Here is a 51492-nt window from a genome sequence, read left to right on the forward strand (position 1 = left end):
AGCGATTATCGCGACGGCGCGCAAGTTCCTGGGGGTGATCTACCGGACGCTGAAGAACAAATGGGTGTTCGCAGACTTCCCCCATTTCGTCCTCGCCGAGGGCTAACAACCACCTCGGAGTAGACAACTCATCATAGGAGAAGAGCTATGAAATTCAAAACTTCCATCTGGCAATTATTCTTCGCGCTGATCGTGACCTTGTCACTGTTGAGTGCGGCCACTGCCCAGACCAGTCGCGGCACGGTTTCGGGCACGGTTTCCGATAGTGCGGGCGCGGTCATTCCGAGCGCCAAGGTTGAGTTAGTCAACAATGGCACGGGCATCGTGCGTTCGACCACTACGAATGAAGCCGGTATCTTTCGCTTCGACGCGGTTGATCTGGGCGGCTACACGCTCAAATTCACCGCACAGGGCTTCAAGCAACTCAATCGCACTAATATCAACGTGCAGGCTAATCAAACGGCGACGATTGATGCCGCGCTGGCCGTTGGCGTCACCGAGAACGTCGTCGAAGTAAATGCCACGGCGGATGAGTTGTTAATCAAGGACGCGCCGATTCGCGGCGGCAGCATCAGCGCACAGGCAGTCTCGCAACTGCCGGTCAGCGGCTTGGAACCGATTTCAATCGCGCGCACGCTGCCCGGTGTGGTGCAGGCGGTTGGCACTTCGACCTTCGGCAATGGCGGTCAGAACACGCAATTTTCGGTCAACGGTCAACGCCCGCGCGGCAACAACTACCTTCTTGACGGCACTGAGAACAACGACATCTCGGTCGGCGGCAACGCGCAATCGTTCAATATGACCGATGCCGTGCAGGAAGTTTCGGTGCAAACCAGCAACTTCGGATCTGAATTCGGGCGCGCTGGCGGCGGTGTCTTCAACGTTATTACTAAGGGCGGCACCAACCAATATCACGGCACGGCCTACGACATTTATCGCTCACAGCGATTCAGTTCAGTCTCCAACACCGCCAAGATCAATGGCACGCCGAAATCGGTCTTCAACGAAAACTTCTACGGCTTCACCGCTGGTGGGCCGATCGTCAAGAACAAGACCTTCATCTTCGGCGGATGGCAAAAAGACCCATTCCGCTCGACCAATAACTTCTCGTTCGTCGTACCGACGGCGGATACTGTCACTCGGTTGAATACGCTGTTTCCGAACAACCCGCGACTCAAGCTCTATCTTGATGCGCTCGGCGACTTGCGTGGGACGGCCAACCCGATCAATCTCGCGCTCGGTCTGGACCCGGCTACGAACGTTGATCGCGGCTCAGTCAGTTTTGCCTCTGCGAATACTGGCTTGGCGACGCCGAGCGACGACATTCAATGGGTGACACGCGTTGACCATAACCTTTCTGAGGCACACCGGCTTTCATTCCGGTACATTTACGATTCGAGCCGGACTTCGCCGAACGGCGTCAACTTCCCCGGCTACATCTTTGATTTCAAGGGACGTTCGCAGAACTTCCTGTTCAATGATACCTACACGTTAAGCTCGACCTGGACGAATGAATTCCGCTTTGGCTACAGCCGCATCGGTTTCGACTTCCCGATCTCCGGCAGGTCAACGGCACTGGCCAGCACACTGCCGACGATCACGATCCCGAACATTGCGGCGCCGGGCATTCAAACCAACATCCCGCAGTTCCGTTACGCCAACAACTGGCTGATCCAAGAAACGCAATCGAAGATTGTCGGACGGCACACTTTCCGTTACGGCCTGGAGTTTTTGCGTCAATTGGCCAAGCAGCATCCACCCTTCGTTGAACGCGGCGCGCTCAGCTACGCCAACGCGACCGGCTATTCTGGCTTCGCTAATTTCCTGGACGATTTCAGCGGCCCGTCCGGCACGTCGAACAAGAATTTCGGCCCATCGGTCTATTACCCGAACCTGTTCCGTCAGTCCTATTTCTTCCAGGATACGTGGAAGGTAGACCCGACACTGACACTGACGCTTGGCTTGCGCTACGAAAACTTTGGCCAGCCGGCGAATGGTGCTTTCAAATATCCGGCTTTCAATGGCTTTGACCCCGCGCAATTCACGGTGCCGAACAAAGTGAACACCGATAACAACAATTTCGGCCCGTCCATCGGTTTGGCCTGGACGCCAAATTACAAGGTGGGCGTGTTGCGCAAACTATTCGGAGAGGGCAAAACGGTTTGGCGTAGCGGTTTCCAAGTCAGCTATGACACCTTCTTCAATAACTTGCTCTCGAACATCGCGGCGGACTCGCCGAACACGGTCAACACCATCTTTACCGGCGCAGGCACTGGGCGTGGTTCGACTGGCTTCTTCAACTCATTGCCAACAGTTGCACGCGCACCAATCGCTACTGATTCACAGACTTCGGTTTTCGACAAGAACGTGCGCAATCCCTACACCGAACGTTGGTCGCTGGGCTTCCAACGCGAACTGCCGAGCAAGTTGCTGCTCGACGTTTCGTATGTCGGCGCGGGAGCACACAAGCTCTTCGTCACAGAAGACCTCAACATCCGCAAGCTTGACGGGACGCGCCTTTTCCCCTTGCTCGGCATCCGCCGCCAGCGTGCCAGCGAAGGCAATTCGATCTATCACGGGTTGCAGATACTGGTTGACCGGCGCTTCGCCAATAGCTTCAACGTGACGGGGGCCTACACCTACTCACGCGCCATTGATAACACTAGCGAAGTCTTCGCCACGGCTAATTCAGTTTCCGCATTGTCTTCGTTGCCGGTCAGTCAAGGCGGACTCAAGCTGGATCGCGGGCTGAGCGATTACCATCGCGGGCAACGCTTCGTGCTTAGCTACCAGTGGAGCATTCCGGGGCCGAAGAACAAATACCTGGCCGTTCCGCTCGCGGGATGGAGAATCACTGGCATCTCGACGTTCCAATCGGGCACGCCGTTTACAATCGTCAACGGCGCTGACCGCAACAACGACGGCAACGCGAACGACCGCCCCGACATTGGCAATCCGAACGCGCCGATCAATACCCGTGCGGTGATCGCGCCAACTACCGGCGCGAACTCCTGCGCCAGCGGCTACCGCAATCCTGACGCGCTGACGCTGACCTGCGTGACGCCCAACGATGTACATTGGATTCAAGGCACAGGCCTGCCCAATGCCTCGACGGTTGGACGCAACACGCTCATCACCAAGGGTCAGGTCAACACGGATATGAATATCCTCAAGTCCTTCCGGTTGACTGAGAGTTTCAAGCTGGAATATCGGCTGGAGACCTTTAACATCTTCAACCACCCGCAATTCGTCCAGGTGCCGGGCGCGAGTGTCGTGGGTACGGCTGGCCCGTCAACCAACGGCTTGCCGTCCCGCTTCCTGAACCTCGATTACACCAACAGCGGCACGCGCACGATGCGCATGCAGTTGAAGTTCATCTTCTGAATTGTTGTTGCTGAGACTGGCTAAAAAATTGAGCCGGGCAGATTGCAATCTCTGCCCGGCTCAATTTTTTTGCCCAAAGATATTTCAACTCAAAAATCGAATGCCTCTTTCAGCTTATCCACCTTCTTCTCCCACTCCACCTTCAACTCCGCCTTCACCGCGCCCCACGTCGTCGGGTGTTCCGGCTGGCCTTCAAAATGAAAGGGGCAGGGTGCCGGGGCGACCTGTTTCTGCACTTCGCGCAGATCAATCGGGTCGAAGGGGAAGGTCACACAGGGCGTGGGCGCGTGTTTGGGCGAAGTGTAAATCGTGCACGCCGTCGTGGTTTCGTCTTCGTGATAAAACGGGCAGGTGAAGACGATTTTGCAACAGAGGCCGCAGCGGTTGCAGGCACCGCGTTTGTAGGGCTGCCAGCGATAGAGAATCTTGTCCGGCAAGACGCGCGACAACACCCAGCGGCGTGCCGCGCCGTAAGAATGATCGGTGTAAAGGAAGCCGGTGATTTTGCGATAGGCAATATAGGTTTTGCGCTTATAAATTTCCCAGTCCGAAAGCCGCGGCAGTGGCAGTCGTTCGGCCTTGTCCTCAACAGTCGCAGACGTTGGCCGCCGCGGCTCAATTTGCACCAGCCGCACGGGCGGTTGATTCGGTTGTGACATCCGATCTCCCCTCCAGGTGAAAGATATGTAGTGTTGATTTGCACGCCCCAATCGGCGGGAAAAGTGGCGTGATCTTATCATCGGCCCGCAGCCGTCGCCAAACGTTGCCGGCTTTCCGGCCCGGTAAAACGCGGCAATTTTTTAGCGCGCCAGCGCAACCAGTTGCGCTGGCATCGAGCGCGTATGCGTTTCGTCATGCACGCCCAGCGCGGCGTCCAGTTCATCGGCCAAATTGCCGGTGGCGGCGCCGATGGATTTGAAATCGAACAACTCCCGGTCAAACAAGTGGGTCGGCACGGTGTTGCCCAGCGCCGTCAGCATGGATTTGCGCAGCATCGGAATCTCTTGCTGCAACTCGTCAATCAGCCGCTTGAGGCGTTTGCGCTTCAGGTTTTCCTGCGCACCGCACAGATCACACGGGATGATCGGAAAATTCTGGGTCGCCGCAAACGCCGCCACATCCTTTTCCCAAATGTAGGCCATAGGGCGGATCACCGTGTTGCGCCCGTCATCCGAACGCAAAATCGGCGGCATCGCCTTCATGGTGCCGATGAAAAACAAATTGAGCAGGAAGGTTTGCAATACATCGTCGGCGTGATGGCCCAGCGCGATCTTGGTGCAGCCTTCTTCGACCGCCACGCTATACAAAATTCCGCGCCGCAAGCGTGAACAGACCGAACAATAGGTCTTGCCTTCAGGCACCAGCCGCTTGACGATGGAATAGGTGTCGCGCTCGACGATGCGATAGGGGACGCCAATGCTCGCCAGATATTCGGGCAGCACGTGCGCGGGAAAGTTCGGCTGTTTCTGATCCAGATTGACGGCCAGCAATTCAAAGCGCACGGGCGCGCGGCGCTGCAGCGTGCGCAGCAAGTGCAGCAGCGTATAACTGTCCTTACCGCCGCTCAGACAAACCATGATTTTGTCGCCTGCGGTGATCATCCCGAAGTCTTTGATCGCTTCGCCCATACGGCGCAGCAGAATGCGTTCCAAACGTGCCGCTTCTTCCATTACAGATCGTGCCTTATTCCAAATCTCAAATTTGATATTGAAGCGCGCCAGCTTAGGTCATCGCTGCGCAGCCGGTCAAACTTTGATTCGTGGCTTTGACCATTGGCTGATCTTCACCGCCCTTTCAGGGCGAAGAGTAGGCGGCACCAACCGCAACAGCTTGGGTAAGGACAAGATCCCGGCCCATTACGACAATTCCTTCCCACCCTCGCCAGCGTGATGCTAGGATGGCTTCTCTACATGAAGCAACTATGCCGTGAGCATTGAGACAAACACACAACACATCCGCCCACGCCCGCGCGCTGTGCGGCTTTTTTTATTGCCGAAATCGCCAGCCTTGAGCCTGCACGCTGACTGTCCGACTGGAGATCGAAGCCCAAGGAAACGCTATGGCTGAATCAACAACTGCGGTGAACCGTGCAGCGAATCCGTTGGCCCGCTGGCTGCTGGCTGGCGAGGTCAAGGAAATCGAAGGCCCGCACGAAGGCGAAGGCCGCCATCACACCCACTCGTGGTGGCAAGTGATGTGTCTGACGGGGGTGGATTATTTCTCTACGCTTGGCTATCAGCCGGGCATCGCTTTTTTGGCGGCGGGCGTTTTATCGCCGCTGGCGACGCTGATTCTGGTGTTGCTGACGCTATTCGGCGCCTTGCCGATTTACCGCCGCGTCGCGCGCGAAAGTCCGCACGGCGAAGGCTCGATCTCGATGCTCGAAGCTTTGCTACCGCGTTGGCGCGGCAAGCTTTTCGTGCTGGTGTTGCTGGGTTTCGTGGCGACCGATTTCATCATCACCATCACGCTCTCGGCGGCGGATGCGACCGAACACATTGTGCACAACCCCTTCACCCCGCATTGGCTTGATCATCCGGTGCTGGTGACGCTTGTCTTGGTTGGCGCCCTGGGCGCGATTTTTCTAAAGGGTTTCAAAGAGGCCATCGGGCTGGCGGTCGTGCTGGTGGTGAGTTATCTGCTGCTCAACGTCATCGTGATCGCCCGCGGTTTGTATGAAGTATTCGTACATCCGCAAATGATACCGGATTGGACGCACAGCCTTTTGCAGCACCCTGAAGTGCACGGCAATCCCTGGTTGATGGTGGGTGTGGCGTTGATCCTGTTTCCGAAACTGGCCTTGGGCTTGTCGGGTTTCGAGACCGGTGTGGCGGTGATGCCGCTGGTCACGGGTGCGGCGGGCGATGAGCAGAAACGTCCGGCGGGCCGGATTCACAATACGCAAAAGTTATTGCTGGTCGCGGCCCTGATTATGAGCGTGCTGTTGATCGCCAGCAGTTTGGCGACGACGTTGCTGATTCCGGCCAAAGAATTCCAGCACGGCGGCGAGGCGTTTGGGCGCGCGCTGTCCTATCTGGCGCATCATTACCTGGGCGATTATTTCGGTACGATCTACGATCTGAGCACGATTTCGATTCTATGGTTTGCCGGCGCGTCGGCGATGGCGGGGTTGTTGAACATCGTGCCGCGTTATTTGCCGCGCTACGGCATGGCGCCTGATTGGGCCAAGGCGGCGCGTCCGCTGGCGCTGGTTTATACGGCGATTGCCTTTGTGGTGACGATCATTTTCAAGGCGAACGTCGAGGCGCAGGGCGGCGCGTATGCCACAGGCGTGTTGGTGTTGATGAGTTCGGCGGCGCTGGCTGTAACCTTGATCGCGCGCGGCGAAGGTGCGATGCGGGCGGCGTTCGCAACGATCACGCTGGTCTTTCTTTACACGACAGTCGTCAACATCTACGAGCGGCCCGAGGGCCTGAAGATCGCTTCGTTTTTTATCGGCGCGATTGTGATTGCCTCGTTCATCTCTCGCGCCATGCGTTCGACCGAGTTGCGCGTGGACAAGGTGATTTTGGATGAGACGGCACGGCGCTATATCGAAGAACTGGTCAGCGCGGGCCGCGAGATTCGCATTGTCGCCAACCGGCGCGAAATCGGTGATGTCAGTGAGTATCGCTTCAAAGAGCAAGAGAAGCGCGGCGACAATCACATCCCCAAAGAAGACCCGATCATCTTTCTGGAAATCAAAATTGGCGACGCGTCGGAATTCAGCGGGGTGATGCGTGTGCGCGGCGTGCAAGTCGGCGATTACCACGTGTTGCGCACCAAGAGTCCGGCAGTGCCCAACGCCATCGCGGCGTTGCTGCTGCACATCCGCAACGGATACAAAACCATGCCGCACGCCTATTTCGGCTGGACGGAAGGCAGCCCGCTCACTTACGCGTTGAAATTCATTTTGTTTGGCGAAGGCGACACCGCGCCCGTGACACGCGAGATTTTGCGGCAGGCCGAACATGATCCTGAGCAACGGCCGGCGATTCACGTGGGCGGGTGAGTTGCGGCGGTGGCGCGCGCGTCAGCCAGCAGGGTTGTCAACGTTGAGACATTGATTTAGCCCATAACCCACTGCTTCCTGACGCGCGTACTACCGTTTTATTGGCTTCAGCCGCAGTCGCAACAGTGCTAGGATGTGTCAGTCATAACACTGACGATGATCAAAGACCGCCCTTCGCAACGGTCTGACAAATTGCAATCCCCGCTTTATTCCAACAATGAACAACATGGCTGAATCCGTTACTTCGCTTAAAGGCGCAGAGAGTCCGCTTAAACGCTGGCTCTTGGCCGGCCAAGTCAAAGAAGTCGCCGGCCCGCACGAGCGCGAGGGGGTGCATCAAACTCATTCCTGGTGGCAGGTGATGTGTCTGACCGGCGTGGATTATTTTTCGACGCTTGGCTATCAACCCGGTATCGCCTTTTTGGCGGCGGGCGCGCTTTCGCCCATCGCGACATTGGTGTTGGTGCTGCTGACCTTGTTCGGCGCACTGCCGATCTATCGCCGCGTCGCGCACGAAAGTCCGCATGGCGAAGGTTCGATCTCGATGCTCGAAGCCTTGCTGCCGCGCTGGAAAGGCAAACTCTTCGTACTGGTGCTGCTGGGTTTTGTGGCGACCGATTTCATCATCACGATCACGCTATCGGCCGCCGACGCCACGGCGCACATCGTTGAGAACCCCTTTACGCCCGACTTTCTGCAACACAAAGTGCTGGTCACCCTGCTGCTCGTCGCCATGTTGGGCGCGATTTTTTTGAAGGGCTTCAACGAAGCGATTGGCCTGGCCGTCGTGCTGGTCGCGAGTTATTTGGTGCTGAATCTGGTGGTCGTCGCGGTGGGCCTCTATCAGGTGTTGACCCATCCGCAGCATTTTGCCGAATGGCAACAGGCGTTGCTGGCGCATCCCCGCGTGCAGGGGAATTCAATGCTCATCGTCGGCGTCTCGCTGATGCTGTTCCCCAAATTGGCGCTGGGTTTGTCCGGCTTTGAGACCGGCGTGGCCGTGATGCCGCTGGTCAAAGGCGCGGCGGATGACACGTTTAAGCGACCGCGTGGGCGCATTCGGAACACGCGCAATTTGCTGCTCAGCGCGGCCCTCATCATGAGTTTGATGTTGATCGTCAGCAGTCTGGTGACGACGCTGTTGATCGAACCAGCCAAGTTTGAACCGGGCGGCGCAGCCAATGGCCGCGCCTTGTCCTATCTGGCGCATCATTACCTGGGCGATTATTTCGGCACCGCCTACGATCTAAGCACGATCATGATTTTGTGGTTCGCGGGGGCGTCGGCGATGGCGGGGTTGTTAAACATCGTGCCGCGTTATTTGCCGCGCTACGGCATGGCGCCAGATTGGGCGCGCGCGACGCGTCCGCTGGTGCTTGTCTATACGATCATCGCCTTTGTGGTGACGATTGTCTTCGAGGCAGATGTGGATGCCCAGGGCGGCGCGTATGCGACGGGCGTGTTGGTCTTGATGAGTTCGGCGGCGTTTGCGGTGACGCTGACTGCCTGGCGCGAAGGTTGGGTGCGGTGGGCCTTCACGGCGATTACGCTGGTGTTTATTTACACGACGGTGGTCAACATTTACGAACGTCCCGAAGGCATCAAGATCGCGTCGGTCTTTATCTTTGCCATCATTCTGGCGTCGTTTATCTCGCGCGCGCTGCGTTCGATGGAACTGCGCATTGATCAAGTGGTGCTCGACGAAACGGCGCGCCGGTTGATCGGGACGGCGGTTTGCAAAGGGCGCACGATCCGCGTCGTGGCCAACCGGCGCGAGATGGGCGATGTCAACGAGTACCGATTTAAGGATCAAGAGAAGCGCGAGGCCAACCACATCCCGGAAAATGACCCGATCATCTTTCTGGAAATCAAAATCGGCGACGCCTCGGAATTCGGCGGCACTATGCGTGTGCGCGGCGTGCAGGTCGGCGATTACCGCGTGTTACGCACCAAGAGTCCGGCGGTGCCCAATGCGATTGCGGCTTTCCTGCTGCACCTGCGCGACGCCTATGGCAGCGCGCCGCACGCTTATTTCGGCTGGACGGAAGGCAATCCGTTTGTCTACGCGCTGAAATTCATTATGCTGGGCGAAGGCGACACCGCGCCGGTCACGCACGAGATTTTGCGGAAGGCCGAACCTGACGCGAAACTGCGCCCGGCAATTCACGTGGGTGGTTAAAGTGGAAATGTGGATGTTCGTGTGGAGGTAGTAATGAGCAGACAGTTGCTGAGCATCGAGAGTTTTATCGAAAAGCTGCGTGGCTTTGAGCAAGGCATGATCACGCGCGACGGCGTGTTGGATTTCTGTGCCGGCGTGCAAGTCAGTGACGCCTCGCTCGCGCCTTACGTGCATTTCGACGACAAGTTTTATACGCGCAATCTGATTTACCGCGACGATCTGTTTGAGGTGATGACAATCTGCTGGCAGCCGGGACAGAAAACCGCCGTGCACACTCATAATGGGCAACTGTGCTGGATGATCGCGCAACGCGGCAATCTGGCCGTGGTGGATTACAAATGGCTCGGCTGCGACCATCCTGAAAACCAAAACGTTGTCGGCATTGATTGCCTCGCCGGTTCCGAACACACCAAGCTGGAATTCGTGCGCGAGATTGACGCCTGCACGGGCGGACAGGTGCTGACGGCGGACAAGCTGCAAACGATTCACCGGCTATACAACCGCGACGAACCGTCGGTGAGCATTCACGTTTACTCGCGTCCGATTGATTCGTGTGTGGCGTTCGATATGGAAAAACAGGCGTGTTACCGGCGGCAGTTGGCGTATTTCAGCAAGTATGGCGAGGTGATGGCGAAGGAAGCGCAGGCCGTGGCCGCCAGCCCGCAGCTTGTACAAATTGGTCGCTGAAAGAACTTTCTGCTCACAAAGAAACAGCCCGGTCATTCGTGATGAATGACCGGGCTGAGTGTTTTTGGTTTCAGTGATGGTTAGAACTGCAAGCGTCCGCCTATCTGCAAGGCGCGCGGGCCGCCCGAACCGAAGACCTGACCGGCGCGGCTGGTCGGTTGACCAAAGGCTCCAGGTTGTTGAGAAAGGGGCTTGTTGGGGTCGTAATTGTACAAGTTGCCACTGTAACCGCCCAGGTTGGCGACGTTGAAGATATTGAACATCTCGCCAAAGATCGAAATCTTGAACCGATCTTCTTTGAACTTGAACAGCTTGGTCACACGCACATCTTGCGAGCGGCCCCAGGTGTCGCCGAATTCATAACTCGGCGGCAAGAACACCGTCGGGATCGCGCGATTGCGAGCATCGCGTTTGCCGGCGTAGGTCGCGTTGAAAGCGGCCACAGCCTTCTCCAGATCGCTCTTGCCACAACCGCGATTGAGGCAGTTATATTTCAGACCGGGCAGCGGTTCGTCATTGCCGTCACCGTCCAGGTCAACGTTGGGAAGCGAGGGCTGGAAGGGCCCGCGGCTGCCCATCGTCGAAATAAGACTGACGCCGAAGCCCTTCGGCAAATCCAGCAAACCCGAAAAGCTAAAGCTGTGACGCCCGCCTTGCGGCCCGAACGACTGGTTCCAGTTGTCGAGGTTGACGATGCCGTTGTGACCTTTTTGATCGGTTAGCGCGTAAGAGCCCGTGAATTGGAAACGCTTCGACATGCGCTTGTCCACCTTCAACAACATGGCGTTGTAGACCTGTCGCGCGCCGGGAATCCAGAAGGTGATCGCACCCACCGAACAATTGGCATTAGGGTCGTTCTGCTGTGCCGTAGTCGTGCATTGCGGGATGACCGGCGTTCGCACCCCGTTGATGTAGCGGTTGAAGCGGTTCAAATCCACCCCGTCAAAGCGCGCGTTGATGAACACGCGCCGCACCAGGTCAACCTGCAACACTGTGTCGTGACCGAGATCGCGTTGCACGCCGACGTTCATGTGATAGCTGTGTTGCACCGGATAATCATGCGGGTAAAGGTTGCTGGCGGCTTTTGACAGTTGAATACCGCGCACCGACAGGTCATTCAAGTTCGTGGGAGCCAACCGCGCCCGGACGCTGGCAATTTGCGCGTTGTAAATCTGCTGGAACTGTCCGATGGTGAGCGTGGAGAGAATGCCGTCACCCGGCAACGGCGCGCCAGTCGGCAACGGCACAAAGGAGGCGCCGTTGAACACCAAAATCGGGAAAGTGCCGGGATTGGTAAAGGCGGTTTGCGGGACTAAAGAACGACCATTGCCGAGAGGGCCGATGTACCCGCGTTCTTCCAAACGCCGCCACAACTCTTCGGTGTCCCAATAAAGGCCAGCTCCGGCGCGTATGACAGTCTTATTATTCTTGCCGACGTTCCAGGCACCGCCCAGCGAGGGCGAGAAATTGTTTTTGTTGACCGTCGTGGGGCTCAAGTTGCTGCCAATGAGCGGCGCAAGATATTTCGGGCGGTCAAGGTCTTTGTTGACCAGCGTGCTTTCATAGTTCCAGGCCAGACCGTAATTGAGCGTGAACTTGTTGTTGATCTTCCAGGTGTCTTGTCCGTGGAAGCGCAACCGGCGATTGATCTTCGCCTTGTCAATATTGTACGGCGGCGGCTGCCCTGGATCGCCCACGCCGATACGCCCGCCCACAAAAGGCAGGTTCAGGAAATCGTTGGTGGTCCTGATGGTCGTCGGCAAGGTGGGGTAAAGCTGCCCCAGCAATGGGCCAAATGGCAATGTCTTCATGAATTCCGGTGACAGCCCGGTGAGACAGCCGGGATCGCAATAACCCCAGAAACCCGTGCCCGGCGCGTGTTCGATCTCGGTGCCGAAACGGAAGCGATGGCTGCCCTTGATCCACGTTAAATTGTCGGTGAAGTTGAAGCGGCGCAGGTTACGTCCTTGTGTGGCATTCGACGTGTTGCCGATCGTGACATTCGTGCCGCTGATGCTGATTTGCGGACCCAGCAAGCCGACGCAATCGGGGCAAACGCTTGAATCCGGGAACAGGTTGCGGTTGCGCCAATAGGTGTAATTGAAGCGGAAGTCATTCACCAACGTCGCCTTGATGGACGATGTCACGCCGAGCAAGCCTTGAATGGCCTTGTTGGTATTTTGCAACCAGTTGGAAGGCAGCGCCGCACCGCCATTCGGCCCAAAGCTGCGATTCCAGTCGGTCGAGAGGCGCGCGTAGGTGCTGTGCTTGTCGTTGATCTTCCAATCCACGCGCGTGCTGAACAGCTTGACGCGATAGGGCGTGCTGAAACTACCCGTAAACCCTGCCGCCGAAGGCAGGTTCGCCTGGTATGTCACCAAGCCTGCCTGGTTGGTGTATTCGTAATTCGAGAAGAAGAACAATTTGTTCTTAACGATGGGACCGCTCATCGTCACGCCTGGATTGCGGCGCGCAAAGAACGGATCGGGCGCGAGCGGATTGCGCCCCAGCGTCGGCGTGGCCGCCATATTGTGATCGCGGAAAAAGAAATACGCGCCGCCGTGGAATTGATTGCCGCCTGTGCGCGACACCACGTTGACCGAACCCGTCGAGGTGATGCCCGTCGAGAGGTCAAAATTCAAAGACGAAAGCTGGAACTCCTGCACAATCTCCTGCGAGAAATTCATGCCCGTGCCGCCTTCGATGGAGTTGCGCACGTTGCCGCCATCAATCGTGATGGCCGTGCGCGCCGCCGAACCGCCCAGGATCGAAACCGAAAACTGCGCGTTGTATTGCGCTGTGGTGGCGGCGCTGACCGACACGCCCGGTTCCAGGAAGGCAAGGTTCAAAAAGTTGCGCCCATTGAGCGGCAACTCTTGAATCTTTTGCCGGGTGATGACCCCTTCTACCGCATGCGATTCGTAATTGATTTGCGCCGTTTGGTCAGCCGCCACGGTGACAATTTCACTCGCCTGGCCGACTTCCATTTGCATTTCAGCCTTGACGATAGCGCCCGTCACGACGGTGTATTCACGCAGACTGGTGCGAAACCCTTTGGCCTGTGCGGTGACTTCATACTCACCGGCGGGCAACAAGGGCGCAGAGAAGTTGCCGTCCGTATCGGAGGTGAGCTTGCGCTCGGCCCCAGTGGCCTTGTTTTTAATGGTGACAGCCGCGTTCGGAATGACGGCACCGGATTGATCTACGACCGTGCCGGAAATGGTTCCGGTCGGCACCTGTGCTTCGCTTATGGTCGGAAGCCAGGCGGTGAGACAAAAGCAAAACAGACCACTGATCAGCAAGAGTCTGACTAGCTCTTGCCGGGCCTGCGAGTAACTGGCGGAATCTCGCATGGAATGCCTCCTTAGGAGTGTTGAGTTGATGATGTGACAGTCAAAGTTGCCAGCCGGATAAGCTGTAACGATAACTACTCTGTTTGTGATGATACCGGTGTGTGAACCAGCCCAGCCGCTGTTTCACACGCTGCACCGCACAGAAAAGCGGCGACGCGGTGCGGATACGTTTGCCTTGAACGTGTCGTCATAAATCTGCGCATGTCGCCAACGCGATTGCCTACAGATCAATTGATTCCCAACGAAGCCCGTGTGCAATTAAGAGTTGCTGATTAAGTAGTATGCCCCGGTGCAGTAACATTACGCCGGGGCATTTGGAAAGTGGCGCGATTATAGCCGCCCCGCCCAAGGGTGCAAGGGGGAATCTATAAAAATAATGGGGTCCATCAAACATGTTCAACTACCTGAAAATGGCTGGACAGAAACGGTTGCGGGCCGCTAAGATTCGCGTTTCCCAGAGGTACTCGAACTGCTCCCGAGGGCACTAAATGATGCGTCTAGAGGGGCGCAAATGAGCGAATCCGCTGACAGCACACTTGAACACCGGTTGCAGCGCAACACTTACCTGGTCATTCTAGTGCTGTTGCCCATTGCCGGAGTTTGGTCGGGCTGGCGTATGACTCTGGGTGTGGCGCTGGGTGGGGCGCTTTGCCTGCTCAACAAAAACTGGTTGCAAAGCAGCCTGCGCGCCATTTTGAAAATTGCGGCGGAAAAGCAGGATGGCCGCGTGCCACCTTTCACGGCGGGTAAATTCATTTTCCGCTATTACCTGATCGCCTGTGTCATCGGCGCGGCGGTGTGGACGGGCTGGTTTCATCCGCTCGGCATTGGTATCGGCTTCGCCGCCCTGGTCGGCAGCGTGATGCTCGAAGCGGGTTATCAACTTTATCTCGTGCATTCATCCCATCAACCTCCTACTTCTGAAGAATAACTGGCATTTATGGCTTTACTGAATTTCTTGCAAGAACACGGGGCCGCCCAACCGGCGGCGGAACACGGGGCTGCTGCTGCCCAACATGGCGAAGCCGCTGTTGAGGCTGCGGGCCACGCCGTGGGAGCCGCTTCACACGAACATGTGCCGATCATTGTCGAAAAGTTGAATGACGTGTTCGGCCCAGCCATCTTCAATTTGCAAGCGCAAATCATGCCGCCCATTTACAAGGCGTTTCATTTCGGGCCGCTAAAAGTTTTCGGCGATCACTGGCCGGGCGAGGGCAAGAGCTACGAACAATATCGCGCGGCGGGTGAGTTGCCGTTGCCGACGCACGTGGTGATGTTTCTCTTTGTGGTCGTGATCGCGGTCGTCGTGTTGACGATCCTGCGCGGCAAGCTCTCGACCGAGAACCCGACCACCAAACAGCAAACCTTTGAAGTCGGCGTCGAAGCAATTCGCGGCTTTCTAAACGATCTGGTCGGGCCGGGCAGCATGAAACATTTCCCGGTCGTGGCGACGTTTGCGGTTTTGATTCTGATCTCGAATCTGACCGGCATGCTGCCAGATATGGTTGCGCCGACGGCGAATTTCAATATGACGCTGGCGCTCGCGCTGACTTCGTTCCTCTATTACAACTACGTCGGCATCCGCGAGAACGGCTTGGGTGGACATTTGAAACATCTCGCCGGGCCGGTGCCCTGGCTGGCCTTTCTGATGTTCCCCATCGAACTCGTCAGTAATTTGGCGCGCATCTTGACCCTGAGCATGCGCTTGTTCGGCAACATCTATGGCGAAGAGCAGGTGAGCGGCTCGATTTCGGCGATGATGCAATGGGGTGTGCCGGCGTTGCTGATGCCGCTGGGCTTGCTGACCTCGGTTTTGCAGGCGTTTATCTTCATCCTGCTCTCGATGTTTTATCTCGGCGAAGTCTCGCATCACAGCGATGAACAGCACGGCGAGGCGCACGGCGAAGCACACGCCGCCGCGCACTAAATAGTTTTTATCCGCAGCGGCGTAATAAAGCTGCTGCTCGTTCTTTCAAACGTAACCACGGCAGGCCACGCGGCTTGCCGTTCCTTTGGATGAGCCGGTCAACATTGAGCAGAAGCGGTTTCAACCTAAACACGAAGCGCAAACGTTGCGTGGCGCTTGCACTCCCCCAGGAGTTGCAATGCAGACCCGGCGTCGCATTCATCTCGAAGCCGCAGACGAGCAAGTTGAGCGCGCATATCCGTAAAGCCAAGCGGCAGGCAGACACTGGCGAACGTTTTATTTTTTATTTTTTCGCTGATGGACAGGCCCTGCCACTGCTAATCTTTCAATTCTTGGTAGTGATAACAATGTAAGGCAGCGATGTTGCAGCCGCGTAGCGGCGAGCGCGAATTTAGCCCGGCGTTTCAACGCCGGGAAGCGTGGCACGAATGACCCCCGTCGCGTAGCGACGGTTGAGACGGAGGCGTTTGCCGAACAGATTTCAAGCGTCGCTATGCGACGCGGAACTACGTGGTACCGCTACCGTGGGTTGAAACCCACGGCTAAATTCAGCTGTCGCTACGCGACAAAACAAAGAAGCCTTACATTTTTATCACCACCCAACTCTACGAAGGAGAAACCATGAAACGTAACTTGATTCGGCTGAGCATCGGCGCGCTGACGGTGTTGGGTTCGGCGCTGACGGCGCTGGCGCAAACGCCGGGTGCGGCGGAAAGCAATAACAAGGGACTGGGCTACATCGGCGCGGTCGTCGGCTTCGGCATCGCGGCGGGCCTCTGCGGTCTTGGCCAGGGCCGTGTCGCGGCGGCGGCTTGCGAAGGCCTGGCGCGCAATCCGGGCGCGTACAAAGGCGTGCCGCTGCCGTTGATTCTGGGCTTGGTGTTTATCGAAACCCTCGTGATCTTCACGCTGGTGGTCGTACTGTTGATCGTACCGGGTAAGTAGACTGGGCGGGCGACAGCGAATTCGTATGAGGCGCAGCGGATTTCCGTTGCGCCTCACGCTTTTTGTAAAGAGAGTCTTTCCCACGAAGCCACACGAAGGGAGCACGAAGAAGTAGACAGGATTCACAGGATTTTTTGCAGGATGACCACCATGGCTTTTGACCAACGAGCCGTCCTGTAAATCCTACCCTTGATCTTGTGAATCCTGTCGAGTGTCTTCGTGATTCTTCGTGTGGCTTCGTGGGAGAGCCTAACCAAATGTCGTTATGCCTCGGCGACTCAGCTTTCCGCGGTTGCGCTTGCAACAACAACCGCTGCTTTTCATTGCCACATCATTTATCGGCGGCCTGTTGGTGGCGGCGCGCTGGCAGCTTGCTCCGCGCACCTGGTTGATCGCGTTGGCTTGCGTCTGGATAGTCAGCGCAATTGGCTGGCTCAGCCGTTGGCAAAATCAAACGCTACAGTGGCTGCTGACGCTCTGGTTGCTGAGCGGCTGTTTTGTCGCGGGCGCAACGCTCTATGCCTTGCAGCAAGCCGGCACCGGCCCGCAGCGTGTGCGCAGCATTTTCGAGCGCGGCGAATTGCGCCACGACGAAGCGTGCGAAGTCTGGGGCACGCTCGACGCCATGCCCGAACTCGCGCCGGATCGCATCTACCTGACCATCGCGGTCGAGCGCGTCGCCGCGCTCGGCAAAGAGCAAGCGGCCAGCGGCACGGTGCAAATGGTCGTGCCGTTTCAGGATTTTCAAGCGCGGCTCGATTACGACGCCTTGCAATTGGATTACGGCAGCCGTGTGCGCGTGCTCGGTTTCCTCAGCAATCGCGGCGGCTATCGCAATCCGGGCGCACCAGAGTTTGACGAGTTGCTCGAATTTCGCGGCTTCGATGCCAGCGGTTGGGTGAAGCATGCGCTGCTGATCGAAGGTCTCGGCACAGGTCAGCGCAACCGCGTCTTGTGGCGTTTGTACCGGCTGCGGGCGCGCGCTTTAGCCGCCATCCTCGGTATCAGCAAACAACCCGCAACCGGCATTCTCGCGGCGGCCTTGTTGGGCAATCGTTACTTTCTGGATCGCACGACCGCGCAAACCTTCCGCGAAGGCGGCACCTTTCACCTGCTGGTGATCTCAGGCTTGCACGTCGCCCTGATCGCCGCCGTCTTGCTGTGGCTGACGCGCTGGTTGCGGCGCGAACGCTGGTTGCAATTCGGCGTGGTGACGCTGTGTTTGTGGGGCTACGGGCTGATGGTGGGCGCGCAGCCTTCGATTATGCGCGCGGTAGTGATGATTACGGTGGCGCTGGTTGGGCAGTTGTTGTACCGCTCGGCGCTCGGCGCAAACACGCTGGCGGGCGCGGCGCTCGTGTTGCTGGCGTGGCAGCCGCGTGATTTGTTCAACCCCGCGTTTCAACTTTCGTTTTTGACGGTGGCCGCGATTGTCTTGCTGGCCGCGCCTGTTTATGAACGCTTGCGGCAAGTGGGCGTCTGGCAACCGAATGCGACGACGCCCTATCCGCCACGCACCTTGCGTTGGGTGAAATGGCTGGCCGAACTGTTGTTTTGGAATGAGCGAGAGTTTCGGCAAGAGATGACCGAGGCGCGCATACGCTACAGCTTGGAGAAAGCACAAGCCGCGCGCTGGTTGAATCGCAGTCGCTTGCAATGGCCGCTGCAATGGATTGCCGCGACTGTCTTCACGACGACTTGTGTGCAAGTGGCGCTGTTGCCGCTGATGGTCGTGCACTTCCACCGCTTCTCAATCGTCTCGCCGGTGACGAACGTAGTCGAAGGTGTGCTGGTCTTTGCCTTGATGCTGGCGGGCGCGGGGCAATTGTTCGTTTATGCGTTGAGCGTGCGCGCGGCGGTGTGGCTGGCGCCGCTGGTGAACTGGCTGGGCGCGCTGACTGTGAAAGCGGGGCAATGGCCGTTGCTGTGGTCGCGGGCGAGCGTGCGCATGCCGGATTGGGGGCCGGGCGCGGCGTGGGTTTATGGGATATTCTTTGCGTTGATCCTGTTGCTGATTTTGCTGGTGCACGCCTGGCATCCGTTGCGCAAGGGCGATGAGGCGGGGGCCGAATGGCGGCGCTCATTTGGACGCATGGCTGGCGTCTTGGCCGTGAGCGCGATTGTCGTGCTGAGTTGGTTGTTGATTGCGCATCCGTTCCCGCACCGCTTCGCACGCGGGCGCTTGAGCGTGACCTTTCTCGATGTCGGGCAGGGCGATGCGATCTTCATCAGCTTTCCGCACGGGCAAACCATGTTGCTCGATAGCGGCGGACGTCTGGGTTATGCGCTTCGGCAAGAGCAGGGCGAGGGTGAACCGAGCGAGGATATTTTCATCGAAGACCGCATCAGCGTGGGCGAAGCGGCGGTCTTGCCCTTCCTCTGGCAGCTTGGCTTGAAGCGGCTGGATTACATTGCGGCCACGCATGGTGACAGCGATCACACCGAAGCATTCGCCGAGGTCATCCACGCGCTGTCTATCGGCCAAGCTCTCGCGGGCAGCGTGCCGCGCGCCAATGAAAGGCCCGACTTATTCACGCGAGCCGTGCGCGCACGCGGCCTGCCGTTGCGTTTGCTGAAACGTGGCGAAATGTTGAATCTGGATGGTGCGCGGCTGGAAGTGCTCTCGCCCTTTGCTGACGCGGGCGAAGTCAAACCGTCAGACAACAACGCCTCGCTCGTGCTGCGCCTGACGCTGGGCCAACGCGCCTTCCTGCTGACCGGCGATATTGAAAAAGAAACCGAAGCGCGGCTGGTGGCGAGCGGTGAATTGCAAAAGGCCGATGTGCTGAAGGTCGCGCATCACGGTTCGCGGACTTCGACGACGGCGGCGTTTTTGGCGCGCGTGCAACCGCAACACGCAATCATCTCGGCGGGCAACCCCAGCCCCTTCGGCCATCCGCATCCCGAAGTGGTCGCGCGCTTACGAGCGGCAAATGTGCAACTCTGGCAAACCAGTCGTTGCGGTGCGATCACGATTTCAACGGACGGCGCGGATTTGCAAGTCGGCACGTTCGTCAAGTGCGCGCCTTGACCAAAAGCTTTGCCGCAGATGAACGCAGACAAACGCGGATCAACTATGCCGCCACTTGTGCCAGCACCTCTTCAACCTCTCTGGGAAAAGCGACAGGCAGAAAAAAATCCTGGGGGTAGAGCGCCGTTTCGCCGGCCTCATCAGTCACCCGCACCAAGCCTGCTTGCGAATAGGTGGCGGTGTAAACCTTACGCGGTATCAACAAGGCAGGGTCGTCTGTCTGTACGCAAAGTGCGTAACGGGTTTGCGCTTGCGCAGTGGTGGGTGGGACTTCCACCACAAATTCACGAGCGGCTCGCTTTTCACCCCGCAAAATTTGCTTGGCCTCGCGCACGCTTTGCAACAACGCTGAAAAATTTGTCTCGTTCATTGGTTGGAAAGTCCCTTCACTTCTTTGTGCAATGCCCTGATTTGCTCTTCAGACAAATCTGCTTGTTCGTTCTTGGCGTATATGTCGAGCATGATAATCACATCTTCCGCCACCACCCAAAAATAGATTACTCGCGCGCCGCCACTTTTGCCACGCCCAGGCAACGCCACGCGCACTTTGCGAATGCCGCCGCCGCCTTTGATGAGATCGCCTACTGCGGGAAATTCCGCCAGTTGGAGTTGAAGCTTGGCATACGCCTCATCGCTGAGCAGTTCAACGACGCGTTCGGAAAACCGCTTTGTTTCTCGAAAGGCCAGTAACTTCATAACCCCAACTTCTTCCACTTTGCATCAACCATCTGCTTCACCTCAGCGCTCGTCTGATTCTCCTTCGGCCAGCGCCGCGTGAAGCCTTCCGCTTTCCATTTGCGCGTGCCGTCAATGCCCATCTTCGAGCCGAAGCCCATCTGGCGCGCGGCGTGATCGAGCACGTCAATCGGCCCCAGCATGAATTGAATGTCGCGTTCGGGGTCAATGTTGTTGAGCACCTTCCAGGCGACTTCGCTGTAATTCTGCACGTCCACGTCTTCGTCAACAACGACGATGCATTTGGTGAACATAGCCTGGCCCATGCCCCAGATGGCGTTCATGATTTTGCGCGCGTGGCCGGGGTACTGCTTGCGAATCGAGACGAGCATCAGATTGTGGAAGACGCCTTCAAACGGCAGGCACATATCCACGATCTCCGGGAACTGGCGTTTCAACACCGGGAAGGTGATGCGCGTGATGGCCCAGCCCATCCAGCAATCTTCCATCGGTGGTTTGCCGACGATGGTCGCCTGATAGATCGGATTGCGCCGGTGCGTGACGGTCGTGACGTGAAAGACGGGATAGGGTTCTTCCAAAGTATAAAAGCCGGTGTGATCGCCGAAAGGCCCTTCAATACGGCGTTCGGCGGGATCAACGTAACCTTCCAACACAATCTCGGCGGTTGCGGGCACTTCCAAATCCACCGAGACGCACTTGACCAACTCGATGGGCTTTTCGCGTATGAAGCTGGCAAAGATCATCTCATCCAGATCGTCGGGCAACGGCAGCGTCGCGGCAAACGTCGTCATTGGGTCGCCGCCAATCGCGACGGCGACTTCCATGCGTTCGACGCCTTTCTTCTCCAGTTCGCGGTGATGCGCTGCGCCGTGTTTGTGCATCTGCCAATGCATGCCGGTCGTGCATTCGTCGTAAACCTGCATGCGGTACATCCCGACGTTGCGTGCGCCCGTGCGCGGGTTGCGCGTGAAGACCATCGGGAAGGTGATGAAGCGCCCGCCATCGGCTTCCCAGCATTTCAGGATCGGAAAGTCGAACAGGTTGAATTCGCCCGCGCGTTTGATGACTTCCTGACACGGGCCGGCTTTTACCTCTTTCGGAAAGTACTTTCCCAACTCGGCCAGCTTCGGCAGCATCTTGACCTTCGCCAGCAAGCCGGTCGGCGATTTGAAATCGAGCCATTCGGTCAGCCGCGCGGCCACGTCGTCTACGCTCTCGGTGGCGAGCGCGATAGCCATGCGGCGCTGGCTGCCAAAGGCGTTGATGAGCACGGGAATATTGCCGCCGTCTACGTTTTCAAACAGCAAGGCCTTGTTGCCGTCTTTGGCTTTCGAGACGCGGTCGGTGATCTCAGTGATTTCCTGATCGCTGCTGACGGGGGTTTTGATGCGTTTAAGTTCGTTGTGTTTTTCGAGCGCGCGGATGAATTCGCGCAAGTCTGCATAAGCCATAATAGTCGGGTCTTGGGATTAGGGGCTAGGGGCTAGTGTCCCTGGCCGGAGTCCGAATTTATTGCAATTTCGCGCGCAGGGGTTTTTGCAGGCCGCGCAGCATTTTGCCGAGTTCATCGGCTTTTGCAGTGATCAGTGTTTGGGATTCAGCGGTGAGATACCCGAATTGTTGAGCAAGAAGTATTTGAGTTTCTACTTCAGCCAAAGAACCGAGCGCAAAGGAAAGATGGTGTAGAAACTCTTTGGTCGAATCGCGCGCATGACCTTCAGCGATGTTTGAAGGAATCGAAACAGCAGCACGTTGAAGCTGGCTACAAAGACCGAAAGTTTCAGCCTTCGGAAAGTCACGCGTGACTTGATAGACATCGGCAGCCAACGCCATCCCCATTTGCCAAACCTTCAAGTCTTTGTAGCTCGCCACACTCATACTAGCCCCTAGCCCCTCTCCCCCAGCCCCTTCTCACGGATTCCATTTGCGGAAGGCGTAATGCGGAGCGACCGCCAGGCTCAGCCGTTCGTAATCGGCGGGTCGGTCAATGTCTTCCAGAATGCTGGGCGCATCCACCGGCACTTCCAGCACTTCATCGGGATAACGGTCGAGCAGCGCCTTCAGTCCATACGGCACATCGTCGGGCAGCAGCATCAACTCTTCCTCAAAGTCAGTGCTGAGGATGATGGGATGCCCGCGCTTGCCGTCGTGTGTCGGGATGACGATGCGCTTTTTGCCGTTGCGATAAGCGTCAATCAACTGGTTGATGACGGCGCTGGTGATCATCGGTTGGTCAACCAGGGCGATCAAGACGGCTTCGGTTGCCGGGGCGATTTGCCCCCAACCGGTCTTGACCGAACTGAACATGCCTTTTTGATAATTGGGATTGATGACGTATTGCACGCCCGCGCCGGCCAGCCGTTGTCGCACGTCGAGTTCGCGGTGGCCCAGCACGACGAAGATTTCATCGAGTTTGGAATCGTGCAGTTGCTGCACGCATTCGCCGATGACGGTGCGCGTGCCCCATTTCAACAGGGGTTTGAACGCGCCCTCCATGCGCTTCGATTCGCCGGCGGCCAGCAAAATTCCTGCGATCATTTTTGTATTTGCCTCCTGATTTGTGCGGGTAAGTATTACGGCGTTAGCTTGGCACGAAGCGGCGCTGACAGGCAAGGGTTGAATTGCTCAGTGAAAGTTCGGCGGATTCAAAAAGAAGAGGGCCGTGCAGGTGCCGTTGAGCAGCAGTGTGATGGCCGCGCCGATAATCAGCCCTTTGACCATGCCGGGCCGGTTTTTCTTTTTGTAGCTGATGATCGCCGGGATGACATAAACCAATTGCGTCAGGCCGATGGCGACGAGCGAGACGCCGACGCTGATCACCGCGAGCGGGATTTGAATCAGGTGCAGCAAGAGCAACAGTCCAAGGCCGAGCACCCAATCGGGGATCGGCGGCGGCGGTGTTTGATTGTGAAGCTCCGGTTCGTTTTGCATTTCAGTGTTTTGGAGTAAACGCATAGAGCAAGCCCATGCAAGTCGCCGCATTCAGCAAGAAGGTGAGCGCCGCGCCGATCATCAAGCCAATCATCATGCCCGGACGCTGTTTGACACCGGCGACGACAATCGCCGGAACGATGTAAAGCCCCTGCGAAAAGCCAATCAAGACGAACGACACGCCACCGGATAAAAACGCCAGCGGCAGTTGGATCAGATGCAGCAAGAGCGTCAGGCCGAGGCCGAGCAGGATGTCGCGGCTAAATTTTGGTGGCGGTGGTGTGTTCAACATCAATTTATTGCTACGGCCAATGGCTCATAACATAAGCTGTGCAAGTCGCGTTAAGCAGGAACGTGATGGATGCTCCAATAATCAAGCCTTTGACGTAGTCGTCACGGTTATTGCTTTTGCAAAGTACGATCGCAGGCAGAATGTACAGCAACTGGCTGATGCCAATGAAGAAGAATGAATAGCCGCCCGTGACTGGCCCCAACACAAATTGGAGGCCATGCAGCGCAAACGTTATCATCAACCCAAATTGCCATTCATCTGGCGGCGGCTCGTCTTCTCCGAACATCTCAAACTCCTTCAGCAAGCTTGCGCAACCCCGCCAGTCGCGTTTCTTCCAATCCATCCCGGTAAAACAGATTGTACGTGTCGAAGGGAATCAGCCGTCCGTCGGGATGCACGATGTGCACGCAACTTTTCTTGACCGAGCGCACGTCGAAATCATAGGCGTCAATGAACTGCATAATGATCACGCGGAACAGATTCTGATAGCCCAAGCCATCCGGTGCCACCGCCATTGGCAAACAACAGAGCAAGTCGCGCAAGCTCGCCGCGCTCGATTGCGGCGAATGATTCGTAGCAAACAATTTGAAGATCGCCGCGCGCACGTCGTCGTCCTGTTCGTAAATGATCGTGTTGCGCCGCCCTTCGATCAGCACTTGCGGATCAATCAAGCCGGTGAGCGGCACGACTTGATCGCCCAGCTTGATTGCATACGCCATCGCCAATGCATCGGGGTGACACGGCACGGGGATGATGTCTTCCGGTCTAAAAACTGTTGTCTGTTCCAGGATGCGCCGCCGCACTTCGGTCAGCGTCAGGCGGTCGCGGGCTGGGTCGTAATTCTCAGTGCGCCCGGCGGCTTGAATCGGTTGCAGCGTCACGCCGCGCACGCAAGGCTGTTGCAGTGCGAAATCAATGATCTGGCCGACCTCGTCATCGTTCAGGCCTTTTTTCAACGTCACGACCAGCGTCGTCGAGATGCCCAGCTGGTTCAGCCGTTCAAGCGCCTGTGCGCGGATGCGCCGCAGGTCGGCCCCACGCAATTCCTGCAAGGCTGCGGCCTTGAACGAGTCGAATTGCAGGTAGATTTCAAAGTCGGGCATGAACTCGGCTAACTGAGCGGCAAAGGCTTCGTCCTGGGCGATGCGGATGCCGTTGGTGTTGACCATCAGGTGGCGAATCGGGCGCGCCTTGGCGAGTTCGAGCACTTTGAAAAAGTCCGGGTGCAGCGTCGGTTCGCCGCCCGAAATTTGCACCACATCCGGTTCGCCCTCGTTGCGCACGACGGCGTCGAGCATGGCTTCGATTTGGGCGAGCGAGCGGAACTGTTGCCGCGCCGGGCCGCTCTCGGCGTAACAGATCGGGCACGTCAGATTGCAGTAATCGCAAATCTCGATCAGCGTCAGGCACGAATGCTGTTCGTGATCGCTGCACAGCCCGCAATCATACGGACAGCCCCATTTGACCGGCGTGTTGTAACGCAGCGGCATTTCGGGCGGCTTGATGAAAACCTCACGGCAGCGGCGGTAATACTCGATGTCATCGGCGACGAGCACCCGCTCCGCGCCGTGTGTCGGGCAGCGTTTGAGCAGCAGGACGTTGCCATCCTCAAACACGATCTTGCCTTCGACCTTGCGATAACAGGTCGAGCAGATCGAGATGGCTACGTCGTAGTAGAGATAAGGGCGGATGCGGTCAGTCATAGTCTTACTGCGTTTGTTTAGCGCCTTGAGATTGTGATCTATCTGGGATGCAAAGCAAAGTTTTCAATTAACCCTCATCGTGAACAGCCTATTGATGGAGCAACCGAGCCACAGCCAGCACGATCATAAATACCCCAAAAAAGATCAGGATCAATCGCATTCGGAGTGGTACTGGACCACGACTCGTGGATCCAGGCATTGCCCCTCTGACATGGGTCATAAATATTCCAAAAACTATGAGCAGCACGCCGATACAGAGCATTTGCCAGTGCTCATTAGTGACGATCTCTTTAACTGAGAGTGGCAGATAGTCGAAAAGCACAGGGAGCAAAAAAATCCAAAACAAGGCCAAAAAGAAACCCAGCAAATTTTTAGTCTTAGCCGCTTTGCGTTCTACTGGTGAAATTTCTCTGTCGCTCATCAATGGCCTCCTGTTGTTTGGTGCTGAGGAACTGAACGCGCGCATAATAAACTAACATCCCCAAGCACGCCCATTGAATCCCTGTCAGTCCGCCAATCGTTCCGCCCGGCTTAATGAAATCCACGGCCAGCCGGAAGACGAAATAGCCCACCATAAACGTCTTGAACAAATCCCCGTTGCGATACGCCCGCCGTGACATTCGATAAATCCAGAACGCCAGCAGCGCCAGCCAGACGATTTCATAAAGCTGTGTGGGATGCCGCCGCAGGCCGTCGCCGAAATCCACGCCACACGGCAACGCGGTCGCCAGGCCATAGGTGTCGTCTTCCAAGCCGGAAAGAAAACAGCCGATGCGCCCGATGGCGATCCCCGCGCACAAGGGCAACGCAAACAGATCGCCTGTGCGCGCCGTGATGCCCAACCGTTGCTTGGCCCATTCGACAGCGAACAGTCCGCCGATCAGGCCGCCCACGACGGTTTTGCCGCTCATCAAAAAATAAGGGTTGTGCCAGTTGCGCAAAAACAGATGCGGGTCGGCGAACCAGTTGAGCACTTTGCTGCCGAGCGCCGCGCCCACGCTGGCGGCGGCGACGACCCACATGCGGTGCTCGAAATTAACGACATCGCCGTGGCGTTTGCGTTGCCACCGGTAAAGGAAATAGCCAATGGAATAGGCTAGGCTTTCAAGCAGCCAATGCGCGTGAAGGACGAGCGGGCCGAGATGGAAGCGGACGGGGAAGCTCATGGCTTGTGTATACACGTGGCACGAGGAAATGAACAATGCGGATGGAAGTGATTAGCGCGACTTGCAATTGGATGTATGGCGTGGCGTGTCGCGCCGAGGCGGTACCGCGCGCGTGAGCAAGCGGCGCATTGAGTAGACGGACTGGTGCAGCGGCGTAGTCTCCGCTTGCTCACGCGCGCGGTACCGCCTCGCGCCGCGATTTTTCCGTACACCAAAGTGAAAACTCAACTAGGCGGCCTTCAAGCTGATGGCGACCTCAAATCCAACGGGTTGCAGGTTGTGCGCGGCGACGCTGCCTTGACAGGTTTCGACGCAGCTTTTGACGATGGCGAGGCCCAGACCCGCGCCGCCGGTGACGCGGGCGCGGTCGGCTTCGAGGCGGTAAAACGGATCGAAGATTTTATGCAACGCCTCAGCGGGCACGCCGGGGCCGCAATCTCTGACACTGAGGTTGACGCGGTTGTCGTGTTGTGTGGCAGCCACTGTGATGGGGCCGGAGGTTCCGGCATAACGTAGGGCGTTGCGCAACAGGTTGCTCACGGCGCGCGCCAGCAATTCAGGTTGCGCGGTAACGTTGAGGGCGGCGTCTACCTCGACGTTGATGGGCAGTTCTTGGTTGGCTTCGCGTTCGATCACGCCAGCGATCAGCGGGCGCAGGCGGACGGGTTCCAGTTTGATCGCTGGGCCGCGCATCCCCGCTTTGGAAAAGGCCAGCAATTCGCTAACGAGGCGCGACATCAGTTCGACTTCTTCCTGCACGTCAGCGATGTAAGCGCACTGGTCTGGGGTGGCGCGTTGTTCGAGGATGCTCAGCGCGAATTGCATGCGGGCCAGCGGCGAATTGAGTTCGTGCGAGACGTCGCCGAGAAAGCGTTTCTGCCCCTGCACAAAGCCGCTCAACCGCACGGCCAGATGATTGATGGCCTTGCCCAGCCGTCCCAATTCATCCGTGCGCCGCTCGTTGACGCGCACGTCGAAGTGTTCATCGGCAATCTGTTCGGTGGCCGTCGTCAGTTGGGCGACGGCGCGCGTGAGGCGGCGCACGAACGGCAGCCAGAGCAGAATCGAAAGCGCCGCCACACAGGCCGCCATCAGCAGCCAGGGTTTGGCGCTGAAAAACAACCCGTGGGCCGAGCGCGAATCGGACACGACCACCAGGGTGGCGCGGGTCATTTCGGTTTTGTCCAACTCGGCCAGCCCCAAGGCCAAGCCGAACCAATACCGCGTTGGATTGGCGGTCTTGTGCATAAACCGCAGCCGGACAGGTGGGCCTTGCTTTTCATCATGGATATTGGGTTTAGGCCCTGGCGGTTGGCGCGGTGGCCCTAATTTCAAGTCAGCCAGCAAGTCGGCGGGCAGCGCCATTGCCGGGCCGCCCAATTGTTCGCCGGTATTGGCCACCAGCAGGAACTCGGCCTGATAGGCGTCGCTGAAGCGCTTCAGTACTGCATCGCGTTCCGCGTGCGGCTTGTCGTTCACTTCGGGACCCAGCAGGCGCAACATTCCTTCCAGGCGCTCATTTCCTTCGCCCTGAAAGATCGCCAGAGGGCTGAGCCGGTATTGCAGGTTGATAAAGATCAACAGCCCCGTGCCCAGCACCAGCAGGTTCAGGAAAGACCAGAGCAGAATTTTGGTGAACAGGTTGAACTGCAAACGACGCATGGGGCGCTCTCACTCTTCCGCCGTGCGCAACAGCATGTAACCCGCCGAACGCACGGTTTTGATATAGCTGGGATTTTTGGGATCGTCGCCGAGCTTGCGCCGCAACGAAGAGATGTGCACGTCAATCGAGCGGTCAAAGACTTCGTAATCGCGTCCGCTGATTTCATCCAGCAAATGATCGCGGCTCAGCACACGATCCGCCGCACGCGCCAGACAGGCCAGCAAATCGAATTCGACCGGAGTTAGCACCAGCGTCTGGCCGCGTATGGCCGCGCGGCGTGCCGCCAGATTGACAGACAATTCCTGGATGCTAAGTTCTTCAGCTTCGAGCGCGGCTTGTTGGCTGGTGATTTGGGCGCGGCGCGTCACGGCGCGCAAGCGCGCCAGCAATTCGCGGGTCGAGAACGTTTTGGGCAGGTAATCATCCGCGCCGATTTCCAGCCCGACGATGCGATCAGCTTCGTCGCCCAGCGCGGTCAGCATCAAGACCGGCACAGTGGAATCACGCCGCAACTGGCGCAAGACCTCAAAGCCGTCCATGCCCGGCAGCATGCAATCGAGGATGACGGCTTGATAGTCGCCCGTGCGCGCTTTTTCCAACCCCTCAGGCCCGGTGTGAGCGCTCTCGACTTCATAACCGAGCGGGGCAAGATAATCCCTGACCAGGCGGCAGAGCTTCTGGTCATCGTCCACGATCAATAATTTGGTTTTGGGGTAATTGTCAGCTTCCATCACACGCACCCATCCATCCCTCTCTTCGCTGGCCACTCGACGGCTATTCAACTGCCAATGTCGAAGTCGTTGGGTGTGTGACTCGACTTCGCGCCTAGTGTAATCGCTTTGCTGGCCGAAGGCAGCGATCTTTACCATCCCTTAACAAATTTCCGTTGCGCCCAAATAAAAGGTTTACACCCGTCCCTTATCTTTCACTCGTTGGCCGCCTGCCCAATGACACCGCCAGACAGCGCGTCGCGGCGGTTGATGGGAAGCGGTCGGGATAACCAAAACAAAGGGAGGTCGGTGTATGGATCGGGATCTGAAAATGTTGTGCTGGTTGGGCGTCTTTGCCTTGCTCTATGTGATGAACACGTTGACCGGCTTGGTCAACTAGGTCTGAAACGCAGCCTGGACGGAGGTGCACGATGAACGGTGGAAATCATGCGAGTAAACCGCTGGCGAGTGAACCGCTGGCAAATTATGCCAAGCGGCTGCGGCAGGAATTACAACTCGACATCAATCAATGGTGCCGCATCAAAGCGCTGCATCGCAGAGGCGGCAAGGCCGCGCAACCCCTGTTGGAACAATTGCATCAGCTTGGCCAGCAAATCTATGCTTTAAGCGAAGACGCCAGCTTGGGTGATCGCGTGATGTATGATTTGGCCACCCGGCGCGGGCGGCTCGAAGTGGAACTCGCCCGCCTGCTGTCGCACACCGCCGCAGCCATCTATCAGGTTTTTACTCCGGAACAACAACATCGGCTGGTCACCTTGCGGCGGCATCTCAGTCTGCGGCAGGTGGCGGTCTTATAGGGTTGTGGTGCGCGGACTTCGGGGCAGGCTAGGTTTCAATACCCGTGAATTGAGGACGTCAGGCATCCCCCTTGGCGTCATTGCGCCCCTTGCCACGCGGCTTGCTGAAGGCAGCGCACCACTTCATTCTGTGCAACTGGCCGGCGGAGCCTTTGGAGTGCGGCGGCTCGACGCCGCTTTGGTATATCCTTCAGCGCGAAAAGCAATCAAGGCGACGGACAGCCACAGTGTCTTTGGCTAGCGGTTTTGTCTAATGCCGAGAGGCCATACCAAAGCGGCGTCGAGCCGCCGCACTCCAAAGGCTCCGCCAGTCAAATAAGCACAGGCTTCCATTAGTTGTACTTGCGCAGGTCGAAACCATTTCTCCGGTTTTGTGCCTCTGTGGCAAAGTTTCTGGCCTTACAGTTCTTATTCCTTGAACATTTCCGCCAGATGCTCAAACGGCGTGTTGAAGCTATCGGCACGCACCGGCGATTTGCGCGGCGGTTGGCCGCCCGCGTTAGTGGCTGTGGCGGCTTGGGCTTGCTCCAGTTGAGGTTCCGGTTGCGGCGTGGGCGGTTCGGGTGGCGGCGTTTCGAGAGTGCGCACGCGGTAAATCGGACGCTCGAACATGGCCGTCATCCGCGTCCAGTCACCGTGTGCGTGCGGTTCGCTGATGAGCCGTTGCATGGCTTCGACTTTGGAATCGAGGTCGTCCAGGTACGACAGCATCAACGCTTCGGGCGTGAGCGGCAACTTGGGCGAGCCGTATTCCAGCTTGCCGTGATGCGAGAGCAACAGGTGCAACAGATGGCGGCGCAATTCGTCGGGGAAGTCGGGGATGTTGCGAATGTGGTCGTGCACCATGATCGTTTCCATCGTCAGATGGCCGATCATCTGGCCTTCGTTGGTGTAACCGAAGCCGCGCTCATAACTCAGTTCGTCAATCTTGCCGAAATCGTGCAGCACCGCGCCGGTTTGCAGCAAATCCAGATCAATGCCCGCGTAATGCCCGCCCACCTTGTGTGCCAGTTTCAGCAACGACAACGTGTGTTCCAGCAAGCCGCCCAGATAGGGATGGTGCATCGTCTTGGCCGCCGGGGCGCGTTTGAATTTCCGCACCGTCGCCTCATCGGCAAAGATGTTTTCGAGCAGTTGTTTCAGGTGCGGATTCCGGAATGCGCGGACGATGCCCATCAACTCCGTGAACATTTCGTCCACATCGTATTTGGTGGTGGGGAAGTAGTGCGCCGGATCAATCTCGTGATCGCCGCACTTGCGCACGCGATGCAACGAGAGCTGCAACTGATTGCGGTAGGTATTGACCAGCCCGCGCGCAAACACAAAATCGTCACGGTCAAAGGTGTCAATCGCGTCTTCGAAATTGTCCCACCACTGTCCGACGATGTCGCCCGTGCGGTCGGTCAGCGTGATCAGGGCAAATTGGCCGCCGGTCTTTTTGCTGCGCAGTTCTTTGGTTTTGACCAGAAAGGTGGTGCTAATGGTCTGGTTGGGGGTGAATTCGCTGATGAAGATTTTTTGCATTCATTACGAGTAGTCAGTAGTCAGTAGCCAGTAGTCAGTAGAAATTTCTACTGACTACTGGCTACTGACTACTGACTACTGCTCCTGACTACTTTTCAGTGTTGTTAGCTTTCGCGGTGGCGGCAGCGTCCTTCTTATCCTTGTCCTTCTTGTCTTTCTTCTGCTTCTTCTTTTCGCTGTCGTCGGCATAGGGCGTGTGTTTGATCGAGGCTGATTTGACTTTGCTGTCAGTGAATTGATAACGCGGATCAATCTCGATGAAGGCATCGTTGCGCAGTTTGGCCAGATAAGTGTCAATCTGTTTTTCACTACGTTCGCCGGTCAGATTTTGCCCAACGGCTTCCTGCACTTCGCGGTCTTCAAAGGGACGTGCGACGGCTTCCTTGCGCGCGTTCACGCGAAAGATGCTGTAGCCGTTCCCAATCTTGACTGGGGCGCTGACTTCGCCCTCTTTCAGCTTTTCGACGGCTTCGCGAACTTCCGGTGCTAGTTCGCTGAGTTTGAGCGTGCCAATCGCGCCTTTCTTGGCCGCCGTGGGGGCGTCTTCGGAGAGGCGCTGGGCCAGCGCTCCGAAATCCGCCGCCGTGCTGGCTTGCGTTTGGGCCTCTTGGGCGCGCTTGAGCGCCGCGTCGGCGTCCTTGCCGACGGCAATGAAGATGTGACTCAGCGTGACTTCGCCGGGCGTGGCAAACGCCTGCTTGTTCTTTTCGTAAAAGTCGCGTTTGTCTTTCTCGGTCAGGCCGAAAAAGATTTTGCCGTAAACCTCGCGGTTCAGCACCGCCTGACGCGCGAAATTGGAACGCAGATTGGCTTTGACTTCGTTGATGTCCACGCCGACCTCGCGCATTTTCTGTTCGAGGTCTTCGAGCGATTGGATGTTGTTTTCTTTCATGATCCGCAACAACTGTTCGTTGACTTGGGGATCAACATTGATCGAAAGATCGCTGGCGCGTTGCACCAGCAATTGCGTGTCAATCAATTGATCGAGGATGCGCGGTTTCCACTCGGCCAGTTTCTTTTCCAACTCTTCCGGTTTCAGGCCCTGACTTTTCATTTGGTCGAGCACTTCGCGCTGCGCGCTTTCAAAGGCCGAACGCATGATCGGCGAGGAATTAACGCGCGCGATCACTTCGTCAATCAACTTGGCTTCGCCTTCCTGCGCAAACACGGGTGCGGCCAGGGCGAGCATAAAAACGGTGAGGGCAATTTTGAGTTTCATAACTTCCTCCACTGCACGTAGGGGCAGACCTGCCTGTTTGCCCCGGTGGCATTGTGCGGAATCGAAGACGTCCAATTCCGCTAGGGCAGACACGCAGGTCTACCCCCACGTTAATCTAAGCGCCCGCCTTGAGGCTGCCTGAATAGGTAAAGCCTAGGCGGTCATGATAAATCTTGAGCCGCGCCGCCGTCAGCGCGCGTTCGTTGAACTGGTCAATCAGCGTCTGATTCTTGCTGCGCGTCAGTTCTTTTTTGATGTCCTCTTTCACCTGTTCCAGGGTCAGCGGTTCGGCGCGCTTTTCCAGTTTGAAAATGTGATAGCCGTGATTCGATTTGACCACGTGGCTGATCTCGCCCGCTTTGAGCGGCGTAATCGCCTGTTCCAGCACGGGCGGCAATTGTTGGGTTTCGTAATACATCAGCCCGCCGTTAATCGCCGTCGGCGATTTGGAATTCTCTTTGGCGAGCACATTGAAATCGTTCGGTTTGGCGACGGCCTGCTGGTGCAAGCGCCGCGCGTCGGCTTCTTCGGGCACGCGAATCTCGCGCACATAAAAGCCGTTCTGCTGTTGGTACTTGGCGCGGTTCTGGTTGTAATACGCCTCGATTTCCTGCGCCGTGACGTCCACGTCTTTTAGCACTTCGCTGGTATAAAACTTCAGCGTCAGCAGATCATTCAGCATTTCGGCGCGGCGTTCGGTGCCTTCCAGGGTGTTTTGATTTTGATCAGAGCCTTCGCCACTGGTTTGTTTGTGCTGATCTTCGACCGCTTTGCGAATCTCGTCCTCGGTCGGGACGATGTTCTTTTTCAACGCCTCGCGCACGACCAATTGCCGCCGCACGAATTCATCGAACAACCGGCTGCGCAACTGATCCTGTTCGGCCTGTGTCTGTCCGGCCTGCGTGGCGAAATCGGACAGCCGCGCTTTAACAAAGCGTTCAAAGGCAGAGCGATGCTCTTCAAAGCCATTGATTTCAATGATCACCGGCGAGCCGTCGTTAGCATTCTCCGCCGCGCTGAACGCCGAGCTTTGCGAACGGCACGCGCCGAGCGCACAGCCGAACAGCAAGATGACCGGTACCAAAAACTTCAGATACATAAAACGTTTAGTGCTTTAGCGCGTTTGAAATGTCCCGCAGGAACGGCGGATTGTACGCTGCCCGCCGTGGCACGGCAAGTTGGCCTTTCCCCAAACAATCTAGCGTTTGCGCAACCCGCGCCTGCCTTGCAAGTCACTCTCTGAACCCGCCGCAGTGAAAAACTTGCACCAGCGTAGGGGGCAGAGGTGTCCCGACAAAGGGGGCTAAGCGCTTAGCCCGCCCCTTTTTGTTACTCTTGCTCGAACCTCAGCTTTCATTTTGTAGGCTGGTTGCCGGTTTGGCCGATGGGTTATCCCGTCTGTCACCGTTCCCCCGGTGCCGTGCCCGGTTGCCGGACGAGTGGTGCGATGAACGGAGTTAGTCTTGGTAAGTCATCCCAAAGACGGTATCCGTCAGCCAGCGCCGGAAAGAATCGTTATCCTGAAACTGTTTGAAGAGTTGTGCATCGTCTTTGAAGAGTGCGGTGATGACGCGCTGGAGCGCTTTGTCGTGTTCGATGCGGGCGTTCTGCTTGTCGGAGTTTTGCTTCGCGTTCTGATAAGCCTTGTCTGCCGAGACCTTCGTCGGGATTTCCTCGGTGATGCGTTGCTCCATCCGCTTTGAGTCAGCAAACAAGCCGCCGAACTGGTCGTTGAAGGATTTGATGATGTTGGAGAGGTTGTCCAGTTCAGGTTCTGCTTTGCGCCCGCCGCCGGAAGTTGGTACGGGTTCAATTTCACCGTCCGAATCAGGCATGAGAATCGCCATCGTTGCTTTTTTTTCGGCGCGGTAACTGTCCATGTCAATCGCTTCCAGAATGCCTTTGGCCAGGTCTTCTTCTTTCGGCGCAGGCAGCTTGGAAATCAGGAAATTCAGGAAAATCGAAAGCCTCTCCCAGCCCTGCACACCATACGGCAAGATCGTCGCGAGAAAGTCATAAGTGCGCGCGAAGGCCTTCGCCTTGCCTTTGAAATCAACCTGCCCATCTTCATCCAACTCGTTCACATAAACCGCTACGCAGGCATCAAGTATCGGGTCGAGCTTATCGCGGTCTGCACCGTTCAAATACAAATCAACCAGGGATTCGATTTGCGCTGGCGCATAGACCTGATAACCATCCAGTTCGGCCTTGAGCGTATGCAGCTTGTTCGGATCGGTTTCCGCGCTGAGCACCGTCGTGCGGTAATAATCAGCAAACGCCTGCTCGATGGTCTCGGTGTTGTTCTGAAAGTCGAGCACGAAAACATCGTGCTTTTTCGGATGCGCACGATTCAGCCGCGAGAGCGTTTGCACGGCTTTGATGCCTGACAACGCTTTGTCCACGTACATCGTATGCAACAACGGTTCGTCATAACCGGTCTGGAATTTCTCGGCGCAAATCAGAAAACGATAGGGGTCTTCCTGGATGCGGTCTTCAATCTCGCGGCTGGGGAAGCCGTTGAGCGAAGCCTCGCTCACCTTTTCGCCTTCGTATTCCGGCTCGCCGGAAAAAGCCACGATGGCTTTGTAAGGACTCTTGATTTCTTCGAGGTAGCTGCGGAACGCAAAATAATACTGAATCGCGCGTTGAATGCTGCCGGTCACGACCATCGCGCGCGCCTGACCGCCGATCTTGTTCTGGCCGATGACCTGTTCCAGAAAATGGTCAACCATGATTTCGGCTTTTTCGCGGATGGCCTTGTTGTGCGATTCAACGTAGCGGCGCAATTTCTTGCGCGCCTTTTTCACGTCAAAGAGCGGGTCGCCTTCGATGGTTTTGGCGAGGCGGTAATAGCTATCAACCGGCGTGTAGTTTTTCAGCACATCCAGAATAAAGCCTTCCTGAATCGCCTGTTTCATCGTGTAACTATGGAAAGGCCGATGTTTCATCTCATCGCCGACGCGGTACGGAATGCCGAAAATTTCCAATGTCTTGTTCTTGGGCGTCGCGGTGAACGCGAAATAGCTGGCGTTCGGCACCAGCTTGCGCGATTCGATGATGCGGTTGATTTTGTCTTCAGTAGTTTCTTCTTCGGCTTCCGCGCCGCTTTCTGACAACGCCATACTCATTGCGGCGGCGGTGCGTCCGCCCTGACTGGAATGTGCTTCGTCAATAATGATGGCGAAATTCTTGCCGCGATGGTCTTCACCGATGCGGTCAAGCACGTAAGGAAAAGTTTGCACCGTCGAAATAATGATCTTCTTGCCCTGTCTCAGAAAGTTCGTGAGTTGCTGCGTTTTCGATTGGCCGTCGCCTTCTTTGACTGCGCCGATGATGGACGACACTTGCGCAAAGCCCTTTATCGTTTCGCGGATTTGTTTGTCCAGCACGCGGCGGTCGGTGATGACGATGATCGAATCGAAGGCCTCTTTGCCGTCTTTGCGCAAGCCGATCAATTGATGCGCCAGCCACGCGATGGAATTCGATTTGCCGCTGCCTGCCGAATGCTGAATCAGGTAACGCTTGCCCGCGCCGTACCACGCCGCATCGGCCAGCAGCTTGCGCACCACGTCAAGCTGGTGATAGCGCGGAAAAATCTGCACGCGCTTTTTCTTGCCGGTCTTTTCGTTTTTGACCTCCACAACTTGCGCGTAATTTTCCAGAATGTCTGTCAGTCCGCCGGGCGTGAGGATGCGCCGCCACAGGTAATCGGTCTTGATGCCGTAAGGGTTCGGCGGATTGCCCGCGCCGTGGTTCCAGCCTTGGTTGAAGGGCAGAAACCACGAATCTTTCGCCATGCCTTTCGTGCCTTTCAATTCAGGACACATCTGCACTTCGTGGTCATCCAGCGCGAAATGCACCACGCAGCGCCCGAACAAAAACAGCGTCTCGCGCGGGTCGCGGTCGCGTTTGTATTGCTCGACGGCGTCATCGGCGGTTTGTTTGGTCAGGCTGTTCTTTAGCTCAAACGTAGCTATCGGCAGGCCGTTGATAAACAGCGCCAGATCGAGCGCGCGTTGTGATTGTTCGCGGCTGTAATGCAATTGGCGCGTAACGCTGAAACGATTGGCGGCGTGACGCGCGACGGCTTTCAGGTTCTCTGGCGAAGGCGTGCCGTAAAACAGATCAATCGAGAACTTGCCGTATTTGATGCCCTTGCGCATCACGTCAATCGTGCCGCGCCGCGTGATCTCGCCTTGCAGATGCGCGAGAAACTTGCGCCGCTCCGGGCCGTCTGTTTCAAGCTGAAGCGCCGCCGCGGTTTGTTCTTGTGTCGCCGCCAGAAACGCCGCCAGTTGCGGCAAGTCAACAGCATATTCGCGGTCGTAATCGGTGTTCCTGCCCGCAATCCAGCCAAAGCTGGTCAGCGCGTCAAAGATCAGCGTTTCCAGCCCTGCTTCTTTGGTGTTGGTGACGGGTGGTTTTTCAGTCGAACTTGGGCGCGCAGTCTCGATAAGCTTGATGCCGCCTGCCGTGCCAAAGTGAACCGGCGCAGTTTCGCCAACGCGCACTAAAGCCTCTGATTGGGCGAACTCATCAAGGAAGGAAGCCAGGCGCGGGTCTTCGGCTTGATAGCCGAGCACGAGGCGTTCGGCGGCATTGCGTGGCAGTTCGATTCTGATGAGTGAGCTATTGGTTTGCGTCACTGACACCACAGTAACGGCTGTTACGTTGACATCCACATACGCGGCAATCATGCGCACTAACCGCGCACGCTCGCGTTCGGTCATGGCTTCGGGTTGTTTGGCGGCGATCAGGTCAATCAGCGCTTTTTGTTCGCCTGACACGGGCGGCAAGAGGTCGCGTTCCAGCGCGCAGGGTTGTTGTTTGAAGCGGCGAAAATGCGCTTCCGGCCATTTCTCATGGTCGGCGCGTGTGTGGCAGTTGGCGCACAGCACCACCAGATTCTCGAAGCTGTGATCCTGTGTCTCGCGCCACGGGATGATGTGCGCTCTTTCCAGCGAAACCGGTTCGCAATCGCAGGCGCACCGATAGCGGCACTCGAACATCAGGTCATCTTGAATCTGTTTGGGAATGGCAGGACGGTTGCTCATGAAGGTGACTCCGGTTCAGTGCTTTGCATCGCGTAGCGAAGGTTGAATTTCGGCATGGATTTCAATCCATACGGTATCCACACATGTTTTCAGCCCCAGCGGGGCGACGGCATCTAGCCCAGGGTGAAGCCCTGGGTAGCAGCAAAATGTTTCGACCAGCCCTGAAAGGGCGTAAGCATCTAGCCCAGGGTGAAGCCCTGGGTAGCAGCGCAATGTTTCGACCAGCCCTGAAAGGGCGTAAGCATCTAGCCCAGGGTGAAGCCCTGGGTAGCAGCAAAATGTTTCAACCAGCCCTGAAAGGGCGTAAGCATCTAGCCCAGGGTGAAGCCCTGGGTAGCAGCGCAATGTTTCGACAAGCCCTGAAAGGGCGTCAGCCAGCCGTTGCGCTGTCGCCCTTTCAGGGCTTAGGGATGATTGTTCGCTTTTCCCAGGGCTTCACCCTGGGCTATTTGCCGCTGCCCCGTTGGGGCAAAGAATCTTCCGCCGTGTTCTCGGCTTCGGCTTCCTCCAACAAATCGTCATCCAGATCGGCGGGGATTGGTTCGTCTTCCGTTTGTGGCAGCTTCGCCGCTGCCACGCGCACGTCCAGCTTGCCCGTCACGATGTCGGCGGTCAGGCGCGTGCGGTATTCCTGCATCAGGGCGATTTCGCGTTCGGTGCGGGCGATGGCGGTTTTGATTGAGGAAGTTTCTCCTTCAATGAATTCCACAATCTGGCTTTGCTCTTCAAAAGGCAGATTGAGATTCGGCATTTGTTTGAAGCTTTCCCAATACAGACGATTTCGATCCGAGACAATTCCGGTTGAATACCGATTGACCTGCTGTTTGTAGAGTCTTGTCCTAAACACGAACTCGTAAAACTGCGGCTGGGTATCATCTCTCGGCTTGATAACAACATAAGCTGGACTCACAAGACCATCTGTTGGGGCTACGCCAACTGCGCCTTGCCACATTCGCATTGTGTTATATGAAAGGTCGCCTTTGCGAACTAGCTTGTATTTCGTGTGGTCAGCAATGAATCTTTTAGGCCGTCCAAACTGGTCTAGTCCTTCCTCCGTTATTCCTGAATTGAGCGAGACTTGAAGGATCGGCAGGCCGGAAATGCCTTGCTCTACGCGGTGTGAAAACAATCCTAAATTCCTGACTATTTCCCAATGCGCCGGAATGTCGCCGAGCCACGGGATGCCGGAGGGCTTGAGCGTCACCTCAGGATTGAGGCCGCGCGTGACGGCGCGGTGGATGATGGCTTGTTTCTGTTCGTTCAAGAGCGCGATCAGCTTCCGCTTGGCGCGGATGAAGCTGTCAACCTTCCGGTTCGCGTGGTCGAGAAACCGCACGATGGCGGCTTGTTCGTCTTCATCAGGAACGAGGATAGGAATTTGCCGCATACCCGGAATTGACAAGTCCCACTGCCCAACACGCACACCATCGGATGCTTGCCCGAAGTGAGCGACATACGGTTTGCTGCGAAGAAGTTTTTGCCCGAACGCGTGATTGGTAATGCGAAAATCAAAAACGAAATAAGCCGGACTGACGATACCGTCACAAGGCGCAATGCCCATTGAGCCTTGCCACGCTTTCATCTTGTTGATGACCAGATTGCCAGCCCGTGCAACTTTGTAATTGGTTAAGTCTTCAGGGATGACATTGTGGTTGTCATCTTCGCCCGTGAGCGAACGCACGAAAACGCCTTTCTCTCTTGCTACCGAAAGCAGCGGCAGGTCTGGACGATTGCGTTCATTACGATGAGCAATCAGCGTGCGCAGATTACGAACTGTCCAATGCGCTGGAACATCGCCAAGCCAGCGAGAACCCGACTCTTTGTATTCCGCATACGGTTTGAGTCCTTCGATCATTGCGCACCTCCTTTCGGCTTCCGTTTTCTGCGCAGATCAGCAGGTGGCGGGATGGCTTCAGCATTGGCCTGAGCCAGCCGAAGCCGAGCGCGGAGGACGGCATCGTGCAGTCGTTGCGCCAGCAATTCACGCGATGGCAATTCGGTCAGATATTCGGCGACGTGAATGCCGCTGGTACCGAGGTCAAGGTATTCCACCGTTTCGCGCTTTTTGCCTGCGCACAGAATCAGGGCGAGGGGTTTGTCTTCGCCCGGCTGTCGTTCGTGCCGATCCAGCCAGCGCAGGTAAAGTTCGACCTGGCCTTTATCGGCGGGCTTGAACGCGCCGAGCTTTAATTCAATCACGACCAGCCGCCGCAAGCGCCGATGATAAAAGAGCAAGTCCAGATAGTAATCATCGCCATCCAGGGTGATGCGATATTGCCGGGCGACAAAGGTGAACCCGCTACCGAGTTCAAGCAGAAAACTTTCGATCTCGCGCAGGATGGCGGCTTCTAAATCCTGCTCGCTGTACGTGTCTTGCAAGCCCAGAAAATCAAGGAAGTAAGGATCGCGGAAGACCAGATCAGGCGTCAGCGCATCCTCTTCGCGCAAAGCCTTGAGTTCCTGTTCGATCAGTTTTTCCGGCTTCTTTGAAATGGCGGTGCGCTCAAACAGCATAGATTGAATGCGTTCCTGCAACGTGCGCGTACTCCAGCGTTCGAGGCGGCACATCTCGGCGTAAAAATCACGTTTGAGCGGGTCATCAAGATAGATCAGGGCTTTGAAATGCGTCCACGACAATTGTCTCAGCAGTGCTGAGACAATTGCGAAGTCGGGGAACGCTTCGGCAAAGCGGAGCATGTGGCGCAAAGATTTTTCTGAAAAGCCGCGTCCGAATTCAGTCCCCAATTGTCTCCCCAGTGCGGAGACAATCTCGGCTCCATATTCGGCCCGTTTCTCCTGTAAAATTTCGCGCCGGATGCGGTCGCCGATTTGCCAATACAGCACGGTCAATCCGGCATTTACAGCCTGTGCGACTTGCGCGCGCGTGCTGAGAATCAACTCTCTCAACTCAGTCAACAGATTTTCAGGGCTGACGGGCGCAACAGCCCTGATGCCACCAATGCTGGCAATGGCTTTTTTTCTGCTCATTGGGCAGCCCCTTTCGTGATTTCGCTCAGCAACCCTTCGGTTTCTTTCTCTAACGCCAGAATATCAGCGCCGATTTCGGCGAGCGTGCGCAAGGCGGGCGGTTTGTAAAAGTGTCGCGTGAAGGAAATTTCGTAGCCGATTTTGGTCGCCGCTTCGTCAATCCACGCATCGGGCGTGTAAGGCAACACTTCGCGTTGAATGAAGGCTGTAATGCCACCCTCTTCCAGCAGCGGAACCTGTTCGTGGTCGCGCAATTCGCTGTCGGGTTCGTATTCGACTACGCAAGTTTTGCCCGCGACTGCGGTTTCATAAAGCCCGTGCAACGCATCGGCTTCGGCTTTGCCGGGCTTGTGCAATTTCCTGATGACGGGCGACGCACTTTCATCACGCCAGCTCACCGCGTTGTAAATGATCTTCAAATCGGCGGCGCTCGGTTTGAGGTTGCGCTTTTTGAGCGCGGCTTCGACCTGTTCACGAAAGACGTTGTGGTCTTCGAATAAACCGTCGCCGAGTTCGTGCCGCAACTGGTTCGCCGTCTCAACCAGCGCGGCATCGCGCCGCCATGTGGCTTCATTCAAGAGCTTTTTCTTTTTGGCATCGGGCAGTGCTTTCCTGCCGCCGCCTTCGTCGCCTTCCTCTTCCGCTTCGCCCTTGCCCCAATCGTTGACGAGCGTTTCCAGTTCTTTGCGCACGGCAGCCGGGTTGGCAAACAGCGGCTCGCCCAGTTGTTCATAAAGCTCAGCGCGAATGTCTTCGTCGCCGGAAGCAAAGCGCAAAGCCTCGATGGCTTTGCGGCTCAACTGGCTGTGCAACCGCAGCGGGCGTTCGACTCTGACTTTCCAATAACCGAACGCAGCGTTGGGAAAGATTTTGGATTGCTCGGTTTCGGCAAAGGTGAGAAAGGTGTCGCAAATGCGCTGAATGTCTGCGGCGGCCAGTTCGCAATTTTTCTTGCCCATGTTTTTGCGCAGCGGCTTGAACCATTGCGTCGCGTCAATCAATTGCACCTGGCCCTGACGATGGGCGGGCTTGCGATTGGTCAGCACCCAGACATACGTCGCAATGCCTGTGTTGTAAAACATATTCAGCGGCAGCGCGACAATGGTTTCGAGCCAGTCGTTTTCGATGATCCAGCGGCGGATGTTGCTTTCGCCCTGCCCGGCATCGCCTGTGAAAAGTGACGAACCGTTGTGGACTTCGGCAATGCGGCTCCCTAGCGGCGTGTCGTGTTTCATCTTGCTGAGCATGTTCACCAGAAAGAGCAACTGCCCGTCGCTCGAACGTGTGACCAGCGAGTATTCGCTGTCGCCGCCGTGGTTGATCAAAAAGCGCGGGTCTCTGAGTCCTGCCTTGCCGCCCATGCGTTCAAGATCGCTCGACCAGCTTTTGCCATAAGGCGGATTCGCCAGCATGAAATCGAATTCACGCGAGCGAAAGGCATCGTTCGAGAGCGTCGAAAAGGCCGCGCCCCCGACGATGTTGTCGGCGGCATCGCCATCGCCTTTGAGCAACAAATCGGCTTTGCAAATCGCATAAGTCTCCGCGTTGATTTCCTGCCCGTAAAGATGAGTTTCAACTTCCTTGCGGTGGTCAGCCGCGATTTTCTTGAGCGTTTCTTCGGCGACGGTGAGCATGCCGCCCGTGCCGCATGCACAGTCGTAAAGCAAATACGTGCCCGATTCGATTTTGTCGGCTACCGGCAAAAACATCAGGTTCGCCATCAGCCGCACAGCATCGCGCGGCGTCCAGTGTTCGCCCGCCTCTTCGTTGTTTTCGGCATTGAAGCGGCGCACCAATTCTTCAAACATCGTCCCCATCGAATGATTGTCGAGTCCGGGTAATTTGTCGGTCGCGTAAGGGCTGAGATTGATGTCTTTGTCGAGCAGCTTTTCGATCAGCACACCGATAGCATCTGCTTCGGCGAGCGTTTCGATCTGGTTGCGGAACTTGAAGTTTTTCAGGATGTCTTCGACGTTGGGCGAGAATCCATCAAGGTAGGCGATGAAATCATCCTTGAGCTTTTGTTGCGTCGCCCGTGCTTTCAAGTCGCGCAGCAAAAATGGCGAAGTGTTATAGAACGCCTGCCCCGCAGCCGAACGCAACGCCGCGTCCCGATTGTCAATCTGGGCGCGGTCGAGCGCGGCTTTCATTTCAAGCACGGCTGCTTTGGTGGGTTCCAGCACGGCGTCCAGACGGCGCAACACCGTCATCGGCAAAATCACATCGCGGTACTTGCTGCGCACATAAACGTCGCGCAAAACATCGTCGGCAATATTCCAGATGAAGTCAGTAATCCAATTGAGTTGAGCTTGATCCATAGAAATTCCCCGCGCCCCCAAGCGGAGTTGAGCAGCAATAAGCGGGTGACGGTTTGGCGCCACCGCTCAAACGCTGTATTGCAAGGCTTGCAGTACGGCGCTCAACACCGCAAACACCTGTTGATCTGCATTCGCGGCGTCTTTCGCTTCCAACTTCACCTTCAGCACGCCGCTCGGCGTAAAGCTCACCGCCGGATTTTCCGCCAGCAGCTTCATCAAGCATTCCGGTTCGACGCGCGCTTTGTCGCTCAGCTTCAGCGCCAGATTCGCGCCCGTGCGGTCAATCGAAACGATGCCGAGTTGGTTGGCCTCGCGCCGCACACGGGCGTACAGGAACAGGTTCTCAACAGATTCAGGCAGGCGGCCATAGCGGTCGGCGACTTCTTCGTGGATGCGTTGCAAATCTTCATCTGTCTTGGCTGAAGCGATACGTTTGTAGGTGCGCAGCCGCTGGCTCATATCAAATACGTATTCTTCCGGGATGCGTGTGTCCACGCCCAGGTTGAGTTGCGTGTTGAGGTCTTCTTCAATCGGTTCGCCACGCAATTCCTGGACGGTGCGTTCGAGCATCTGCGTGTAAAGGTCAAAGCCCACCGCGTCAATCTGACCGGATTGTTGCCCGCCCAGCAGGTTGCCCGCGCCGCGTAATTCCAAATCTAACGCCGCGATGCGAAAACCCGCGCCGAGATCAGAGAATTCGCGGATCGCGGCCAAGCGTTTGCGCGCGATGGGTGTCAATTCCTGTTCCGGTGGAATCAGCAAATAGGCGTAAGCGCGGCGGCTGGCGCGACCCACGCGACCGCGCAACTGATAAAGCTGGGACAAGCCGTAATTGTCAGCGCGGTTGATGATGATGGTGTTGGCGCGCGGAATGTCTATGCCGTTTTCGATGATGGTGGTGGCGACCAGCACGTCGAATTTGTAAGCCACGAAATCCAGCACGGCCTGCTCCATCTCTTTTTCGCCCATCTGGCCGTGCGCCACGATGTAGCGCGCTTCGGGCACGATGCGTTTGAGCAGCGCGGCGACTTCTTCGATGGATTCGACGCGGTTGTGGACGAAGAAGACCTGGCCCTGGCGCTGCAATTCCAATTCGATGGCGCTGCGGATAACGGCGTCGTTGAAGGGCACGACGTTGGTTTGAATCGCCAGGCGGTCGCGCGGCGGCGTTTCGATCACGGACATATCGCGCATGCCCAGCAGCGACATGTTCAGCGTGCGCGGGATCGGCGTGGCGCTCATGGTCAGCACGTCCACGCGCTTTTTGATTTGTTTGAGCCGTTCTTTATGGGCGACGCCGAAGCGTTGCTCTTCGTCCACGATGACGAGGCCGAGTTCCTTGAAATTCAAGTCGCGCGACAGAATGCGATGCGTGCCGATGACGATGTCCACCGCGCCGGTTTCGATGCTGGCGACGACTTCCTTTTGTTCTTTGGGCGAACGAAAGCGCGAGAGCAATTCGATCTTGGCGGGGAAGGCGGCAAAGCGCGCTTTGAAATTCTGATGATGCTGATAGGCCAGCACGGTTGTCGGCGCAAGCACGGCGACTTGTTTGCCATCCATCACCGACTTGAACGCGGCGCGCATTGCCACTTCGGTTTTGCCGTAACCGACATCGCCGCACAGCAGGCGATCCATCGGCTGGGGCTGCTCCATATCGTTTTTGACATCGGTGATGGCGGTCGCTTGGTCAACCGTTAATTCGTACGGGAAAGCATCCTCGAATTCCTGCTGCCAGGGCGTGTCACCGCTGAAAGCGAAGCCGGTGACCAATTTGCGCTCGGCGTAAAGCTTCAACAGCTCTTCGGCCATGTCGCGCATGGCGCGTTTGACGCGGGCCTTGGTCTTGGCCCAGGCAATACCGCCCAGCCGATCCAACGAAGGCGAACCAGTCTCGCTGCTGGCAAATTTCTGAACGAGATCGAGGCGTTCGACGGGTACGTAAAGCTTCGCGCCGTCGGCGTAAGTGAGCAGCATGAATTCGCGCTTGCTCTCGGCTTTCTCGCCACCCGCGCCGATCATCCGCGCGTAAATGTCGGCGGAAGTTTCCGGCCCCGCCATGTCAATTTGCAGCAAGCCCTGGAACTGCCCGATGCCGTGGTCAATGTGGACGATGTAATCGCCGATCTTCAGGTCGCGGAAGTCCGATAGGAACGCGCCGAGCTTGAAGCCTTTGCTCTTGGCCTGCGTGCGGGACGCGCGGTCGGTGTGGACGGCTTCGTCAAAGATGTCAGCTTCGGTGTAAACGGTCAGCTTGGAATTAGGCAGGGCGAAACCGACGGAAAGGTCACCCACAGTGAGCGTGATAGGGGCTAGGGGCTTGGGACTAGGGGCTTCGTCTGTGCCTGCGATGCCGGTGACTTGGTATTCGGTCAGCGTTTTGCGCAGGCGGTCGGCGACCCCAGTGCTGGGCAGCACGAAGATCGTTTGCTGACCGAAGGCGGAGAGCTCTTTCAATTCGGCGGCCAAGTCGGGAATGCGCCCGTGCCAGCGGCGCACGGCGCGCGCGGATAGGTTGACCTCGAATGGTTTCGCTTCGGGCGGAAAGAGGAAGAGCGGCGCGCTGGTCGGGCGATTGACGAAGGCGGCAATGCGTTCGTGGGCGGCTCCGCTGGTGGCAATCATGGCGGCGGTGGTTGAAACGACTTCTTCCGTAGCGAGTTCCTCTTGCCGCGCGAGCGCCGCCGCGCCCAGCAAGTGCATTTCGACGCGCGGGACGTTTTCCAAGCGCGTGCGCAATTCATCCGGTGTCAGGAAAAGCTGTTCCGGCGGCAGACCCAATTCGTCGGTGCGTTCGGTGCGTTCGTAACCGTGCTGCAATTCGTCCAGCAGGCTGCGCAATTGCTTCTCGACTTCGGCGGGTTCGTCCACGACCAGCACGCAATCGCGCAAGTAATCAAACACGGTCGCCGAGAGCGGACGCAGCAGCGGCAACAGATATTCCCAACCCGGAAACTCTTCGCCCTCGTCGGCAAAGACTGTGCGATCACGCAGGGCGCGTTCATAGCGTTCATCCCGCCAGCGTTCGCGCGCCCGTTTGGCCCAGTCGCGAAAGTCGCTGGCCGTCGCGCGTTCATCCCGCATCGGCGCAATAATCGTCTCTTTCAACTCGCGCACCGAGCGTTGCGTTTCGGGATCGAATTCGCGGATCGAATCAATCTCGTCGCCAAAAAACTCGACGCGCACCGGCAGCAAGGCAGTTGCGTTCTCGGTAGCTTTGGAAAGCTGCGCGCTGGGTGAATAGAAATCCAGGATGCCGCCGCGCGAAGAGAATTCGCCCACGCCGCCCACCGGGTCAGAGCGTTTGTAGCCGACCGCGACCAGATGTTCGAGCAGGTAATCCAGCGGCAACTCTTCGCCGACGCGCAGCACTACGCCCGCCTGTTTGATCTCGTCCAGCGCAACGTAACGGCGCAACAGCGCGTGCGCGGTCAGCAGCACGATGTCGCCCGCGCCTGCGGTGAGCCGCCACAACGCCAGCGCGCGCCGTTCCAGAATGTCGGCGTGCGGCGAGGTGCCGCTGTACGGATCGCTTTCGGATACGGGCAGCACGAAGACTTCGTTGTCGCATTCGGCGCGGTCGTTGAGCGTGCAATAGAAAAAACGCAGATCGTCTTCGAGCGCCTCCAGGTCTTTGCTGCGCAGGCTGACGACGGCGAGGCGTTTGCCCGTCGCGCGTTGCAATGCGGCGAGGGCCAGGGCTTTGGCGCCGTTGGCGAGTCCGGCGACGTTGACGACACGACGGCCCGCGCGCACTTCGTTGGCAAGGCGCTGAAATTGTTCGTCTTCTTCAAAGCGTTGAAACAGGGCAGACACCGCGAACAACCTTTCTATCCTGTCAGGAACTCAATTCAATACTTGCTGACTCTGCATAATCCGCGCGATCATTTCCGAGGTCGAAACCCCAGCCACAAACGGCAGGTTCAGCACTCGCCCGCCTGCTGCCTCGACTTCTTCGCGCCCGACGATGGTCTCAATGCTCCAATCGCCGCCTTTGACGAGGATGTCGGGCAGTAGCGCGGTGATGATTTTGCGCGGCGTTGGTTCGTCGAAAATCGTCACGAAATCTACGCAAGCGAGCGCGGCCATGACTTCGGCGCGTTCCTCTTCTTTCAAGATGGGGCGCGCCGGGCCTTTCAACTCGCGCACGCTGCGGTCACTGTTCAGGGCGACGATTAACGCTTCGCCCAAAGCGCGCGCTTGTTGCAGGTAGCGCACATGGCCCGGATGCAGCAGGTCGAAGCAGCCGTTGGTGAAGACGACGCGGCATCCCGCCTGGCGCAATTGCGCGCGTGCGGACAGTAATTCAGTGAGAGTCAGCACTTGTGCCATAAGTCAGGCATCTTAGCAGTCTGTACTGCAACCTTTCCAGGTTGCGGTGGCTGGGAAGTTCGCCAACGTGGGGTCGGCGCAGGCTTGCACTTTGTCATAACAGCAAGCTGGAAAGCTTGCTGCACTTCAGGCGTCCAAAATTTCATCGAGTTTGGCTTGCTCAATGCGGCCTGTGGCGGCGATGAGGCGGGCGGCTTCATCGCATTTTTCCTGGACGGGATGGCCGGCGTGGCCGCGCGTCCAGTTCCAGACCACGTGGTGGCCGTTGGCGGCGGCGTCCAAGCGTTGCCAGAATTCGAGATTGGTTTTGCGTTTGAAAAGCTTGTTCATCGTCTTGACGACGTATTGCGAATCAGAGATGACTTCGACCTGGCAAGGCTCTTTGAGCGCTTCCAGGCCGAGGCAGGCGGCGATGATTTCAGCCTGTTGGTTGGTGGCCGTGCCGAGGTATTCGCCGACGATTTTGCGTTTGGCTTGGAATTCAAGAATAGCCACGGCCCCGGCGCGCGCGCCTTTGCCGCCGTTGCCCAGACTGCTGCCGTCACAGACGATGCGAATTTGTTTCATGGTGTGATGAGTAGCGTGCCTGATCGTTGAGCGAGTTTTTCACCCAGGCTTTTCCGAGATTACGGAACAGACGGAAATAACGGAACAAACAGAAGCCTTTTTTGACTTGCCTCTTCTGTCTGTTCCGTTATTTCCGTCTGTTCCGTAATCTCTCTTTTGTCTTCAAATAGTGAAAAAAGAAAATGACAGTCAGTTAGCCGATGCCCAGTTTCTGCGTGATCTTGCGCAGTGAGCGCGTGGGCGCTTCGGTCTCGGCCACCGTTTCAACCGGCGTGCCTGCCGCCGCACGCCGCCGTTCCTGATAAAGCGCGCGCAACATCAGCGTGAATTCCATTTCGGAATTGACGGAGCGCAGTGCCAGCCGTGTTTCGGCGATCAAGAGCATGCTGCTGTAAAACAAAAAGAGCGTGCCTGCGATGCCCAGCACCATTGGCAGCCAACCCAGATGCTGTAACAACGCCACCAGTCCGATGCAAACCGTTGTTGTGACGAACAGCCCGAGCGCCACGTAAAGATAGGTAAGCGAGCGTTGGATCAGCACCCCGCGTTGCGTGTGCGTCTTTAACTGGCGCTCGAATTCGTGCAGCCGCTCTTCAGGAAACTCAACGCCTTCGTCAAAAGAGAGCACTTCGATCTCGTGGCTCAGACCGCGCACGCGATCCACGATGCGCGCCAGGCGCATGGAGGTCGAAACGATCAGTGTGCCGCAGGCCGAGATCAACACGGCCGGCGTAATCATCGCGCTCAGCACGCTCAGCGGGTTATTCAATTCGGGTAAAAACATGCTCAAGCGAAGAGGTTGATCTGCTTGGCGAGATCGAAATCCTTGTCAGTCAAACCGCCCGCGTCGTGCGTGCTGACACTGAGGCGCACGCGGTTATAATTGTGGATCAGAATATCAGGGTGATGATTGACCCATTCGGCCAAATCGGCGACGCGATTGACGAACGCCAAGGCCATTTTGAAGCTCTCGAAATGAAAGTCGCGGACGATTTGCGCACCGTTGAGATGCCAATCGGGCAGGCTCTCCAGCTTTTGATCAATTTGCATGTCGTTGAGTTTCATTGCATTCCTCGCTGCGTAGGCGCGCGCTCAAACCAACACTTTCCAGGATTCCGTCAACTCGAAAGTAAAGACTGCCGCAACAGTTGCGCGCGCGGGCGGGAACGCCGTCTGACGCGCGCTCCCAAACGTTCACCGCACTGATTCAAGCATCGGTAACACCAATTGACTGTTCATCCAGACGGCATCTTCGCACAAGGCCCGCAGCTTGCACAACGCGTTGTTGGTTGGCTAGACTGCCCCACTAATGACGGGACATTCACTCGCTGCCTACGAAGCGAGAACGCCGGGAGAGACACATTTTATGGAAGCGAAACTTCAGCTCCAGCGTCAGTCGAAAGAAGGGCTGGCGCTTAATCCTGCCACCCTCGTCAATGCCTATCGCGCGATGTATACCTCGCGCCGCATTGATGACAAAGAAATCCAACTGAAACGCCAAAACCTGGTGTACTTCCAGATCAGCAGCGCTGGTCATGAAGCTGTCACCGTGGCCGCCGGCTTGGCGCTGAAGCCCGGCTATGACTGGTTTTATCCTTACTATCGCGACCGCGCCCTGGCCGTGCAGTTGGGGGTGGGGCCTTACGAACAATTGCTGGGTTCGGTGGCCGCGCGCGATGACAAAAATTCCGGCTCGCGCCAGATGCCGTCGCATTGGAGCGATCCTGACTTGCATCTCGTGGCGCGTTCGTCCTGCACCGGGATGCAGTTCTTACAGGCAGTCGGCGCGGCAGAGGCTGGCTATCGCTATGCATTGATCAAAGAGATTGCTGACCGCGCGCAACATTTCAAACACGATGAAGTCGTGTATGTTTCCGCTGGCGATGGCGCGACCAGCGAGGGCGAGTTTTGGGAATCGCTCAACACGGCCTGCAACCTGAAACTGCCGGTGTTGTATTTGATCGAAGACAACGGCTACGCCATCTCGACGCCGGTCGAAGTGCAAACGGCCGGCGGCAGCATCTCGCAACTCGTGCGCAGCTTCCCGCATTTGTATATCGAAGAGTGCGACGGCACCGACCTGTTGGAAAGCTATGACGCGCTGCAACGCGCCGTGCGCTATTGCCGCGAACGGCGCGGCCCGGCGCTGGTGCACGCGCAGGTGATTCGGCCCTATTCGCATTCGCTTTCCGACGTCGAAGCCGATTACCGGCCAGAGGAAGAGCGGGCGTTTGATGCCGCGCGCGATCCCCTCAAAAAGATGGAGCAGTTTTTGCTCGAAGCCGGGATTGGCGTCGCCGCCGATTTGCAAACCTGGCGCGCTGAGGTTGACCGCGAAATCAACGAAGCCGCCGACCGCGCCTTGCAAATTCCGCAACCGGCCAAAGAGACGGTGACGCATTTCATTTATTCGCCTGACGTTGACCCGACCAGCAGAGCCTTTGACACCGAAGCCGAAGCTGTCATCCCGCCCGGCGAAGGCACGATGGTGGATTTAATCAATCGCTGCCTGCACGAAGAGATGGCGCGCGACCCGCGCATCGTCGTGCTGGGCCAGGATGTGGCCGACGCCAGCCGCACGGAGTATTTGGACCAGGTCAAAGGTAAGGGCGGCGTTTTCAAAGTGACCGCCAACCTGCAACGCAAATTCTCGAGCGACCGCGTCTTTAATACGCCGCTCGCCGAAGCCAACATCATCGGACGCGCCACGGGCCTGGCGACGCGCGGGTTGAAGCCGGTGGCCGAAATTCAGTTTTTCGATTACATCTGGCCGGCCTTTATGCAAATGCGCGATGAAACGGCCTTGCTGCGCTGGCGCTCGAACAACGCCTGGAAATGCCCAATGGTCGTGCGCGTGCCGGTGGGCGGCTATCTGAAAGGCGGCGCGATTTATCACAGCCAATCGGGCATCTCGACCTTTACGCAAATTCCCGGCTGGCGCGTGGTGATGCCCGCGACGGCATTGGATGCCAATGGCCTTTTACGCACGGCGATTCGCTGTGACGACCCGGTGTTGTTTCTTGAACACAAACATTTGTACCGGCAGACCTACAACAAGAGCGGCTATCCTGACGCCGATTTCATGATTCCCTTCGGCAAGGCCAAGACCGTGCGCGCGGGCGAAGACCTGACGATCATCACCTATGGCGCGTTGGTGCAACGTTCGGTCGTCGCGGCCAGACAGGCGGCCGAGCAGGGCATCGAGGTCGAAATCATTGACTTGCGCAGCCTGAATCCTTATGACTGGCGCGCGATTGCGGCGAGCGTCAAAAAGACCAATCGCGTGATCGTTGTTTACGAAGACTGGCAATCGTGGGGTTATGGCGCCGAGATCGCCGCGCGCATTGCCGATGAGTTGTTCGATTATCTGGATGCGCCGGTCAAACGGGTCGCGGCGCTGGATTCGTTTGTGCCTTACGCGCCCGATCTGGAAGACGCCGTCTTGCCGCAGATCGAAGACGTGTTGCGGGCGATTGAGGCTCTGGCCGCGTATTGAAAGCAGGAAACGCGATGAATTCAAAGGCCAAGCTGGCAGGGATTTATAGCGGCGCACGCCGTGCCAGCAAAACTGCTCTGGCAACAGCTGACCTCATCGCGGGTCACGGTTTAGCAGGCGATGGGCACGCGGGTAGCCATCCGCAACGCCACGTCAGTCTGTTTGCCTGGGAAGTCTTGCAGGCTCTGCAAACCGAAGACTTCAACGTTACCCCCGGCGAACTCAGCGCCAATCTTTTCACCGAAGACCTAGCGCTTGATGAGTTGCTCCCCGGCACCCAACTGCGCATTGGGCCGGTCATTCTCGAAATCGTTCAGGTACGCAAACCTTGCCAATCCATCACCCGCATCAATAACCGGCTCCCCAAACGGCTCTACGGCCAATGCGGCCAATTGGCGAGCGTACTGGTGGGCGGGACCATTCAAATCGGCGCGACCATCGAAATCTTTTACGATAAGGCGCATAGCGGGACGGTACCGCGCGCGTCAGCAAGCGGA

Annotated in this window: 40 protein-coding genes; 12 read left to right on the forward strand and 28 right to left on the reverse strand. The window is 57.2% G+C overall.

Annotated features, from left to right (window positions below):
- Positions 1–106: IS110 family transposase (locus HY011_14960; GenBank protein MBI3424229.1), on the forward strand; the 106-nt coding region annotated here is incomplete at its 5' end.
- A gap of 41 nt (positions 107–147) precedes the next feature.
- Entirely contained in the window at positions 148–3384 is a 3237-nt protein-coding gene (locus HY011_14965) for a TonB-dependent receptor (protein MBI3424230.1), read from the forward strand.
- Between the two features lie 89 nt (positions 3385–3473).
- On the opposite strand, the gene HY011_14970 is transcribed toward HY011_14965, so the two are convergent.
- Both HY011_14970 and ttcA read right to left on the reverse strand, forming a co-directional pair.
- Positions 3474–4043, reverse strand: a complete 570-nt coding sequence (locus HY011_14970) for a hypothetical protein (GenBank protein MBI3424231.1) — start codon at positions 4041–4043, stop codon at positions 3474–3476.
- A gap of 141 nt (positions 4044–4184) precedes the next feature.
- Positions 4185–5054: a tRNA 2-thiocytidine(32) synthetase TtcA gene (gene ttcA, locus HY011_14975; protein ID MBI3424232.1), complete on the reverse strand. Its 870-nt coding sequence runs from the start codon at positions 5052–5054 to the stop codon at positions 4185–4187.
- Between the two features lie 389 nt (positions 5055–5443).
- Between ttcA and HY011_14980 the strand changes: the two genes are divergently transcribed.
- The 3 genes from HY011_14980 to HY011_14990 all read left to right on the forward strand — a co-directional run bounded on the left by HY011_14980 (position 5444) and on the right by HY011_14990 (position 10262).
- Entirely contained in the window at positions 5444–7396 is a 1953-nt protein-coding gene (locus HY011_14980; protein MBI3424233.1) for an amino acid transporter, read from the forward strand.
- A 226-nt stretch (positions 7397–7622) separates the two neighbouring features.
- Entirely contained in the window at positions 7623–9575 is a 1953-nt protein-coding gene (locus HY011_14985) for an amino acid transporter (GenBank protein ID MBI3424234.1), read from the forward strand.
- Positions 9576–9608: 33 nt separating this feature from the next.
- Positions 9609–10262, forward strand: a complete 654-nt coding sequence (locus tag HY011_14990) for a cysteine dioxygenase family protein (protein ID MBI3424235.1) — start codon at positions 9609–9611, stop codon at positions 10260–10262.
- 80 nt (positions 10263–10342) lie between these two features.
- On the opposite strand, the gene HY011_14995 is transcribed toward HY011_14990, so the two are convergent.
- Complete coding sequence (locus HY011_14995; protein MBI3424236.1) at positions 10343–13615, reverse strand: TonB-dependent receptor; 3273 nt, start codon at positions 13613–13615, stop codon at positions 10343–10345.
- Positions 13616–14126: 511 nt separating this feature from the next.
- Between HY011_14995 and HY011_15000 the strand changes: the two genes are divergently transcribed.
- The 4 genes from HY011_15000 (at position 14127) to HY011_15015 (ending at position 19518) form a co-directional block, all read left to right on the forward strand.
- Positions 14127–14546, forward strand: a complete 420-nt coding sequence (locus HY011_15000) for an ATP synthase subunit I (protein MBI3424237.1) — start codon at positions 14127–14129, stop codon at positions 14544–14546.
- A 9-nt stretch (positions 14547–14555) separates the two neighbouring features.
- The gene (gene atpB / locus HY011_15005) at positions 14556–15542 is read left to right on the forward strand and encodes a F0F1 ATP synthase subunit A (protein MBI3424238.1); all 987 of its coding nucleotides are present in this window, start codon (positions 14556–14558) and stop codon (positions 15540–15542) included.
- A gap of 621 nt (positions 15543–16163) precedes the next feature.
- On the forward strand, positions 16164–16487 hold the full coding sequence (locus HY011_15010) for an ATP synthase F0 subunit C (protein MBI3424239.1): 324 nt from the start codon (positions 16164–16166) through the stop codon (positions 16485–16487).
- A gap of 265 nt (positions 16488–16752) precedes the next feature.
- Positions 16753–19518: a ComEC/Rec2 family competence protein gene (locus tag HY011_15015; protein MBI3424240.1), complete on the forward strand. Its 2766-nt coding sequence runs from the start codon at positions 16753–16755 to the stop codon at positions 19516–19518.
- Between the two features lie 43 nt (positions 19519–19561).
- On the opposite strand, the gene HY011_15020 is transcribed toward HY011_15015, so the two are convergent.
- From HY011_15020 to HY011_15080, 13 genes are all read right to left on the reverse strand, one after another.
- Entirely contained in the window at positions 19562–19888 is a 327-nt protein-coding gene (locus HY011_15020; protein MBI3424241.1) for a hypothetical protein, read from the reverse strand.
- A complete protein-coding gene (locus HY011_15025; protein ID MBI3424242.1) occupies positions 19885–20205 on the reverse strand; it encodes a type II toxin-antitoxin system RelE/ParE family toxin in 321 nt (106 codons plus the stop codon). The genes HY011_15020 and HY011_15025 overlap by 4 nt, the downstream gene beginning before the upstream one ends.
- A 5-nt stretch (positions 20206–20210) precedes the next feature.
- Positions 20211–21665 carry a menaquinone biosynthesis decarboxylase gene (locus HY011_15030; protein ID MBI3424243.1) on the reverse strand — a complete coding sequence of 485 codons (1455 nt, stop codon included), beginning with the start codon at positions 21663–21665 and terminating at the stop codon, positions 20211–20213.
- A gap of 58 nt (positions 21666–21723) precedes the next feature.
- Complete coding sequence (locus HY011_15035) at positions 21724–22092, reverse strand: four helix bundle protein (protein ID MBI3424244.1); 369 nt, start codon at positions 22090–22092, stop codon at positions 21724–21726.
- 33 nt (positions 22093–22125) lie between these two features.
- Positions 22126–22752, reverse strand: a complete 627-nt coding sequence (locus tag HY011_15040; GenBank protein MBI3424245.1) for a nucleotidyltransferase family protein — start codon at positions 22750–22752, stop codon at positions 22126–22128.
- 87 nt (positions 22753–22839) lie between these two features.
- Complete coding sequence (locus HY011_15045) at positions 22840–23100, reverse strand: hypothetical protein (protein MBI3424246.1); 261 nt, start codon at positions 23098–23100, stop codon at positions 22840–22842.
- A 46-nt stretch (positions 23101–23146) separates the two neighbouring features.
- Positions 23147–23437 carry a hypothetical protein gene (locus HY011_15050; GenBank protein ID MBI3424247.1) on the reverse strand — a complete coding sequence of 97 codons (291 nt, stop codon included), beginning with the start codon at positions 23435–23437 and terminating at the stop codon, positions 23147–23149.
- A gap of 10 nt (positions 23438–23447) precedes the next feature.
- Positions 23448–23723 (reverse strand): hypothetical protein, encoded by a 276-nt coding sequence (locus tag HY011_15055; GenBank protein MBI3424248.1) that lies wholly within the window; start codon positions 23721–23723, stop codon positions 23448–23450.
- Between the two features lies 1 nt (position 23724).
- Entirely contained in the window at positions 23725–25140 is a 1416-nt protein-coding gene (locus HY011_15060; protein MBI3424249.1) for a radical SAM protein, read from the reverse strand.
- A gap of 88 nt (positions 25141–25228) precedes the next feature.
- Positions 25229–25561, reverse strand: a complete 333-nt coding sequence (locus HY011_15065) for a hypothetical protein (protein MBI3424250.1) — start codon at positions 25559–25561, stop codon at positions 25229–25231.
- A complete protein-coding gene (locus tag HY011_15070; protein MBI3424251.1) occupies positions 25518–26306 on the reverse strand; it encodes a prolipoprotein diacylglyceryl transferase in 789 nt (262 codons plus the stop codon). The genes HY011_15065 and HY011_15070 overlap by 44 nt, the downstream gene beginning before the upstream one ends.
- 228 nt (positions 26307–26534) lie before the next feature.
- Complete coding sequence (locus HY011_15075; GenBank protein ID MBI3424252.1) at positions 26535–27968, reverse strand: HAMP domain-containing histidine kinase; 1434 nt, start codon at positions 27966–27968, stop codon at positions 26535–26537.
- Positions 27969–27977: 9 nt separating this feature from the next.
- The gene (locus HY011_15080; protein ID MBI3424253.1) at positions 27978–28700 is read right to left on the reverse strand and encodes a response regulator transcription factor; all 723 of its coding nucleotides are present in this window, start codon (positions 28698–28700) and stop codon (positions 27978–27980) included.
- Between the two features lie 410 nt (positions 28701–29110).
- Here HY011_15080 and HY011_15085 point away from each other — a divergent pair, with 410 nt between their 5' ends.
- Positions 29111–29497, forward strand: a complete 387-nt coding sequence (locus HY011_15085; GenBank protein MBI3424254.1) for a hypothetical protein — start codon at positions 29111–29113, stop codon at positions 29495–29497.
- Between the two features lie 408 nt (positions 29498–29905).
- Here the strand turns inward: HY011_15085 and HY011_15090 are convergent, their stop codons facing one another.
- The 12 genes from HY011_15090 to HY011_15145 all read right to left on the reverse strand — a co-directional run bounded on the left by HY011_15090 (position 29906) and on the right by HY011_15145 (position 48564).
- Complete coding sequence (locus HY011_15090; GenBank protein MBI3424255.1) at positions 29906–31021, reverse strand: HD domain-containing protein; 1116 nt, start codon at positions 31019–31021, stop codon at positions 29906–29908.
- Positions 31022–31109: 88 nt separating this feature from the next.
- A complete protein-coding gene (locus HY011_15095; GenBank protein MBI3424256.1) occupies positions 31110–32240 on the reverse strand; it encodes a peptidyl-prolyl cis-trans isomerase in 1131 nt (376 codons plus the stop codon).
- Between the two features lie 115 nt (positions 32241–32355).
- The gene (locus HY011_15100) at positions 32356–33339 is read right to left on the reverse strand and encodes a peptidyl-prolyl cis-trans isomerase (protein MBI3424257.1); all 984 of its coding nucleotides are present in this window, start codon (positions 33337–33339) and stop codon (positions 32356–32358) included.
- A 358-nt stretch (positions 33340–33697) separates the two neighbouring features.
- Positions 33698–37294 (reverse strand): DEAD/DEAH box helicase family protein, encoded by a 3597-nt coding sequence (locus HY011_15105; GenBank protein ID MBI3424258.1) that lies wholly within the window; start codon positions 37292–37294, stop codon positions 33698–33700.
- Between the two features lie 445 nt (positions 37295–37739).
- Positions 37740–38855 carry a restriction endonuclease subunit S gene (locus tag HY011_15110; GenBank protein ID MBI3424259.1) on the reverse strand — a complete coding sequence of 372 codons (1116 nt, stop codon included), beginning with the start codon at positions 38853–38855 and terminating at the stop codon, positions 37740–37742.
- A gap of 290 nt (positions 38856–39145) precedes the next feature.
- On the reverse strand, positions 39146–40282 hold the full coding sequence (locus HY011_15115; GenBank protein MBI3424260.1) for a DUF1016 domain-containing protein: 1137 nt from the start codon (positions 40280–40282) through the stop codon (positions 39146–39148).
- Positions 40279–42600 carry an N-6 DNA methylase gene (locus tag HY011_15120; protein ID MBI3424261.1) on the reverse strand — a complete coding sequence of 774 codons (2322 nt, stop codon included), beginning with the start codon at positions 42598–42600 and terminating at the stop codon, positions 40279–40281. The genes HY011_15115 and HY011_15120 overlap by 4 nt, the downstream gene beginning before the upstream one ends.
- A 66-nt stretch (positions 42601–42666) precedes the next feature.
- The gene (mfd, locus tag HY011_15125; protein ID MBI3424262.1) at positions 42667–46416 is read right to left on the reverse strand and encodes a transcription-repair coupling factor; all 3750 of its coding nucleotides are present in this window, start codon (positions 46414–46416) and stop codon (positions 42667–42669) included.
- A gap of 30 nt (positions 46417–46446) precedes the next feature.
- Positions 46447–46932, reverse strand: a complete 486-nt coding sequence (gene rfaE2, locus HY011_15130) for a D-glycero-beta-D-manno-heptose 1-phosphate adenylyltransferase (protein ID MBI3424263.1) — start codon at positions 46930–46932, stop codon at positions 46447–46449.
- A gap of 126 nt (positions 46933–47058) precedes the next feature.
- The gene (locus tag HY011_15135; protein ID MBI3424264.1) at positions 47059–47499 is read right to left on the reverse strand and encodes a ribonuclease HI; all 441 of its coding nucleotides are present in this window, start codon (positions 47497–47499) and stop codon (positions 47059–47061) included.
- A gap of 193 nt (positions 47500–47692) precedes the next feature.
- On the reverse strand, positions 47693–48289 hold the full coding sequence (locus HY011_15140; GenBank protein ID MBI3424265.1) for a DUF2721 domain-containing protein: 597 nt from the start codon (positions 48287–48289) through the stop codon (positions 47693–47695).
- Positions 48286–48564 carry a 4a-hydroxytetrahydrobiopterin dehydratase gene (locus HY011_15145; GenBank protein ID MBI3424266.1) on the reverse strand — a complete coding sequence of 93 codons (279 nt, stop codon included), beginning with the start codon at positions 48562–48564 and terminating at the stop codon, positions 48286–48288. Before HY011_15145 ends, HY011_15140 begins: the two co-directional genes overlap by 4 nt.
- Positions 48565–48865: 301 nt before the next feature.
- On the opposite strand from HY011_15145, the gene HY011_15150 reads away from it, so the two are divergent.
- Both HY011_15150 and HY011_15155 read left to right on the forward strand, forming a co-directional pair.
- A complete protein-coding gene (locus tag HY011_15150) occupies positions 48866–50995 on the forward strand; it encodes a dehydrogenase E1 component subunit alpha/beta (GenBank protein MBI3424267.1) in 2130 nt (709 codons plus the stop codon).
- A 14-nt stretch (positions 50996–51009) separates the two neighbouring features.
- Positions 51010–51492 (forward strand): hypothetical protein (locus tag HY011_15155; protein ID MBI3424268.1); only part of this gene is annotated, 483 nt, incomplete at its 3' end.

The sequence above is a fragment of the Acidobacteriota bacterium genome (assembly GCA_016196035.1).
GTDB lineage: Bacteria > Acidobacteriota > Blastocatellia > RBC074 > RBC074 > JACPYM01.

What these genes read in the sequence shown, in the direction of transcription:
- HY011_15110 (MBI3424259.1), bottom strand. Translation starts at nt 38,855, where the DNA reads ATGGGCATTGCGCCTTGTGACGGTATCGTCAGTCCGGCTTATTTCGTT.
- HY011_15010 (MBI3424239.1), top strand. Translation starts at nt 16,164, where the DNA reads ATGAAACGTAACTTGATTCGGCTGAGCATCGGCGCGCTGACGGTGTTG.
- HY011_15020 (MBI3424241.1), bottom strand. Translation starts at nt 19,888, where the DNA reads ATGAACGAGACAAATTTTTCAGCGTTGTTGCAAAGCGTGCGCGAGGCC.
- rfaE2 (MBI3424263.1), bottom strand. Translation starts at nt 46,932, where the DNA reads ATGGCACAAGTGCTGACTCTCACTGAATTACTGTCCGCACGCGCGCAA.
- atpB (MBI3424238.1), top strand. Translation starts at nt 14,556, where the DNA reads ATGGCTTTACTGAATTTCTTGCAAGAACACGGGGCCGCCCAACCGGCG.
- HY011_15040 (MBI3424245.1), bottom strand. Translation starts at nt 22,752, where the DNA reads ATGATCGCAGGAATTTTGCTGGCCGCCGGCGAATCGAAGCGCATGGAG.
- HY011_14990 (MBI3424235.1), top strand. Translation starts at nt 9,609, where the DNA reads ATGAGCAGACAGTTGCTGAGCATCGAGAGTTTTATCGAAAAGCTGCGT.
- HY011_15080 (MBI3424253.1), bottom strand. Translation starts at nt 28,700, where the DNA reads ATGGAAGCTGACAATTACCCCAAAACCAAATTATTGATCGTGGACGAT.
- HY011_15100 (MBI3424257.1), bottom strand. Translation starts at nt 33,339, where the DNA reads ATGTATCTGAAGTTTTTGGTACCGGTCATCTTGCTGTTCGGCTGTGCG.
- HY011_15065 (MBI3424250.1), bottom strand. Translation starts at nt 25,561, where the DNA reads ATGAGCGACAGAGAAATTTCACCAGTAGAACGCAAAGCGGCTAAGACT.
- HY011_15035 (MBI3424244.1), bottom strand. Translation starts at nt 22,092, where the DNA reads ATGAGTGTGGCGAGCTACAAAGACTTGAAGGTTTGGCAAATGGGGATG.
- HY011_15000 (MBI3424237.1), top strand. Translation starts at nt 14,127, where the DNA reads ATGAGCGAATCCGCTGACAGCACACTTGAACACCGGTTGCAGCGCAAC.
- HY011_15120 (MBI3424261.1), bottom strand. Translation starts at nt 42,600, where the DNA reads ATGGATCAAGCTCAACTCAATTGGATTACTGACTTCATCTGGAATATT.
- HY011_15055 (MBI3424248.1), bottom strand. Translation starts at nt 23,723, where the DNA reads ATGTTCGGAGAAGACGAGCCGCCGCCAGATGAATGGCAATTTGGGTTG.
- HY011_15135 (MBI3424264.1), bottom strand. Translation starts at nt 47,499, where the DNA reads ATGAAACAAATTCGCATCGTCTGTGACGGCAGCAGTCTGGGCAACGGC.
- HY011_15085 (MBI3424254.1), top strand. Translation starts at nt 29,111, where the DNA reads ATGAACGGTGGAAATCATGCGAGTAAACCGCTGGCGAGTGAACCGCTG.
- HY011_14985 (MBI3424234.1), top strand. Translation starts at nt 7,623, where the DNA reads ATGGCTGAATCCGTTACTTCGCTTAAAGGCGCAGAGAGTCCGCTTAAA.
- HY011_15145 (MBI3424266.1), bottom strand. Translation starts at nt 48,564, where the DNA reads ATGAAACTCAACGACATGCAAATTGATCAAAAGCTGGAGAGCCTGCCC.
- ttcA (MBI3424232.1), bottom strand. Translation starts at nt 5,054, where the DNA reads ATGGAAGAAGCGGCACGTTTGGAACGCATTCTGCTGCGCCGTATGGGC.
- HY011_14980 (MBI3424233.1), top strand. Translation starts at nt 5,444, where the DNA reads ATGGCTGAATCAACAACTGCGGTGAACCGTGCAGCGAATCCGTTGGCC.
- HY011_14970 (MBI3424231.1), bottom strand. Translation starts at nt 4,043, where the DNA reads ATGTCACAACCGAATCAACCGCCCGTGCGGCTGGTGCAAATTGAGCCG.
- HY011_15070 (MBI3424251.1), bottom strand. Translation starts at nt 26,306, where the DNA reads ATGAGCTTCCCCGTCCGCTTCCATCTCGGCCCGCTCGTCCTTCACGCG.
- HY011_15060 (MBI3424249.1), bottom strand. Translation starts at nt 25,140, where the DNA reads ATGACTGACCGCATCCGCCCTTATCTCTACTACGACGTAGCCATCTCG.
- HY011_14965 (MBI3424230.1), top strand. Translation starts at nt 148, where the DNA reads ATGAAATTCAAAACTTCCATCTGGCAATTATTCTTCGCGCTGATCGTG.
- HY011_14995 (MBI3424236.1), bottom strand. Translation starts at nt 13,615, where the DNA reads ATGCGAGATTCCGCCAGTTACTCGCAGGCCCGGCAAGAGCTAGTCAGA.
- HY011_15115 (MBI3424260.1), bottom strand. Translation starts at nt 40,282, where the DNA reads ATGAGCAGAAAAAAAGCCATTGCCAGCATTGGTGGCATCAGGGCTGTT.
- HY011_15050 (MBI3424247.1), bottom strand. Translation starts at nt 23,437, where the DNA reads ATGTTGAACACACCACCGCCACCAAAATTTAGCCGCGACATCCTGCTC.
- HY011_15030 (MBI3424243.1), bottom strand. Translation starts at nt 21,665, where the DNA reads ATGGCTTATGCAGACTTGCGCGAATTCATCCGCGCGCTCGAAAAACAC.
- HY011_15150 (MBI3424267.1), top strand. Translation starts at nt 48,866, where the DNA reads ATGGAAGCGAAACTTCAGCTCCAGCGTCAGTCGAAAGAAGGGCTGGCG.
- HY011_15105 (MBI3424258.1), bottom strand. Translation starts at nt 37,294, where the DNA reads ATGAGCAACCGTCCTGCCATTCCCAAACAGATTCAAGATGACCTGATG.
- HY011_15090 (MBI3424255.1), bottom strand. Translation starts at nt 31,021, where the DNA reads ATGCAAAAAATCTTCATCAGCGAATTCACCCCCAACCAGACCATTAGC.
- HY011_15095 (MBI3424256.1), bottom strand. Translation starts at nt 32,240, where the DNA reads ATGAAACTCAAAATTGCCCTCACCGTTTTTATGCTCGCCCTGGCCGCA.
- HY011_15015 (MBI3424240.1), top strand. Translation starts at nt 16,753, where the DNA reads ATGCCTCGGCGACTCAGCTTTCCGCGGTTGCGCTTGCAACAACAACCG.
- HY011_15075 (MBI3424252.1), bottom strand. Translation starts at nt 27,968, where the DNA reads ATGCGTCGTTTGCAGTTCAACCTGTTCACCAAAATTCTGCTCTGGTCT.